Genomic DNA, 40,756 nt, shown 5'->3' on the forward strand with positions numbered 1-40,756 from the left:
AGCAGAACGATACGAAATCATTACTAATAAGAAATTGTTTAACTTATAATAATAACAAGGATAATTTTTAAAAAAGGAGAGGTAGAGAGATAAATGAATGAACATACAAAAAATGAAATAAAAAGTTGGACAAAATCTATCTGTATTGCTTTAGGCGTGGCATTTGTCGTTCGAACATTTTTATTTGCTCCTTACATCGTTGAGGGTGCTTCAATGGAGCCCACATTACATAATCAAGAAAAAATCTTCGTTAATAAATTAAATGTAGCGGACAATTTTAAACGAGGAGAAATTGTCATTATTAAAGGAAAAGAAGTAAACTATGTCAAAAGAATTATTGGGTTGCCTGGAGATACGATTGAAATGAAGAAGGATCAATTGTATATAAATGGTGTTCTATTTGAAGAATCCTATCTTTCTCAGAATCGTAAAGAAGCGGAACAAATGGGAAGCTTACTAACTGGTGACTTTGGACCGGAAATTGTCCCTGAAAACAATTATTTTGTTATGGGTGATAATCGATTACACAGTATGGATAGTCGCAATGGGTTAGGATATATTCAAGAAGAAACCATTGTAGGCAAACCTGAATTTGTTTTTTTACCTTTTACGCAAATAAGGAATGTTAAATAGAGGTTGTTAAAGCAACCTCTTTTTCTTTGATTTAATGTGGATTGGGAAGTGGTGTATTTTAGATTTTGAATCCGCTCTGCCAGTTTGTGCGCATGGAGCTTAACCTCCTGTTGCATAGATTGAAACCTTCTTTTTAACTCATCATCGTCTACCTTTTGGATATAGTGCTCAAAAGAACGAATCCCCATATATGTACCTCTTTATAATGTATTTAATTCCTCTATTATGGTCGCATTGGACATAGTACCACTTTCTTTCATTCCATTTTGATACCTCCGTAGGTTGTTTTATTCGAGATTTACTTTCAGCTGATTCAAAATAAAAAAAATAGTTTTTTTACGGAACCAATAATTGGATAGCTTCGTCTAATGTTTGGAAAGAGAGGGGTTATGAATGCTTGTGAAAAAGATAGAAACAACTTCATCACCTATTGAAATCAATCAGATAACACAAGAAGAACAACTTAGTTGGCTGATGGATCAGTATGGGGATATGGTGGTAAGGCTTGCTTTTACTTACGTTAAACAAAAACAATTGGCAGAAGATATTTCGCAGGAAGTGTTTATAAGCTGTTTCAAAAATTTAGAAACATTTCAAAATAAATCCTCCTATAAAACATGGCTATATCGGATCACAGTTAATAAGTGCAAGGATTATTTTAGAAGCTGGTCCTATAGAAACATCAGTTACCAGGATTTGTTTCGATCGATTTTTCCAAGCAGCGGTCTATCTGTCGAGGCGAAGATTCTTGAGGGAGAAGAAAAAGAAATCATTTTTGAACATGTCTTAGCACTGCCTATAAAGTTAAGAGAGGTTATTATCCTTCATTATTATGAAGAATTATCGGTTAATGAAATATCTGAACTACTAGGTCTTAAATCAAATACCGTAAAAACAAGGCTTCATAGGGCCAAGAAATTATTACAAAGTTCTTTGAAGGAGAGGCATAGTTATGGAGGATAAATTAAAATATCCGAAGAATTCTCATTTGCGTTTTGAAGAAAAGCATAAGCAAAAAGTTTTGGAGGCTATAAAAAATCTCCCTGACAAGAATCATAGTAAGGGAAGTAAGATTGTAATTAAAAGATGGGGCTATTCTACTTTTGCGGCTGCAGTGTTGTTTCTTCTACTTATCGGTTCTACCCATGTTTCTTTAGGGATGGCAAAGGTTACATCAAAAATACCTTACTTTAGCTTATTTATTGAGCAAGAGAAATACACTATTGCCTTAAATGGAGTAATATTCGATGTTATAAATGAAAATAAGTATGATTTTAGTGATTTAAATGTTTCAGTCCCAGACCGAGAGATTAAGATTTGGTTGCTTGGTTCCAAAGAAGAAGTACGATCAATGAAAACTGAAGTTATCCAAAAAATTAATAGTGAATTAGTAGCACAGAATTTTGGAAAGTATGATATCGAAGTTAAAAGAGGAAAATTACCAAAACCTATGGAAACTACTCCAGAAGTAAATGAATATATGAAAAAAAAATTTGATTTAGAAAAAAAGGTGCTCGACCTGCTTGAGAAAAATAATTACCAACCAGCTTTCCCAGTTGAAGTACGCATTAATAGTAAAGAGAATTTTATATATATTGCCTTGCCAAAAACAGAAAAAAGAGTGGCTGAACTAAAAGAACAATTAAAATTGATCACAAAGGAATACGGTGAATTTAGATACAAAATTACCAGCATTGACATGGCTGCACGAGAACAAGAATTAAGATGGGTGCAAAATGGTATTATTGATATAATTTTTGATGGATTAAGTGAGAATAAAGCTTTTAAAATAACAGGACTTTCTTATTCCTTCCATCCACTACCATTGAAAATCGAAGTAAGAATATCGCTTAAGTCTAAGGATCCTGAGGCAAAGGAAATAGCAGAAAATATTGAAAATGAAATTACTGAATTTATTCAAACACATGAAATGACAGCAGAAGTAAGAAATGATCCGTATGAGCTGACGATTTACGGTAAGGATGAGAAAAAAATTAACAAGAAATAAGTGTTATGAAAAAGGACCAAAGCTGGTCCTTTTTTCTATTTTTTAAAGACATGTTGTGCAATTACAAGAGTGGTTGCTCTTGAATCAAGCCAACTGCTGGTAGCTATCGCAGGATTATAGAAAAATAATGCTCCTGGAGCTAGTTGCCTTTGGTCAGTAAGAGCTTCTTTTACAGCTTGAATCGATTCCTCATCGGCCGGCCTATTGATTTCGCCATTTTTTACAGGTTGAAATTGCCCAGGAGCATAAATAACTTCCTTAATGGTGTCAGGGAATTGCGGACTTTCGACTCTGTTCAGTACTACACAAGCAACCGCGATCTTGCCCTCCAAAGGTTCCGTTCGTGCCTCTGCTCTAACTAAACGTGCGAGCAAATCTATTTCATCGTCTGATAGACTTAGGTTCACAGGTTCTTCTATTTTTGGTTCATTTGCCCTTATCGATTTAGTAGTATTAATGTTTTGTCCTATGTAAATAAGATTAAGGTTTGAGATTTGTGGATTCACATCCGCTAATTCTTGCAGAGTTAATTTATGATCTCTTGCAATTTTTGACATCGTATCTCCTGGTTTAACCTCATAGGCAAAAGCGGGGGAAGCTAATAAAAGTGAAGCAGCCAAAGTTAATAACGTAATCAGTTTTTTCATTATTCTAGTCCTCCAAGTTGGTTTATTGTATTTAAATCTATTACTATGAATCGAAAAAATAGATTAGTATTACAGTTAAGTTACATAGAAAAGACAATTAGAAATCTATGAAGGGGTAGAAGTATATTCCAAATTGACAGAATGGTCGCTAGTCGTAAAAATAGGGAGGGTTCATGAAGCCAATAATAGTGATAGAACTTGGGAAATGGTCTTCATGGAGCGCTTATGAAGACCAAACTATATAAGCACTATGAAAACCAGGACACATGATATCATTTGAAATTAGGTCCTGAATCTTAAAATTAAAAGTAACAAAGGATAATTTAGTTAAGCAAAGCATATATGTTTGTTTCCTGTATTTCTATTGTTACTATAGAAATATACCTTTAAAAAGAAAGGATTAATAATACAAAATGGGAACTTTTAATATACCTGTATCAGTCTTAAATCTAGCCCCAATCCGCGAGGGAAAGACTTCAAAACAAGCCATTGAAGAAATGGTGGATCTAGCGCAAGCAACGGAGGGAATGGGTTATCACCGTTACTGGATTGCCGAGCATCACAATACTCCGACACTTGTAAGTTCGGCCACGCCAATTTTAATTAAACATACCTTGGAGCATACCCAAACAATCAAGGTAGGTTCTGGCGGTATTATGCTGCCAAACCATTCACCGCTTGTTGTAGCTGAACAATTCGGAACGCTGGCAACCATTTATCCCAATCGAGTAGAACTTGGGCTTGGGCGTGCACCTGGAACAGATATGATGACGGCAAATGCGTTAAGACGTTCAAAAAATGATTCTGTTTATACCTTTCCTGAGGACGTTAAGGCACTGCTTACTTATTTTGGTCCGGAAGAGCATCAAGGATATGTAAAAGCCTATCCTGGTGTCGAAACAAATGTTCCAATATATATCCTTGGTTCATCTACAGATTCGGCTTATTTAGCGGCAAGCTTAGGTCTGCCATATGTGTTTGCATCACACTTTGCACCAAAATTCATGGGGGAAGCGATTTCCATTTATCGTGAACGGTTCCAGCCGTCTGAGTACCTAGACAAACCGTATATGATAGTATGTTTAAATGTCATTGCGGCTGAAACCGATGAAGAGGCTAAATATCAACAAACAACCATGCAGCAGTTTTTCCTAAATGTTGTACGTGGGTCACGGAATCCATTACGGCCTCCAGTTGAAAGCATGGACGGAATTTGGAATCCGATGGAGGAAGAAATGGCTAAGTCCATGTCTAGTGTGACCTTATTGGGTAGCAAAGAAACGATCCGTCAGCAGCTAACAAGCTTCCAAGAGTTCTATGCTGTAGATGAAATAATGGCAGTGTCTTACATCTATGATCCTGAGAAACAAAAACGTTCATATGAAATATTTAAAGAAGTGGTGGAAGGGAAGTCATTTAACCCTCCACATGATTAATTGTTACCGAAATCATGGTTCGTCACTTTTTCGGGCAGAATCGAGCCATGATTGTTACCGAAATCATCGCTAGTCAACATTATCGGTCACAATTCAGCATTGATTGTGACCGAAAACTTGGCTCATCAACCTTTTCGAGCACAATCAAGTAATAAAAGAAAAATGACGTTTAGCAGACGTCATTTTTTTGTGCTGGTATAGTATTAACCCGACTATCAAAATGAATCAGTCACGCCAACATCCTTTATCTCATACGATACATTATCTTAAGCGGGGTGATTTTGATGAGTAATTGGTTAAAAGCCGGTATTCTACTATATCTTTCACTGCTGTTTTTTGGGAGTTTCATCGCTATAGGTGTAGTATGGACAGGAGAACTTGATGAATCACTGCCCTTTATTGATGACATAAAGGTCTTTTTGTATTATTTTTTCGCTGGATCGATCGGAGGTTCACTCCGACACCTTTACATGTTTTGCTCGCACTATATGGAGGATGATTTAAACGATCACCGGAAGTGGATTATGTACATTTTTTACCCGATATTCGCAACTGGAACAGCGATAGTGGCAGTCACCTTAATCCAAAGCGGAATCTTATTAATTGAATTCGTCGACTTTGACGATACTCCATATGCGCAAATAAGCCTTGCCTTCTTTGTGGGGTTCGGTTTCAACCGCTTCGTAAACAAACTTAACGCTGTATCAAAAGATATATTCAAAACCAATCAGCAGCAATCCCACAACGCAGAAACAAAAGAAAAACAGCCAGAGTCCCAATAATGGTGACAGGCACCATTTATACATGCAAATCTGTGCAGAAAAAGTCGGATTGGTTCATTTTATTTCTGCTATTCTAATTGAAGAAAGGAGGTCATTTGATGGAATCGATAAAAAGATTGAATGAAGCATTAGGATATATAGAAGAAAATTTGACGAGTGATATTGATTTTAAAGAAGTGGCTAGGGTCGCTTTTTGCTCGGAATATCATTTTCAGAGAATGTTTTCTTATCTTGCGGGTGTTTCGCTGTCGGAATATATTCGTCGCAGGCGTCTTTCCCGTGCCGCCTTTGAATTGATAAATAGTAATGTGAGGATATTGGATATAGCCATTAAATATGGGTACTGCTCACCAGATTCCTTTACAAGAGCTTTTCAAAGTTTGCATGGAATCACCCCATCGGAAGCCAGGAATAATGGGCAGTCATTGAAAGCTTTTCCAAGAATGACCTTTCATTTATCTATTCAAGGGGGAAATGAAATGAACTATCGAATTGTCGAAAAAGAAGCATTTCATCTAGTCGGAATTAAGAAGAGAGTTCCGATAATTTTCAACGGAGTAAATCCAGAGATTGCCGCAATGTGGAAAAGCTTAGATATGGAGAAAATTAACACGCTAAAACAATTATCTAATGTTGAGCCTGTAGGATTGCTTAGCGCGTCGACGAATTTTTCAGAAGGGCGAATGGAGGAAAAAGGGGAGTTAGATCATTATATCGGAGTGGCAACCAATAAAGAGTGCCCCGAGGATCTAACGAAACTTGAAGTCCCAGCCTTAACTTGGGCAGTTTTTGAAGCAATAGGACCATTTCCGGATACGCTGCAGAATGTATGGGGCCGAATCTATTCAGAATGGTTTCCTACATCGAATTATGAACTAGCAGTCGGACCAGAAATATTGTGGAATCAGCATAAAGACGTTTCCTCACCAACATTTAGAAGTGAAATTTGGGTCCCAGTTTCCCAAAAAAATTAACAAATACCTGAATCTATTTTCTTTACGAAAATAGATTCTTTGTTTATTACGGCTCTGTCCAACTACTATAAGTTTGATTAGGTAAAATTAGACATAAACCTGCACGATGGGTTACTTTATAGTTCACAATATAGACATATATTATCGTAATTTTCTAAATATGTTTCGACATTAATTGGATGTTTTCTAGTAAAGATTTTTTTAATGAGATGTTTATTATGAATTTTACAGTGAAATTTGTAACAAAAAGTTAAAAATGGTCAGTTTTTTTGATTTTTCAATAAATAATATGTTTGGTAAAATAAAAATACAATTACAAAAAATATAGAAGATAAGAATTCAATAGATAAAAATGAGTAGAAATGTGTAGAAGTATATTTGGAGGGGCTCCAATCGTAGTTATTTATAGGAGGGCTTTTTATGTATTTCAAAGTAAGGTTCTGGAGAAGATTAACAAAAAAACAGAAGATAAGATTACTAAGACAAAAAGCTCACATTAATTTAAACAGTAAAGGATTTACTGCATAATTGGTATAAATCTAAAACAAGTTTCAAAAAATTAGTCGATTAAAAACAAAACACTGTCTTCAATGGACGGTGTTTTGATTTTTTCGCTTATTTCCTTTTTTCATTATAGCGATCATAAAGGGTTAAATCTATGTCCTTGCCCAAAGTTATACAACATGTTACCATAAGGTCACATGAAAAACACGTGACTTTCTAGGCGCATGTTTTGTAATCCTTAAAGAAAGTAGAGTAAATTGTAGATGGTAGATGTAGTAACAGACATCATTATTAACTGCCCTATTAAACAAATATCAGAGTATGCTGCGAACCCGGATCATGCCCCAGAATGGTATGTAAATATTCAATCAGCAGAGTGGAGATCTCCAAAACCACTCGTGATAGGTTCTCAAATTACTTTTAAAGCAAAGTTTCTCGGTAGAGAACTTGCCTATGTGTATGAAATTGTTGAACTCATTCCAGGAAAGAAACTAGTGATGAAAACCGCTCAAGGACCCTTTCCAATGAAGACTATCTATACTTGGCAGGAGATTGATGCAAATCGAACGAAAATGACTTTAAGAAATACAGGAAATCCCACTGGTTTTTCAAAAATATTCTCACCGTTTATGTCTCCAATGATGAAGAAAGCGAACATGAAAGATTTGAAGAAAATTAAGGGCATCCTTGAAAAATAATCTAAAAATGACAAAACACGCTCCAACCATGAGGTGTTTTGTCATTTATTTTTATTTACTATCCGATTAATATTTTCTCTTCTGCATATCTTACTTTGGCTTCTTTTCGAGGATTCAATAGAGCAAATGCCATAGTTAAGGGCCCAAGTCTTCCTATGAACATCATGATGGTAATTAATATCCTTCCAAATGGGGACAGTTCTGGTGTGAAATTTGCCGACAATCCCACTGTTCCAAAGGCTGAAATGGTTTCAAATAGCAGTTTGCTCATATCCGCTTTTTCAGTAAAAGTTAGTAAAAAAAAGATGAGAAAGATAAAAAATATAGCTGCTACGACGATGGACAAAGATTTATTTACCAATTCCCATGCAATTCTTCGTTTAAACAGGTTCACATTGTCCCGATTGGTCACGACTGCCCAAAAAGCAAGAACAATAATGGCAAAGGTTGTTACTTTAATTCCACCACCAGTAGATCCAGAAGATGCACCTATAAACATGAGTGCCATCATAAAAACAAGAGATGAAAGATTCATGGCTCCAATATCAATAGTATTAAAACCAGCGGTCCTGGTTACGACGCCTTGAAAATAGGAAGCCCAAAGCTTATCTTCAAAAGCAAGGTTTCCAATAGTAGCCGAATTACTATATTCGGAAATCAAGATAATTAGAAATCCAACAATATTTAAAAAGAGTGACATGAGTAGTGCCACTTTAGAGTGCAGGGAAAGTTTACGAAAAGATTTTTTAGCCCATAAATCAAGAATTACGGTAAAACCAATGCCCCCTGTAATGAAAAGAGTAGTGATGGCGATGTTTACCGTAGGGTCACCAACCCATTTACTTAAATTATCAGGTTCAAGCCCAAAACCCGCATTATTAAATGCCGATATCGAATGGAATACTCCATAATAAATGGCTTTCCCAAGTGGCATTTCAAATGACCAACGAATCGCTAAAGCAGTAGCTCCAAGCAATTCAACAATAAATGTAATTAGAATGATCCGCTTTACTAAGGTTACAACACCTGCAAGAGAAAATACGTTCAATGAATCTTGAAGCAGTAATCGCTCCTTTAATCCAATCTTTTTCCCTAAGATAATGAACATAAATATCCCTGTGGTCATAAAACCCCAGCCGCCAATCTGAATCAAGCAGAGGAGAACAATCTCTCCAAACAAGGTAAAGGTTGTTCCCGTATCCACAACAGCCAAACCGGTTACACAAACGGCTGAGGTGGCCTCAAATAAAGCATCAATAAAGCTTAGTCCACGGCCCTCTTCATAAGTGGCAATCGGGAGCATGAAAAGAAAAGTCCCCAATAATATTAGACCACCGAAGCCCAAAACCAGTATTTGCGCAGGGTGCATTTTAATTAAATTACCTTTTCTTTTATATAATTTCACTTTTTTGTCTCCCTTAAAAATCCATAATGAAATACTGATATTGGTAATAATATCAAAAAGACGAGCGTAGGTGGTAGTGATTATTGTGCTCAAATTAACTTGAAACAAGTGTTTTTATTTTGATAGGTTGAACCAAATCTTGGTATGATATAGTACGGTAGATATAAATAGTGATAAACGGGGGCAAGAAAATGTACAGCTTTAAGAACGATTACAGCGAAGGGGCACATCCTAGAATACTGAATGCATTACTTGAAACAAACATGGAGCAGGACGAAGGGTACGGGGAAGATCGCTATTCGCGAAAAGCTATCGAACTCATTAAAGAAAAAATTGGACGAAATGACATTGATATTCACTTTATATCAGGGGGAACACAAACCAATCTTATCGCGATTTCAGCTTTTTTGAGACCTCATGAAGCAGCAATCGCAGTAAGTAGCGGACATATTCTCGGACATGAAACAGGTGCCATTGAGGCAACAGGTCATAAAATTCTATCTGTTGAGGGCAAAAATGGAAAACTAACCCCTGCAGACTTACAGGTAGTCCTTGATGCCCATCCGGATGAGCACATGGTGAAGCCTAAGCTAGTATACATATCAAACTCTACAGAAATAGGTTCCATTTATACAAAGCGCGAACTTCAGGAATTACATGATTTCTGCCAACATAACCAACTTATTTTGTACATGGATGGTGCGAGACTTGGTTCTGCATTGTGTTCGGAAGTGAATGACCTTCAGTTGTGCGATCTCCCTAAGCTGGTGGATGCTTTCTATATTGGTGGAACCAAGAATGGAGCTCTAATTGGTGAGGCATTAGTTATTAGCCGTGAATCTTTAAAGGAAGATTTTCGTTATCATATTAAGCAAAAAGGAGCGCTCCTTGCAAAAGGAAGATTGATGGGCATACAGTTTCTTGAACTTTTTCGAGATAATTTGTTCTTTGATTTGGCCATCCATGCCAATAAAATGGCAGGTAGGATTAGAGAGCAACTTTTAAATGCGAATGTCAAGTTTCTTACACACTCACCTTCCAACCAAATTTTTCCGATTCTGCCGAATGCAGTTATCACTGAGCTGCAAAACAAATATGCATTTCATATTTGGGAGAAGGTAGATTCTGATTCTTCCGCTATTCGCTTCGTAACATCGTGGGCAACCAAAGAGGAAGAGGTAACGAGTCTTATTGAGGATCTGAAAAAGTTCTTATAACATGGATTAATAAAAAAAGGATGCAAAAGGAGATAGTCCAGCCTAAAAGTATCCTTTTTTTCTGAAGAAAAACTATTTGATTTGTTAAAATACAGAGAATATTTTTATAATGGACTTGGTAAGAATTTTTCAGGTAAAAAAGTATCATCATAATACTATGGGAGGTGTGAATAATGGGTTTTTTAGATAAATTATTTGGGACACAAACAAAGGAGGAAGAAACAATGACAAATGAAAAAGTAAACATTGGAATTATTTTAGGTAGCACACGTCAAGGGCGCGTTAGTCCACAAGTAGGTGAATGGGTAAAAGGAATTGCTGATAAACGTAGTGACGCAAATTATGAAATTGTCGATATTGCTGATTACAATTTACCATTTTTAGGCACAACGGATGGTTCAGAACCAGGAATTGGTGCTTGGAATGAAAAACTTGCTAACTTAGATGGATTTGTTTTCATTGTTCAAGAATACAATCACAGCATTACGGGTGCATTGAAAAATGCAATGGATTTCGCACGCGAAGCTTGGAACAACAAAGCTGCCGGAATCGTAAGTTATGGCTCAACAGGCGGAGCCCGTGCTGCTGAGCATTTACGTGGAATCTGCGGTGAATTAAAAATTGCCGATGTTCGTACACATCCAACTTTGAGCTTATTTACGGATTTTGTAAATGGTTCTGAATTTAAACCGCAAGAATTACATCTTAATAATGTCAATGCCATGCTTGGTGAAGTGGAGCAATGGAGTAAAGCATTAAAAACTGTAAGATAATACAGAAATAATAGAGTGTTGGTCTAATAACAACAGGACAGTATCCCATAATGAAGAAAAAGGCGGATTTCACATTTGGAAATCCGCTGTTTTTCATGTAAAAAAAGATAATGATATCAATTTGAAAAAATAACGATGTTCATTCATACTTGGAGGTAAACAACTTACTAAAAGAAGGGATTTGTACCATGCGTATTAATGATTTACATATATGGGTGTCAAAGCTCGGACTTACTCCACATCCTGAAGGTGGTTATTATAAAAGAACTTTTGAGTCAGACGAACAAATTAATGATAACGAATTATCCGTCAATTTCGAGGGGGTACGTAAACTTTATACAAGTATTTATTTTCTTTTAACGTCTGAAGATGTGTCTCATTTTCATCGGCTCAAGTCAGACGAACTCTGGTACTACCATGGTGGGAGTTCTTTGAGCATTCATGTTATTGATGAAAGTGGCGAATATCAGGAAATAAAGTTAGGAATGAATCTTGATGACGGCGAAGTACCCCAAGTCTTAGTGAAGAAAAATTCAATATTTGGATCATCTGTTAGTGAAAAGGATATATGTTCACTGGTTGGCTGTATGGTTTCACCAGGATTTGAATTCCGAGATTTTGAATTATTTACACAGAAAGAACTGTTAGATAAATATCCTCAACATCAAGAAATCATCATGAAGTTAGCATATAAACAGCTACCAGTTTAAATTGGAGTGTTACGTAGTATGTTGGAATGAACAAAGAGGATTATTCGTGATGATAGTGATAGGAATGATTCATTGGTATTACATAAAAATACAAATAGGAATCAATATCACAATTCTAACCATGAACTCGCGCATACAACCCACTCCTTCCTGAGTCCTTGTTAAGTTCAGTATAGAAGAGGTTTATTAAGACAGAGTTGATGAATTGTAAATTTTATGTCAATTAAAGCAAAATACAGAATTTATAGTGACCGAAATCCGAGTGAAGTCTAAAGCACGGTAACTATAGAGCAGTAATAATGACCATAATACAAGTGAAAATCAAAGATTGGTAACAATAGAGCATTTATAGTTACCGTAATCCAAGTGAATTCAAAAGTATTAGCGGTAAAAATTTTCCCGTTCATCTTTTTTATCCTAACAGCATTGGTATTGAACAACGAGTACTCTGAGGAGTTAGTAGAAAAAGTTGACGAGAATAACAAGGATTAATAAACTGAAAGAGGTTTCTTTTCTTTTGGCTATGTTAAAGACAATTGTTGATTTTGCAACACTGTTGATTGGAGCGGAAGGCACGAAGACTCCTGCGGGAGGACGGGGCAGGGGAGACCCCACAGGCGCTTAGCGCCGAGGAGGCTCCCCGTACCGCCCGCGGAAAGCGAAGTGCCTGGAGCGCAAATCAACAGACTAATATAACACAGCCTTTCTTTTAAAAAAATCATGAAACTTAAGGGTGAAAGCAAAAAGTATGGAACAAAAAGAACCTCTTTTAACATTTGAATTTGCAGATTCTAAAGGAAATATAAAACCATTAACGTTCCAAAGTCCGGTCAGAGTAATTAGCGCTTACAAGGTGGAAGATGTTTTATCTAGTTTTCAGCTAGTTCAAGATGCTGTAGAAAAAGGTTATTACGCTGCTGGATTTTTATCATATGAAAGTGCACCTGCATTTGATTCGGCCTTCAAGGTAAAGAGCGGGAGTACATTTCCTTTGTTCTGGTTTGGTATTTTTTCAGAACCCGAACAACCCCGACCTAGAAGCATTGGAGAATTTACCGTAACCGAATGGAAACCATCTATTACAATGGAGGAGTATAATCAAGCAATTACTTCTATTAAAAATTCAATACAGTGCGGAGATACATACCAAACCAATTATACGATCCGTCTCTATTCACAATTTAAAGGGGATGATCTAGCTTTTTATAATAGGTTAAAAAAAGCACAAAACTCTAATTATTGTGCTTACATAAATACGGGTGAACATAGTATTTTGTCTGCTTCTCCAGAGTTGTTTTTTCAGCTAGATAATGGAAAAATTACGACACGACCGATGAAAGGGACGATAAAAAGAGGGGCAACGTATTCGGAGGATGCCGCTAACGCAGATTGGCTTTTTCATTCGGAGAAAAACCGTGCCGAAAATCTTATGATTGTTGATTTGCTACGGAATGACCTCGGAATGATTGCGGAATCTGGCACCGTTAACGTTGAGAAGCTTTTTGAAATTGAACAGTATCCAACCGTTCACCAAATGACCTCTACGATTTCAGCACAGGTTTCAGAAAATACGAGCCTCGTTGATATCTTTAAAGCTCTTTTTCCATGCGGGTCAATTACAGGAGCACCAAAGATTAGCACTATGGACATCATTGCAGACTTAGAAAATGAACCACGTGAGGTTTACTGCGGGGCAATCGGCTACATTACTCCAAACAAGGAGGCCATTTTTAATGTACCAATCAGAACGGTGCTGATTGACCATTTATCTGGGAACGCAGTCTATGGTGTGGGCGGAGGAGTTACTTGGGATTCGACATCGGAAGGGGAATACCATGAGATTCTTGCGAAAGCAAAGCTGTTAGAAGAAAAACCGGTGGAATTTCAATTGTTAGAAAGTATATTACTAGACAATGGAGATTATTTTTTGCTTGAGGAGCATCTGAAACGGTTAGAGAATTCAGCTCGGTATTTTGGTTATCAATACGAAGTTGAAAAAATAAATAGATCCTTAAATGTGTTTGGAGATAAAAATCGTAACGGGTTGTTAAAGGTTCGTTTACTTTTAGAAAAAAATGGAGAACTGACGATTGAAGGTCAGCCTATCTCGCAACAAGATGCTGTGTTAAAGGTAATACTAGCCGATGAACCGGTGGATAAGACCAATCTATTCTTGTATCATAAAACGACCAATCGCGAGATTTACTCTACTTTTCAAAAACAAAAACCACTAGAAGCTTTTGATGTACTGCTATGGAATAAAGCGGATGAGCTAACGGAGTTTACAAATGGCAACGTTGTTTTGGAAATAGACGGGACCTTATGGACACCACCAGTATCGAGCGGGTTACTGGCAGGAACTTTTCGTGACAGATTAATACAAATAGCGGGAATTTATGAAAAAACACTCACCAAATCTGATTTAAATAAGGCAACAAGAGTTTGGTTTATCAATAGTGTCCGAAAATGGAAAGAGGTTCAATTTATATAAAATCCTCTTTCATTCATAGGAAAGCTCACTATGATAATAAATAGTGGTAGTTGCAATTGGAGGTACAAATCGCTATGGTTTGTTTCCTCTTTTTTGTTAATATATCAAAAATTCAAATTAAATTTACAAATGAAATGGCATACAATTTGCATTATGCTATAATTCTAATATTATTAAACAGCTTTTAAAAGAAAGGTAACACAGATGAAAAAGACGTTAATACTTATTGGAATTGGGTTTTTATTAATAGCTCTTTTATTCGCAGGAATGTTTAAAGTAACGAAATTAAGAACCTTTCAATTATTTGGAGGTTTAACATATAAAGTTGAAACGGAAAACAAGGTCATTGCTTTAACATTTGATGACGGTCCGACAAAGAACGTGGATCAGATTCTGCCTTTATTGGATAAATACAAGGCAAAAGCTACTTTTTTCCTTATCGGAAAAGATATTGTAAAACACCCTGAAGAAGCTAAAAAATTGGTAGAAGCAGGGCATCAAATTGGAAATCACACTTATTCACACGAAAGAATGGTTTTAAAATCTCCTACTTTTATTAAAGAGGAAATTGAAAAAACAGATGAGTTGATTCGAAAAGCTGGGTATAAGGGCGAAATCGACTTTCGACCTCCCTATGGAAAAAAACTTGTGGGATTACCTTATTATTTAAATAAGCACAACAGAGAAACGATTATGTGGTCTTTAGAACCGGATACGTATTACACAAGTGCAGATGAAAAAGTAAATTATGTAATTGAAAACATTATACCAGGATCGATCATCTTGCTGCATCCAATGTACGATCAAACAGGTGGGGAAATCCAAGCAATCGAAGATATTTTACAAAAACTAACGAACGATGGGTATAAATTTGTGACCGTGGATCAACTACAGGAATTATGATTGGTTTCTTTAAAACTGTTCTGTTGATGATTATTCTAAATCTATTAAACTGACTAATCCTTAAGTTTTTAAGACCAGCTGCCATTCTTAGGCGGCTTTTTCTTATATAGCTAATTTTAAAAGTAATTCAATCGGTTCGCTCCGGAATCTTATCAAAATCTTAATAAAGTTCCTCACTAAGCGTTAAGATTTGCTGGTTATAATAAAGGCAATGATAGATTGGAAGGGAATCTACGTCTTGTATTGTTCAACGAATTTTATGCACCTAATGGGTCTGGATAGTTAGGCAAAGATTAATAAAATGGAGTAATTCTTTTCTTAGGAAGGAAGCTCCCCACTATTTAAAATAATTACTCCTAAAAGTTTAAGAATATCTTAAGGATTCTATAAAACTTTTCTTAAGTTTTTTTATGTATAGTAAATACAGAGAGGTTTTCTTGATCGACTTTTAAGGAGGCTAATTATGATAGAAAAACAGGTGTATATTCTTTTAACGAATACTGGTTCCTTCTTAACCAAATTGATAAAGCTATATACGAAAAAACCATATAATCATGCATCAATAGCCTTTGATAGTAATTTATCAGAGGTATATAGCTTTGGGAGAAAAACAGCCCGTAACCCATTTATTGGAGGTTTTGTAAAGGAAGATGTCATGGCAGGTTTATTTAAACAAGCTGACTGTGCCATTTATTCTATCACAGTAACAGAGGTTCATTTTCAAAAGATGAATCACTATTTACAAGAAATTGAAACACAAAAGAAACATTATCGGTATAATTTTTTAGGATTATTCGGTGTTATGTTTAATAAGCCAATAAAAAGAAAAAATGCTTTCTTCTGTTCTCAATTTGTTGCTTATGTACTAAAGGAGTCTAACATCATTGATTTTGAGAAGCCACTGTCACTAGTAGCACCATATGATTTACAAAGTATTTCTAAATTTCAATTAGTGTATGAAGGAAAGCTAAAGGATTATCATAATGAAAATGACTCAGTTCGGTTGACTGAGCCATTCATTTATCATTCCAAAAACGCCTGTCTATTTTAATTGTCATTTACTTATTGATGATAGTACTGCGAATTCAGACATCAATCCTAACTTTGACGTAACTGTTACGGCAACCAAGAAATATAGTAGCAGTAGCAAAATCGCGATTATGAATAAAACCAAAATGACTTTTCTTTTAGCTGTAAAGTAGGAAGGGTGTTCGAGATATTTTTTCATTATCGGGTTTGTTCCCATGATTTTATCCCAAATAAGAGAAATCCAGAAGTACATCATGAATAAATAACCTAAAAAGATTGTGACTTTAATCCAAATAGGCGGTAACAAGACGATGGCAAAAGTTGTGACATTAATCATGACAAGATAGCCACTTACATACGAGTAATTTCTTAAAAAGACTTTTATGAACAATTCGATAAAGCCATTACTTTGTGAACGTTCTTTGAAAATACGTTTAGAATTGCGAAAGAAAAGAGGCTTCGTTCTTTTTGTTACCACCGGCTTTTCGATTTCTGGTGCCATTGTAAAAATAAGTTGAATGTTCCGAGTTTTATTCGTTTGTTCCATATCCACTTCATGATCGATTGAACTCAGTTTTATTATTGTCCGCAAACTTAGATAGATTGCAATCAACATTATTAGCGATCCACCAATATATATCGGGAGCCATATTCCTATTTCCCACAAGTAATAAATCAGTTGACTCAACCAGCTTGCTAAGATAAAAGCTATAACACTACATGCAATTTTTTTAAATCTAGTTTCGATTTTTACCAAATGATACTTAACCAACATCAAAACTGTTTTTAAGGAAATAAAGTAAAACATGAGAATTCCAATTTGCTTCCACTCAAAATGATAATGGTTAAGGAGAAAGGGGAGAAGAACGACTATCGCTCCAATTGTGATTACTGCTTGATATACAAGTGTATAGCCATACCCCCATTTTTTCATCCCCCAGAAAAGATTAAACTTCTTGATCAAAAAGACTTTGTCCGCTGCTTCAAGATATGTACGAATGTTTCCATTCCACGAAAGAAGATAGAGGAGAAAGAATAGAAGAAAAAATGGAACGTTTTCAATCCAGCTTGGAATATCAGTCCACCATGAACGGTAAATAAATAGAAAAATCGTTATCGCTGGCAAAACAATATACAGCATCACGGTCCAATCAGCGATCGTTTTTATCAGGCTATACTGATAGCGCCATCCTTTAAGTAATCGATTTAAAAAAAGCTTACTACTACTCATTTTGATTTCCTTCTGAAATCTGATGGAAACAGTCATAAAGTGAACCGTTTGGAAGCTGACACTGAGTCCTAATTTCATCTAAGGTTCCTATCGCCATCAACTTTCCCTTGTCGATAATGATGAATCGATCACATACTTTTTCAGCTGTATCTAGTACATGGGTGGACATAAGAATTCCAGCGCCACGAGTACGTTCTTTCTGGATAGAAGCTAGAAAAAGCTTCATCGCATTTGGATCTAAACCAATAAAAGGCTCATCAATAATATAAAAAGAGGGATTCGTGATCATCGCCAAAATCAGCATCGCTTTTTGCTGCATTCCTTTTGAATACTTGATTGGAAATTCATGAGCATGGTCCGCTAGATTATATAATTCAAGTAATTCGTTCGCTTTTTCTTTAAATGGCTGGTCTGGCAGCCCTTCAACCGAAGACACAAAATCAAGGTGCTCCCATAAAGTTAGCTCATCATAAAAAATGGGACGTTCCGGAATATAAGAGTATGTTGTGTCATTACTAAAATATACGGTTCCAACTATATTTCCTAGCAGACCTAAAATTGTTTTGATGGTTGTACTTTTTCCTGCGCCATTGGGTCCAATTAAGCCAACGAGCTCACCTTTTTCAAGCGAGAAATGAATATCTTGTATGATGTCATTGTCTTTTTCATAACCAGCTGACTGGATATCTACTTGTAATAAACTCATTAGCATTCCTCCTACACATAATCATACGGTTTATGATCAAAAAAGTTTTGTATTTTTTGATGAAATAGAATCATGAAGGTTTACGATTGTATCTTGTAGAATGGTAGCAATGTTGATAATCGTTATTTTCCAGGAACTTTACCTGAAGAATTGGAAAATGATATTGAGAAGTTACTAAAATAATAGTTAAACGAAGGACCTCATCAGGTCCTTTTTTCTATGCTCTTAAAAAGAAAAAATGTCCACAATATTGAAATACTTGGTTATACGGAAGAATGGTAAAATAGTAATATATAGAGAATAAAAGAGGTTGGTGGATATGAACAAAACAGAGGTAATCGCACGTAGAATACTAGGCTGGAAATTAAATCGATGGGATAGATGGTATGATCCAGAACAAGGTGTTTTCATATATGATTTTCAACCTGAGGAAAGTCTTGACCATGCGCTTTTAATTGTTGAGAGGTTAAAAAGTTTTGGCTATACATATACAGCAACAGAGGAACATGAGGTTTGGTTTAATGACGTTTGCGAAAATGGTGATACGTTAGCACAAGCGATCACGAATGCAGCATTCTCTCTCGCCGACAATAGTACGATAGATGATGGATGGTTATAGAAAAACTAGTAGAGGACTCGGTCATACCCCGTGTCCTTTTTAGATGTAAAAATTTCAGTATCATGCCGATTTAAAAAATACTCGTGCCAAATTTCAATATTACGTGCCAATCCAAAATTTTACCTCATATCAAAAAAATATTTTTTCTGATCATGTCCTTTTCTACCTTTTTTCTATCAAGCTAGGTATAGTGAAGGATTTGTGCTTGATGATTTTATAAAAGTGATAGATTTAAAAGCAGCAGAATGGCAGGGTGACCCTAATTGGAACAAGTTTTTACGACCAGAGACACTGTTCGGAACATAGTTTGAATTTTATCTCAATCAGCAAGTGGCTATAAGAAATTGCTCCGAGGAGGATTTTAATCTAGATGACAAGGAAAGAGATTTACACACTAATGGATCTAATAAGGTCTTTTACGTGCAATTTGAATTCAATCATCAGTAAATTGATTGCTGGTATTTGCCTTTAAAAGAATATTCTTTTGAAAAATTACATGAGAATTTACTAATATTTTGATTGTACCACTATGAAAATTTATAATGAATGTAAGATTACTAATAGAGGTGTTAAATGTTTAAGTATACGGTTTGTTTTGTGAAAAAAGGAAATGAAATACTTATGTTAAATCGAGAGAAAGATCCTTTAATGGGAGTTTGGAATGGAGTAGGGGGAAAAATCGAGAAAGGTGAATCCCCTGATGATGGTGCCCGGCGAGAAGTTTGGGAGGAAACAGATATAAGAGTTGATGACTATTTTTCTAAAGGGACTGTAACCTGGGAAACAGCCAATGGGTTATATGTGTATTTATACGAAGTAGACCCTGCTTTCATCTATGAAACACCTAAAAAAACACGTGAAGGTATTTTAGAATGGAAATCGATTGATTGGATTCTCCACCCTGAAAACCAAGGAATTGCAAAATTAGTTCCTCAATACTTACCGGTTCTATTGAAACAAGAAGGAAACTACTCTTTCCATTACATAAATGGTCTATTGAGTTGGTGTCAAGATGCTCCAAAATTCTTAGATATTTGAGTTTAAGATGAAAAGGGTGAAGCTGTTACTGTGGCCGCTTCACCCTTTTGTTGTAGACAGATGAGTATATCCTAGATATTCCTTATCTATTTTTTGAAAGGAATGTTATCATAATATACATCAAATAATAGACGATAAAAATCATTTGACGTTTTCCTTTGTATTAGGTGCTTTTTTTGATTGTGAGTTATAGGAAATGCTGATAATAGCAGGATAGAACCACACAAGAAAAGCAAATAGATGATCCCTATTAATACGTCCATGTAACATACCTCCTTTTATTTATAAACAAAGCTTAAAGTATGAAACGCATTTCAGAGCACATCATATTTCAATACCCCGTGAGCTAGCCATTTTGAGATTTGATAACCAACCAATTGCAAAATATATGAACATCACTACCCTAGAAATTCCCTTAGTCGAAATCGGAAAAAAATTATTTCTCCAAGCCATTAACGATACAAACCCTTCGCACGAAGAGATAGTTGTAAAATTAATAGAGAGAAAAACCGTTTAAAACAAAGAACACCTCAACATAAGAGGTGTTCTTTTGCGTGGATATCATCCTTTTATTGCATAGTGCTTAAATCCGCTCTGGGTAGCATAGACTTCAAACCATTCATATTTCGGAGATTTAAACCATTCATACCTTGGCAAATACACGATGTATCTAGTATTTCCATCGGCATCAAAAATAGATTTAAAGATGGTTACATTACCAAATCCAAACGTTTTGTCCAAATATCCTTCCATTCCGTCTCTGATAATATCTTTTTTGTCTTCCTTTTCTTGCTTATGTAACTCGAGCACACCATCAATAAAAAGACTCAACAAGACCAAAGTAATAAGGATTAAAACGAAAATAAATAATTTTAACAAAACAACTTCCTCCTTTATTTTTTTAATGATTCAATATGATTTTACATTCGGTAGAAAGTGGAAGAAGTGATATAAATAACAGGGTTATAAGAAACTACAAAATTAATTTTACTGCATCTTTTTTTGACCCTGTCCTTTTTTGTTACTTATCTATATATATAGGGTGAAAGGAACAGGGAACCATCGAATGGCTGTGATTGTCCGGAGAGCTATTTAAGGTTCCTTTTTCAAAAAAAGGAGGATAATTTTATGTTTAAAATATCTCATGCAGCAGGACATGCGCTTGTCACACCAGGGAAGCAGTCTCCCGATGGATACAAAGAATGGCAGGTTACGAATGAAATTGTGGGGCTAGTGATAATGGAACTTGGTAATTATGAAGGTGTCTCTCAAAAACGGATTGATGACCCTACAGGTAAAATCGATATACCGCTTACCAAACGCTGCGAATTAATAAATAATTGGGGAGCCAATGTCCATATTGACTACCATCTGAATGCTTACGGATCAGGTTGGAACAGCGCGGGTGGAACTGAAACGTATACGTATATGACGAGACCAAAAGAGGCTGGAGCACTTGCCGAAAAAGTGCAAACTAATCTAGTCAGAGAATTAGGGTTTAGTAATCGCGGAGTTAAAGCCGCTAATTTCCAAATGATAAGAGAAACGAAAATGACTGCAATATTAATAGAGTTCGCCTTTATGACCAACCAAAACGAAGCCATGAAAATGAGGACAGCGAAGTATCAGAAAAAAGCAGCAAAAGCGGTTTTGGATGGGCTAGTTACTCAGTATGGACTGAAAAAGAAACCAGCAATATCATCATATTAAAAACTTATTGGGGTTATGGGATAGGAAAAAAGTTCTTAGAAGAATGTGTCATTGGGCAGACGCCTATGGAATATAGAAAAATTAACTTGAATGTGCTCGAGACCAATGATAAAGCTATAAAGCTGTATCAAAGATATGGCTTTGAAGTGGAAGGTATTCTAAAAAAAGATAAACTTCTATCCGACGGAAATTACTATAATACCGTTTTAATGGGGAGGTTTAATCAGTCGTAATAGCTGGGGATAGAGTTAAATTGGTAAAAATAGTGAAGGGACTGATTCCTTCACTATTTTTATGCTATATTTTTCTATTTGTCATCAAGAATAAAGATATTGATTTCATTCATAATTCAAGAACAGTTTGAACAGAGAGAATAAGTAAGCGATAAAATTATCGTAGAATCGAAAGTGGATGGTCTAATTTTAGATGAAGTGGATGGTTAAGAATAGTTCCAGTTGCGCTATTATTAATTAGTAAATAGCACTACTAAAAAATACGAGGTGCAGCATGGAGATAGTTTCAGTATTAGTCATTTTAATCTTAATTGTTGCTGTGGTTTCAACCCTAGTATTAACGGGGAAGCCTGATGAAAACTACAGCGGTTCCACAAAAAGGAATACAACCAATTTGACATTAATATATGTGGTGATTATTTTTATAGCATTAGTTTCCCTAGGGATCTACATTTGGTTGACTTAATCAATGGTTAAAAGGATCAGAATAAATCCTGATCCTTATCATTTCTTTAAAACGGCATCAAGAGCATCTGCAAACCTTCTTATTCCTTCATTAATATCTTCTTCTTTTTCCCGTGAAAAGGTAAAACGAACAAATCCTTTCTCAGATCCCATTGTTGATCCAGGGACATAGATGACTCCTCGTTTAATGGACTCTTCTAGCAATTGAATTTCATTAAATTCATTTTTTATCCTGCACCAGATATGAATTCCGCCTTTAGGAATATAAAAATCGACCTGTTCAAATAAATAGGTTTGTAGGCTGCTGACAATTTGATTTCTTCTACTTTCTAACTGATTTACTAAATTTTTTATATGAGATTCAAAATACTTGGAACCTAAAAAATCATTTGCAATCCATTGTGTGTAACTGGCATGTCCAAAATCAACTTGTTGCTTGGCATCCGATAACCTTTCGATTACCGCTTTTGGTCCTATAATCCAGCCTATCCTCAAGCCTGAAGCAACGATTTTTGTTAGTGAGCTAATATACAAAACATTCCCAAAGTGATCTAATGATTTAAGGGTTTGAATTTTTTCTCCTGTAAAAGATGTTAAACTATACGGATCATCTTCCACGACCGGAATTCCATACTCAGAAGATATTTCCAGGATTTTTTTTCGCCTATTTTCAGCCATTAAAGTACCTGTGGGATTTTGAAAAATAGGATTTAAAAAAATCATCCTGATTCTGTGTTTTTTATACAATGCAGTGATATCATTTGGGTTTATTCCATCCTGATCTCCTTTTAAATAATAGGTTTTTATTCCTGCTGATTTAAATACTGGCAGATTGTAATGATAGGAAGGATTTTCGATAGCTACTGCATCTCCTGGTTTTAACAAGCATTGAACAACCAAATGCAAAGCCTGCTGTGCACCTGATGTAACTAAAATGGATGATGGATTCGTTTCTATACTGCGAAACTGTTTTACATGGTTCGTAAGGGTTTGGCGGAGGACCGCATTACCTTGTGGATGATCATATCCTAATGATCCAATAAAGGATCTGTTCGAAGTAATCTCTCTAAATGAGCTCATCGGAAAAAGATCCTGAGATAATTCCCCACTGGCTAAATTAATTAGGTTATGCTCTGCCATTTCTTTGTGTATTCTTTGGGTTACAGGCAAATTAGGCAGAAACGAACCAGCCTCAATGTACCTGTTCCAACTAGGAATCCGTTTTTTGGAAATGCCCCAAATATCTTTACTGACTGTTGTTCCGCTGCCTCTATTTCGATCGATTAGCCCATTTGATTCCAATTCGTCATAAGCTGCGATCACCGTGCTTCTGTTTATTCTAAGCTCTTTAGCCAAACCTCTTTCAGAAGGCAAAGGTTTATCATGCGGAAAAGTACCATCCGAAATTCCGCTCTCAATAAATAAAGCAAGTTGTTTATAAATAGGTATTTTTGACTCTCTATCTGGTTTCCAATCCATTTGATACATCCTTTAATTTAAGTCTCTTACTTACTATTGTATACTTTTCTATTTAATAATTCATTTGGAGAAATCAATTTAAGTACGATGGAAGGGATACTAGGGGGGTGTAGGGGGAAAGCGAAGGTTTAATAAAGGTAAGCACCTAAAAGTGCTTACCAATTAATACTTCATCTAGAGAAAGGACTCTATGTTTTAACTCATTATTCGAATCTAAAAAACCTATAACCATTTGATTAGCTTCTGTTATGGTCGCATATCTGAAATGTTCATTCCCATTTATGACAAAAGCTATTTCCGGTATTGCCTCCATCTTCGCAAAGACATATTCAGTGTACTCAAGTGGTAGAAAATCATCTATTCCTTCTGGTGGTCGACCAACCCATTTAAACAGGAAGTCTTTGATTGAAAATTGCTCAATCATCGATAATGTTTTCTTGAATGTTAGCTTATCTACGGTAACTGTGTTCAACTTAATCACTCCTTAAATAGTAGGTAAAGTTTATACTCTCAAACTCCTAACATCAACTCTATTACAGTGACAGTATTTTTACATTTTGATTGCGGGCATAGTTTAACTTAACATTTGTAAATTGATGGTTTTTTTCATAAAAGATTAAAAGTGAACTAAATATTGAAAAGTCATAGCGGAAAGTCACTATGAGAGGTCTATAGTGACCCAAATGTAGAAATTCCAAAGCTAACGGTCTTCATGACCATTCAGCGGATACAACAGGAGCTTCTATATAGCTGTCAATCTTGTCTGTTCTCGTTAGCCTAATAAAGATCATAATACAAACCAATCTTATTACACCAAACATAATCGAGATGGCGAAAGTTGGAACCCATTAACTAATAATGCTCTATAATGTTTATTTTTCAAAATAGTCATATACGACTTAACTGGTTTGGAAATACGGACTTTTTCTTTCACCGCAGGTGACTTTTTCTAAACTGGTTTAAGGTTTTGTCCATTTGGTATGTGGAAATATGGGTCATTTTTCATTTTCATTTATCATAAATAACAAAGAAAACGTTTGAAAAAGGAGGGATGATGTATGCGAGCAAATTACAGAAGGTGGTCAGAATATCCTTACCAAGGGGAAGAAAATCCTCCTCTAGGATCCCCAGAACCGAGAGATTGGCCGATGTTTTTTATAATTAGACAAAGGGACAATATTTTCTTAGACCCTTTTCGTCAGCGTATTAATTGGAAAATTAAAAATCCTAATAATATTAATTGGGAAAAAGAAATGCCCATAGTAGTGGCAACATTAAAATCATTAACGCCAAGCCAAATACAGATTGCAAAATATTGGGGAACGGTGCAGATAACGGAGAGAATTTCTACTATGACCTGTGATTTAGCTGACAAGCATAGGCTAGGATCACCGGATCTAGCCAGGGTATTAGGATTTCTCCATGCTTCATTAAATGATGCATTTGTTATTACGTGGTATTTTAAATACCTTTGGGACGTAGCACGTCCAAACCAATATGGCATTAAATTATCTCCTGTTTTGTCGACCCCTCGTTTTCCATCCTATCCTTCTGCACACGCTACCGTGGCAGGTTGTGCAGAGGTTGTATTACGTTACTTTTTTCCAGAAGAGGTATCTGAAATAAAGGGGAAAATGGAAGTAAGTGCACAATCTCGTTTATATGCGGGCGTCCATTTTAAAGTAGATAACGATGAAGGATTAGATTTAGGCAGACAAATCGGAGAAGTCGTTGTAAAAGTCTTAAGAGCGCAAAATGTTCAATTAAGGTAATAAAAATGCGATGCTAAAAGGGGCATCGCTTTTGCATATATTGACTAATATTTTTAAACCTTTAGCTAGGGTCGTTTTCATCTAAAGTCAAAGCAGTTACATTCGTGGATTCCCCGTTCTCAATTTCCTCCTGAGTGGCATCTTGATTTAATATATCCTCTGTATTAATGCCTTCAGCAAGAGTTGGTTCTCCTTTGGAATATGTATCTTTTTTCATAACAGTCACTTCTTTCAATTGATTTTGTGTTAAAAATAACACTGAATTTATTGTTTACAAAAAGTGAAAAGAAATTCTATTACTGCAAAAGTAAGTTATAAAAACAGTATTGGAGAAGTATCAGAACACCTTCGGCTGATGTAGCTTATTATGATGAAAATTCAAACTTATTTTTATATTTAAAGGGAGATTTTAACAAATTAGTATTCTTCTAAAAGCAACATGTGTACACTAGATATTGGGAGCAATGTTTGTTATTATTATGTGTTTTACCAATCGATCGACCAAAAAACTTCATTTTATGATGCAAAGTTTTATTATTTAATGCTATTAACTCTTTAACTTAGTCCCATGGAGGATGCAATGATACTTATTCAGAAACAAAACCTATTAAAAATCATATCGTATTTGTTTACAAAGCTAGCTGGTGCAGGATTTACACTTTTCTTGTTTTTTACATATTTATTTCTTGCATCTGGATTTGATAAGTATAAATTTGTTGAATCCATTTCGAGTTGGAACATATGGATCATTATTTTTGGTTACGGTGTTATTTGCTCCATGATGATTGATTTCTTACAATGGAAGATACCTAGAATCAATAACAGGATAAAAGTTCTCCTTTATATTGTTGCAGGATATTCGTTTTTTCTCATAATGGGTATCAATGTATTTGCATTTATTGCAGGAACCATTGGAGCATTGTGTTCACTACTATTTTATTTTGGAACGTATCTGTCTGACCGTTCAAAAGGTACTAAATTTGCATTTGCCATTCTTGTACCCTTATTTTTTATAATTCTACTGAATGTTGATTTTACAGAAAAGGTTAAGTGGAATGAAGTGAGAGATGATTCATCCTATACAGCAAGTTTTGAATATTTTAATGGAAAACATGAAATCCCCATTAAAGTTCAGGCCAATCAAACTGCCATCATTTCGATTGAATTTATCAATCAAAATGGGGGAGGTCATGGGTATCATGTTCTAAACGAGAAAGATAAGTTGGTCGGAATGACAGAAGTGCAGGAAGGGACTATGAAGGTTAATGCTGAAGATACGGGTGTATATCGAGTGGTTGTAAAAGGAGATGATATACGAGGCAGATTTACCGTAACGTGGAAAATAGATAAAACCCATTAATAGAGCAAATTGATTTTTAGTTCGTTTTATATAATAACATAAGGATACGCTGTTGATTCCGACAACAACAGCGTTGTTAATAACGTATGGTTTTTATAAGATGCCTTTTTACCAAACAAACGGGATTAATCTCGAAGTCTTTTGAATATAACTTGGATACTCACCTGGAAACAATCCTATCAAGGCTTTTTCTTCTATGTTTATACGATAACTGAACACAACGATAAAAAAGAACTAAGCAAATAAAGACACAACCCATGTAATTAAAAAAGTCCAATACCAATTAATGTTTACATGTAAAAGAAGGAATATTGTAATAGAGATAGAATTTATTAACTTCGTAGTTTATGGATATTTTAGGAGGATATTATGAAATTTGTTTTAGTATTTGGTCCACAGGCTGTTGGCAAAATGACGGTAGGGCAGGAATTAGCTAAAATAACCGGTTTAAAGCTTTTTCATAATCACATGACGATTGAAATGGTTACTCCTATTTTTGATTTCAGTACAAAAGAAGGTCAAAGATTAGTAAGCTTATTTCGGCGAGAGATATTTGAAGCAGTAGCAAAAAGCGATCTGGAAGGTTTGATTTTCACCTATGTCTGGGCCTTCAACCATCCATCTGATTGGGACTATGTCAATGAAGTCTGTGAGATTTTTGAGTCAAGAGGTGGCATTGTTTACTTCGTCGAACTTGAGGCAGATCTGGATGAAAGATTGGAACGAAATAAAAGTCCTCATCGACTGGAGCATAAACCGACGAAAAGAAACATTGAATGGTCTGAAAATAATTTAAAGAAGTCGTTGGAAAAATACAGATTGAATTCCTTAGAGGGTGAAATTTCAAAAGAAAAATATATCAGAATTAATAATACGAACATGAGTGCCGAAGAAGTAGCGAAAGTCATTAAAGAGAAATTTCAGTTATAAAAATCTTTGGAATTTTAGAAGAGGAGAACATTATGAAGACTAACTTCATCAAATTAACAGAGCCTACCCAAACGTTTGTTGAGGTTTTTAATCGTTGGGATAACGATCCCGTATTAATCCCGTTGACACGCCCAAACCAAAACAAGGCTGCATTGGAACACCGTGAGACCATGACCCTGGATGACGTAAAACAAAGACTAGTTCACCATCATACATACCTGATTTATCTCGATGACCAATTGGTCGGTGAAATGAACTATATGGTTGATCCGAACCATCTATACAAGAAAGAGGCAGGAACCGCATGGATTGGCATTACCATTGGAGAGCCTGAAGCCCGTGGAAAAGGGATCGGTTTTCATGCGATTCAATTCTTAGAAGAAGAGATTAAGAAGGATGGATTCAATCGTGTTGAATTGGGAGTGTTTGAATTTAACACACAGGCACAAAAGCTGTATGAAAAGCTAGGCTACAAGGAAATCGGCCGAATCGAAAATTTCACTTATTGGGCTGATAAAATGTGGTTTGATATCCGCATGGAGAAGTATTTATAAAGTTAAAAATACTTTTTAATAAAGAGTGCATAAAACATGACCAACATTAAAACATTAGACACTCCAACCTTGCTGCTACCTGTTAGTAATTTGATAGATACCCCCTAGTCAGATATGATAGAAGAAGGAAGCAAGGGGTAATTCAACTAGCTAAAGAAATGAGCATATGGAAGGGAGAACAACAATCATAATGATCTATCTACTTGTTATTTTGGTTGTGTTAACAATTAGTATCATTCTTTTTGTAAACATGCACCCCTTGTTTGGAGGAAGCATTAGTAACAGTGATCGTGAGCGGTATCGTTATTTCGATCATTATAAGAATGGTAAATTTGTTAATCAAAGCCCCACGGAAATGAAGATGGGTGTTTCTACGATTCTTTCGTTAATGAAAGATTCAATGTCAGGAAGAAAGGATCGCAAACCAACAAACCTCATTCCAATTTCTCTCGATTGGAAAAAAATAAAAAGTAACGAGGATAGCTTGACTTGGTTTGGTCATTCCACTTTCCTTTTAAATGTAGATGATAAAAAAATACTAATTGACCCGATGTTTGGACCATCCCCATCACCGGTACCTTTTATAGGCAGCAAGCGTTACAGTAAGGATTTGTTAGATGTTATTGATGAGCTGCCTCCAATCGACGCAGTCTTGATAACCCATGATCATTACGATCATTTGGACTATGCCTCGATCATAAAATTAAAAGAAATAGTGGGACAGTTCTTTGTGCCACTTGGTGTAGCTGCTCACTTAATCAAGTGGGGTGTAGATAAAGAAAGAATCAGTGAATGTAACTGGTGGGATGAACTTGAATGGCAAGGATTATCGATCGCTTCCGTTCCATCGCAGCATTTTTCCGGCAGGGGAGTGCTTAATCGAGATACAACGTTATGGAATGGCTGGGTGATTCTTGGAAAAAACAACAGAATCTATACCAGTGGTGATGGCGGATATGGACCACACTTTAAACAGATTGGTGAAAAATATGGACCATTTGATCTTACCTTAATGGAAGGCGGGCAATATGATGAGCGGTGGTCAGCGATCCATATGCAGCCAGAAGAGTCCGTCCAGGCTCATCTAGATGTAAGAGGTAAATACATGATGCTGATTCACTGGGGGGCATTTACGTTGGCTTATCATAGCTGGACAGATCCAGTAGAAAGAGGAATACGTGCAGCCGAAGAAAAAGGAGTAAAAATAATTGCTCCCAAAATAGGGGAGACCGTATTTCTTACGGACAGCTTGCCAGAACCAAAAGACTGGTGGAATTTGTACAATACTAGGAACTCAATTGAAATGGAATCAACAGTTTAATTGTAAATTTTTATAGGAAGTGGTTGCGAAAAAAGCAGTCGCTTTTTTCTTTTTTCAGAGTATATACAAAAATTAACCTATGATACGAAGTACCTTCCCTTTTCAAAACGAATAGGATGAATGGATAAAAGGTGAAGGGATTGAGAAAAATGTACTATGTTCCTTATACGTATCCATACCCATACCCTTACTACAGCAATGATCCGATGTATTTTGATGGGAGAGGAATGCAGCATATGTATTGGGGATATCCTCCTGAGGTAGAGTATGCTGAGCCATATCGTTATTGGCAATCATTAAATGAGGCAAGAAGAATTGAGTTAAAAGACTATGGAAAAAAACCATTTGTAGTAAATATCGAGGAAGCAACGAAACAAAACAATACCTATCGAACTGCTTTATGGACAGGAAGCCATCTGCAAGTTACGCTTATGAGTATCGACGTTGGGGGAGACATCGGTTTAGAAGTTCATCCTGATGTTGATCAATTCCTACGAATTGAAGAGGGGCAAGGGATCGTCCAAATGGGCGATTCAAAAGACAATTTAACTTTTCGAGAAAGAGTGTATGATAATTATGCCATTATGGTACCGGCCGGTACATGGCACAATGTAACCAATACGGGCGATAAACCACTTAAACTGTATTCCATTTATGCACCACCTAATCATCCTTTTGGTACTGTTCATCGGACGAAAGCAGAGGCAATGGCTGCTGAAGAATAACATGATTAGTAGAAGGATAGGACCATATGGAATTTCTATTCAAGGATATTGGATGTCAACCAAATTGACATCTAATATTCGTTTTTGTATAGTAGGGGGGTGTAAATTATGATTGGAGTGAATCAGTTGATCCCAACCTCTGAATTACAAAGTTTAGATTTGATTGACCTTTTAAGCGAACGCCATAATTTGGTCCGTAGAATCTCAGAGAAAGCATGGAACAATCAAAGTGAGATTCATATTTCTAATTCGGAATGGTATATCATGGCTAGAATTTATAAAAAACAGCCCAGCATTTCGTATATTACAAAAAACGTAGAAATTTCTCGTCAGGCCATACATAAGTTTATCCATAAGCTTTCTGAAAAAGGATTAGTAGAAGTCAATAATGTTGAAAATAACAAGAAAGAAAAATGTATACGCTTAACAGCTTTAGGAGAAGAATGCTACGAGAAAAATGAGGCTCTAAAAGCCCAACTTGAGAAGAAAATTGCCGAAAAAATAGGTACTGAGCAAGTAAAAATTCTTAAAGATCTATTAAAGTTAGATTGGGATATTCAATAGGAGACCAAAACCCCCGCTTTCGTCAAAAAAGCAGGGGTTTTTCTAATTTATTCCCTTAATTAACCTTATTACCATTTCATTTATTTCTTCATAAGAGGTATTTAGAGATATTGCTAATTCTTTAAACAATATATTTTGTGAATTGATCATTAGTTTACGGTCTTGTTCATTCAGTTTTTTATCATGAAGTTCAGCATCAATTTGTTTTCGCATTAGTGTATTTATTACTTTAGCAATCACTTTTCTCTCACCCGTGTTTAGAATATCGGAGTACAAATGGAGACGTATGTTCGGTTTATCATACCATTCTACCCCTGGATATTTAAATGATTCCAATATTTCATGGGCTTCATCTTTATGGATTAGATCAAGCATGGCTACCTTATCATTATTTACAGGGATACTGATGGTTAAATGATGCTTATTATCCATTGGATGTAATACATAATATTTTTTTGTAATCCCTGAAAAGGTTTTTTCACAAATATCATTAATTTTACAAATGCCATGTGCGGAATAGATAACCAAATCTCCAATATTAAACATTTGATCACTCCCATTTAAATCGTCAACTAAGTTGATGATAACGCGAAAAAAATATTTTGTCAACCAAGTTGACAATAGGAAAAAATTTTTGATATATTTAACAGGTTCATTTTTATCGCGGTCAAATTCATGAAAAAGGAGAGTAATATGAGTACACAAATTCAGGTTAAGAGTCCTAAAACAATGGCATTTATCTTAATGTTGGGTGCATTTATTGGATTATTTGGGGAAACAGCATTAAATATGGCATTATCAAACATTATGGAACAATTTTCTGTACCAGCTGCAACTGCACAGTGGCTGACAACAGGATATTTATTAGTATTAGCGATTTTAGTGCCAGTCTCAGCACTATTAATGAAATGGTTTACGACAAGACAATTAGTGATCGGGGGGCTGATTATTTCGTTGTTAGGAGCAATTTTAGCAGCGTTAAATTTCAGTTTTAGTATTTTATTACTCGGTCGTGTAGTACAAGCAATCGGAACAGGTCTTTTATTACCGGTCATGCTGAGTGTTATGCTGCTTATTTTCCCAATTCAGAAACGTGGAGTGGTAATGGGGCTTATGGGTCTTGTTATTACTTTAGCTCCAGCCTTAGGACCAACACTTTCAGGGGTCATTATTAGTACGTTAAGCTGGCCATATATTTTCTGGTTCAGCGCAATTGCCTATGTGTTATTGATCATGGTTGCTGTGGCGAAAATTGCCAATGTTTCGGAAATTACGAAACCTAAAATCGATGTTCCGTCGATTCTTTTATCAACAATTGGTTTTGGTGGTTTAATTTTTGCTTTGAGTACGATGGCTGAAGAAGCTTTTTCATCACCTAGAGTATGGGCACCTTTACTTGTAGGGATTATCGCTCTCATTTTATTTGGTATTCGTCAAAATAAAATGGGTCAGCCAATGGTTAATTTACGTGTCTTTAAGTATCCAATGTTCACATTAGGAACATTGACGATGTTTCTTGGTATTTTAATCATTTTATCTACAGGGATTTTATTACCAATGTATTTAAAAGGCGCTTTATTATTTAGTGCTGCGATGGCTGGTTTATTATTACTACCTGGAAATGCCGTCAACTTTATTTTGTCACCGATTGTAGGAGCTCTATTCGATAAAGTTGGAGCACGTCGTTTCACCATTATTGGCTTTATCTTTGTCGTGATTGGGAATATCGTTTTTCTTTCCACTATTTCAAGCGAAACACCTGCATGGCAAGTTGTAGTTGCGTTTATGATTTTATTCTTTGGGTTAACAATGGTTATGATGCCTGCACAAACCAATGCAATGAATCAATTACCACGTGAGTTATATGGTGATGGCTCAGCAGCTATGAATACATTGAATCAAGTAGCTGGAGCAGCTGGTACAGCAATCGCAATTACGGTATTTACGAGTGGTCAAAACAGTTATGTAGTTGATTTTCCTAATGCCACTCAGCCAGAAATATTAGCTGCTGGTATAAAATATGCCTTCTACTTTATTACAGGAATTTCGGTAATTGGATTATTAGGTTCTTTCTTTGTAAAAAAACCAAGCGAAATAAAGGAAAAATCTCCAGCTACGGTGAAAACAACAGAACCTATAAGCAGGTAGTAAAACAAATAAGTATCTTTTAAATAGATAGAACGGATTCAAACATGGTAGAAGTAGATGAAAGTCATATGGAAAATCATTAACCTTTATAAAAAAACTAGGAAAATATCAAGAAACCATTCGTAAAAGTGTATTTTTACGAATGGTTTCCTTTTTTATTAGAAGATCTTTTTCATGATGAAATAATCTTTTTCGAAATATTTTTGATAATGTCTCCTCTGCTAAGTACACCAATGACACGACCAGCTCCATTGACTACAGGGAGTTTTTTGAAATGATGACGGGATAATAAACGGATTGTCTTATCAAACTCTTCATCAGGTGATACGTAGAGGATATTTCTTTTGGTCATAATATCTTTTACGGGTGTATCCAATTTTTCTTGTATTACATCCTCGAGTTCTCCGTCCTCAATAATATAAACAAGACCAGCAATACCAAGAGGTTTTGGAGCTAGGTACCGTAATACGTCTCCATCAGATATCATACCTACCAATTGATCTTTATCATCCACAACTGGTACACCGCCAATTCGGTTAGAATTGAGGATATTTAACAATTCCTTCACAGTATTCGAAGGTTTTACAGTAAAAACTTTTGTAATCATGAAGTCTCTTACCCTCATAACAAATCCCTCTCTTCATGTTGCAATCGCATACATTCTAATTATATTAATATTTTAACATTAAATGTAACACTCCTTTTAATGATAAATTTGTCAATTTTTACTTTTATAACAAAGCAATTTTTCAAAAGTAGAGTTATCAAGTATTCCTAATTTATACTTTGAACAGTATAATCAGGGATGGGAGTTGAGATAAATGAATGCAAAAGACATAGCTAATATCCGAAAGCAGTTTAAATTAAACAATGATCTTATGAAAATTCGAGAAATCTTAAATGTTTATGTTCAGAAAGAGTCAGGTGAGATTTATCACTCAGTCATTTCACCATTTGAAATGTTAGAACAGGAGTCGCAAGAATTATTTTTAATGAATTTCAAAAAGGTTTTGACAGGAACTCTCGATGCCAAATTATTTGAGTTGAAATTTCAACGGGATGTGGAAGATAACACCCAAATGATCCTCTTTGATGGATTGCAAACTGATACCACCGATGATTGGATTGAATATATGCACCAAATCGTTGGGAAAATGTTTGCTCATACTGTTTATGAATTTGATACTGTTGTAACGTTTATACGTGGAGAATATCGAAAAGCGACGAAGAAACGTGATCCAGAATCCGAAGAAGGCGGAAATGATGAAGTTTATTCCAACGAGTTTATTCTCTGCAGTCTCAATAAAACCGATCAGCCGAAAAAAGCTTTGGTGTTTGATTATATCGAAAGAGAATTCAGATCGAATAACGCCTTTGATCCCATTATTAATTTAGCACAACCGTTGTCAGGCTTTTTGTTCCCTGCTTTCAATGACAACGCTGCAGATGTGAACCATATTCTTTATTGTGCAGGAAAAGCGAATCAACCAAATGAGACATTTATCGACCAGGTACTCAATTGCGAAGAAATCATTACCGCATTGGAAGAAAAGGATAGCTTTGAATTAATCCTGAATAAGGTAATCGGAGACACAGTAGATTCCCAGGTCATTTCTAATGTCTATGAGGAAATTGATAGGGTGGTCCAGGAGAATAAAGAAAATGAAGAAAGTGAAGCCCCTAAGTTAGATTCTCGGGACATCGAACGGATTTTAACAGTAAGCGGAGTCGAAAATGTAGATACTGCTAAAGTGGAACATGCTTTCAAAGCGATCGTTGATGACGAAAAACATGAGCTAAAAGCGAGCAATTTAATTCCTAAATCGATAAAAATTGAAACAAAGGTTGCAAATTTAACCCTCAGCCCAAAAGACTTGAAACATGTAAAATATATTATGTTCCAAGGCAAACGTTGCCTAATGTTGGAAATCGATGATGATGTAGTCGTGGAAGGATTCCGACTAGAATCAGAAATAATGTAATGGTTTTTTAGGACAGGTTCCTTATTAACATGAATTTATGTTGGTACTCTACAATTGGTAGGGACCAACTTTTTTGTTTTATAGGACAAATTCAGGCTAAACGAAGGACAGGTAATTTTGCTTGAAGAAGATTATAATCTAATGGAGGTGTTGAAAGTGGATGAACTGATAAGTAAATGCTGGCAAATTAAAAATGCTTTTAATATAGGGATACAAGTACTCGACAATCAATTTAAAACGATTTTACATATTTCTGATGATCACGAACCCTTGGTTATTATTGAAACTCGAAAAAAAATGTATTTGAATCTTCAACATGCATTAGTAAAGGCAGATAGAAATAGTTTTTGTTATTATACGGATTCTTTTCAACTATCGTATATGGCAGTGGCCATTCAGGAGGATGAGCTTCATAAAGGAATGGTGGTGGTTGGACCTTTTCTAAATGACAGGGTGACGGACAATTTTATCTGGAAAGTAATGAAGGACAATCGACTTGAAAATAATTGGTTGAAGCCATTAGAGCTGTTTTATAAATCATTAGTCAATTTAGCACCATCATACTTAGCAATCGGCGATTTAATCGTAAATATACTAGTAAACCCACACATTAAATCCCAAATCATAACAACTAAAAACGAGGATGAACAAAATTGGGCGGATATCCAACCACTGGAATATGATCAGGATGGTATGGAGATTAAACTAAGGTATGAGGCAGAAAAGAAATTGTTGCATTTTATTGAAATAGGGGATAAAGAAAATGCCAGGAAAGCAATATTTGAACATGCTGGTGATTTTTCATATAGGGTTCCGGGAAATCCTTTGCGAGCGAGAAAAAATCTTACCTTTTCAGGTAATACTATGTTTAGGATTGCTGCTTCGAAAGGAGGGGTAGAACCACAATATTTACATGCGATTTCGGAAAAATATGCACTCAAGATCGAGGGATCAGTGTCTATGTCCGAATTAGAAGCCTTGAACTTCAGCATGGTAGATGAATATTGTGCTGCGGTTAATAATTTTGCTATAAAAGGGCATAGTCCGGTTGTAAAGAAAGCTTTAATGTATATAAATCTCCACTTTAATGAATCGATTAATTTGCAATCAATAGCAGATGAAATAGGGTTTAATCGAACCTATCTAGCAAAGAAATTTAAAAATGAAATGAATCTAACAGTGATTGATTATATACAAAGAAAGCGAATTGATGAAGCAATCTTTCTCATTGAACTAGGAAGGTCATCTATTACAGAGATTGGTATGCAAGTAGGTTTTAGCAGCTATAATTATTTTTGTAAAGTATTTAAAGATATAAAAGGAATGACTGCTTCGGAGTATAAAGGAAGCAATCAATTAGGAAATGGGGCAAATGCATAAACGCGTGGCCTCCTTTTTTTTCGTCTATTATTTCCTCAATTATTAAAAAATATTTTAAATTAGCGTGCAATTTTATATAAAAGACTACAATAATGGGTGTGAAAACGTAATCAAATTGCTAATATTAATTCTAGGGGATTAATAAAGATAGATCTATTTCCAAATGATTCAAAATATATCAATCATTAATTGATGTGGCGAACAATTTTAGGAGGCATTTGAATTGAACCATAAACAACCTGAATTAGAAGTCAGAGTTAAGAAAATCATTGAAGTGGATGGGTTAAAATTTAAAGATTTGAATAATAGTGGGAAACTAGAACCTTATAAAGATTGGCGTTTAAGTCCGAAAGAACGTGCGGATAACTTAGTCTCATTGATGAATATCGATGAAAAAGTCGGCATGATGCTGATCAATACCCGTAAAATGGGTCTTTCTCAAGAAGATAAGAGTAAGACCAGTCATAATGGCGTGCTAGATGAAGCGATTGTGGAAAAAGGTGAAAACATTTTTGCAGTTTTAAAAATCTATGGAACCTCACATACTATTGAAAATATGCATTTACGACACTTCATTCATAGAGACAATCATAGTCCGGCCGAAATGGCAGAGTGGATCAATACGATGAATGAGGTTTGTGAGGGTACACGTCTTGGGATTCCTTGTTTAATCACATCCAATTCAAGAAATGAAAATGGTGAATCCATTTTCGGTATGAACGATGCAGTTGGGATATTTTCTACATGGCCAGGTACATTAGGTCTTGCTGCCGCGGCTAAAGGCGATATTAAAAATGGCGGTGACGCATCGCTAATCAGCCAATTTGCCGAAATCGCACATGATGAATGGGATGCGACTGGAATTAGAAAAGGATATATGTATATGGCGGATACCGCCACAGATCCTCGATGGCAGCGCACATATGGTACGTTTGGGGAAGATCCGGAATTTATTTCTGATGCTATCGGACGCATCATTGACGGGTTCCAAGGAAAGACGGTTGGTAAACATAGTATCGCGATGACAACGAAGCACTTCCCTGGCGGCGGAGCAAGGGAAAATGGATTTGACCCGCATTATAAAGAGGGGAAATGGAATCTTTACCCAACAGCTGGAAGCTTAGAAAAGTATCACTTGCCACCGTTCCAGGCAGCGGTTGAACATGGGACATCTTCAATCATGCCGTATTACTCCATTCCTAGTATCAAGAAAAGTGTCGTTCAAGAATTCGAAGGGGAAGACATCCCGTTTGAAGAAGTGGGTTTTACCTTTAATCACTATTTCTTAAAAAATATTCTGAGAGATAAGCTAGGGTTCAAGGGCTATGTCAATAGCGACAGCGGCATCACTAATAAAATGGCATGGGGCGTTGAAGAGTTGACCGAGGCTGAACGTTTTGCGAAAGCGATCATCGCTGGTACAGATCTTGTTGCGGATACGAATGATATTGAAAATCTGAAAAAAGCGATTGAAAATGGCTGGATTAGCAAAAAGCGCATAGATGAAGCCAATGAAAGGCTGCTTACCGAAATGTTCGCCTTAGGACTTTTTGATGATCGTACTTACGTTTCACCAGAAAATGCAACTACGGTAGTTAATACTCCTGCTCACTGGGAAGCTGCATATGAAGCTCACAAGAAATCGGTAACGATCCTTAAAAATTCACAACAGACCTTGCCCCTAACAGCAGAAAAGCTGGATGGTAAGAAGGTTTATGTAGAAGTTTTCCACAAGGATTCGGAAATCGCCACTTCTTACACGGAACAAGCAAGAAAAGAATGCGAAGAGCTTGGCCAATTTACGTTAACTGAGAATTATGAAGAAACAGACCTTGCGATATTATTTTTACAACCAAAATCTGGATCTTATTTCAATGCGACACCAGGACTGTTAGAGCTTGAATTATGTGAGAATAAAACTTTAAAAGCTTTAGATGGTTCTGAGTATCAAGAAACGACATTGAGTGGTTTAGATCATCTAAAGGAAGTATGTGACAGTATCCATAATCGCGGTGGAAAAGTCATTATCAGTGTGAATATCACCCTGCCGTGGATACTTGGAAATGTTGAACCCTTAGCAGATGTGTTGATTGCTGGATACGATACCTTCTTTAAGCCACAATTTGAGGTGATTGCAGGTGATTTTCAACCAGTAGGCGTGTTATCTCTGACATTACCAGCAAGTGAAGCGGTTATTGCAGTTGATGAAAATGGTGATTGTGTGTCGAGAAATGATGTCCCAGGCTATGACAAGGACAAATATATGCCTGAAGGAATGCAATATGCTTATAAAGATAATGATGGTAATGTCTATAAACTTGGTCATGGACTAACATATTAATAAAATGATCTAAAAAAGCTAAGGTGAATTGCCTTAGCTTTTTTTCATTTCCTAAACAGCTGAGATTATATGGTTTAAAATAGTACAAGTTACTATAGGAAAATAGGTAATAGGAATAACATCCATTTCATATACATGGCAAGGAAGTGTATAGTTAAGGAGGGACAACATGGCAGCAAATCCGATTGTTGCTAGATCATTAGACGAAATAAAATTTTGGTCTAGGATTATGAAAGAACATTCTTTATTTTTAAGTCTTGGCTTCACATATGAACAGAAACAATTAATTGAGGAAGCGCAGCAGTTTTATGCTTTATTTGAGAGAATCGAGGAGAAGTTATCTAGATTTACAGTGAATTCTGATCCACGTCAAGTTCAAGCTTTTAATACTGAAGTTTATCAAGCAGCAGCAGCCATTTATGGGTATAAAAGGAAGATATTAGATTTAACGCTACGCTGTCAAATCAGGCACAACAATTTTCCTTTATTAGTTGACCATATTAGTAGAGAAGCAGCTTATTTTGCAAATCGGTTAAAAGAATTAAACGAAGGAAAATTAGTACCAGCGCCCGATGAAGTTATACAAGAAAATGTATTTTTCTTAAAAATTATGGCCGACCATGCAAAGTTTATCGGACACCTTTTAGATCCATCAGAAAGAAAATTAGTTGACCAAGCGAGAGAGTTTAGTCATGATTTTGACCAATTATTGTTTCAAGCCGTTGATTTGGATTATATGCGGCCACAATCTGAAACAAAACCATTATTAAGTCATTTTTTAAACCAAAATAAAGTATCCGTTGCTTCTTTAAGAGACTTCAAGAAAACAGCACGAGACTTAATTGAAGCATGCCGTATCAAGAGCAACATTCACCCGCTCTTAGCTGACCATACATTTAGGGAAGCGGAGAGATTCCTAGAAATCATCGATTTTTTTGAAGCTAGTCTAACATAAAATAAACTATAAAAACAAACCTTCCACTTAACAATAGTGGAAGGTTTGTTTTCATTTCTTCAGCTGTTTTATTCTTACTTGTTCTTTTGTGGTAACGCCTTCAAACGCGCTGTCTCAAGCTTCTTTTGTCCTTATTTCATGATTTAAAAGGTGCCCAACATACGAAATTTCTTTGATCGTAATCAATAGTTCCCCGGTTGGAATGTTTAATGGTATCTTTTCACCGATATTCTTAAAAAGAAGCTGCCTGCCTACCGGAGATAAGAAGGAAATATAGCCCAAATCCGGATCAGACTGTTCCGGGTAACAAATTACATAATCTTCAGTTTCGTTTTCCTCATCGTACAAAACCGTGACCTTTGTCCCGATAAACACTTTCGGAAAGAATGAAATATAATCATTTCTTTGATTTATTTTTAATAAGTCCTCAACCTCTAGTACGTATAAATTAAAGAAGTGTTTTAATCGTTCTTGAATAGGGGTTGATGAGATATAGAGATTCGTTAACTCCTTGATGTTTTCATCAATAAAATTTAACTGTTGAAGGAAGAAGTCCTTGTTATGATGTAAACTATGGTTCATAGTAGATAACCCCCAAGCTTGGATTAAACTTTTTGCAAAACTTCATTAATTTTTTCATTTTTACTCCTCCTAAATATAAAAATAATACCTTCCGTACAAGAAATCAGATAACCAACGGTAATATTGGCGTTATCTGCATTTCTGTACAATAAAGAGGAATATGCCCCTTTATCTAATGGAAGATATTAGTATTATTTTACCATACATAAACAGAAATATCATGAATACCAATCAATTGTTATTTTAAATTAGCTCCAATGAGATTCAATCAATTAAAAAACAGCCTCTTATAAAGGAGGGCACTGAAAAAGTCCGCTTTTAACAATCAGGGGGTCAATTGCTCGATATTAGTCGAGCGATTGACCCACTTTTGCTTTATACTAAAGATATCAATGTGTGTAGGTGGTATCGAAATGATTTCAAATCAAGAAACCCTCAAACTTAGTCCGTT

Annotated in this window: 44 protein-coding genes and 1 pseudogene; 33 read left to right on the top strand and 12 right to left on the bottom strand. The window is 35.7% G+C overall.

Annotation, left to right across the window (positions count from 1 at the left end; all coding sequences use genetic code 11):
• The first annotated feature begins 93 nt into the window (after nucleotides 1-93).
• Nucleotides 94-633, top strand: coding sequence for a signal peptidase I (lepB, locus tag TR08_RS03685; protein ID WP_045515818.1), 540 nt, complete (start codon nucleotides 94-96; stop codon nucleotides 631-633).
• Here lepB and TR08_RS33815 read toward each other — a convergent pair.
• Complete coding sequence (locus TR08_RS33815) at nucleotides 561-821, bottom strand: DUF2383 domain-containing protein (protein ID WP_081954334.1); 261 nt, start codon at nucleotides 819-821, stop codon at nucleotides 561-563. The two genes, lepB and TR08_RS33815, sit on opposite strands and share 73 nt — an antisense overlap.
• A gap of 205 nt (nucleotides 822-1,026) precedes the next feature.
• Here TR08_RS33815 and TR08_RS03690 point away from each other — a divergent pair, with 205 nt between their 5' ends.
• Together TR08_RS03690 and TR08_RS03695 are read left to right on the top strand one after the other, a co-directional pair.
• Nucleotides 1,027-1,596 carry a sigma-70 family RNA polymerase sigma factor gene (locus TR08_RS03690; protein ID WP_045515819.1) on the top strand — a complete coding sequence of 190 codons (570 nt, stop codon included), beginning with the start codon at nucleotides 1,027-1,029 and terminating at the stop codon, nucleotides 1,594-1,596.
• On the top strand, nucleotides 1,586-2,641 hold the full coding sequence (locus tag TR08_RS03695) for a DUF4030 domain-containing protein (RefSeq protein WP_045515820.1): 1,056 nt from the start codon (nucleotides 1,586-1,588) through the stop codon (nucleotides 2,639-2,641). The genes TR08_RS03690 and TR08_RS03695 overlap by 11 nt, the downstream gene beginning before the upstream one ends.
• A gap of 35 nt (nucleotides 2,642-2,676) precedes the next feature.
• Here the strand turns inward: TR08_RS03695 and TR08_RS03700 are convergent, their stop codons facing one another.
• A complete protein-coding gene (locus TR08_RS03700) occupies nucleotides 2,677-3,288 on the bottom strand; it encodes a cell wall hydrolase (protein ID WP_045515821.1) in 612 nt (203 codons plus the stop codon).
• Nucleotides 3,289-3,701: 413 nt separating this feature from the next.
• On the opposite strand from TR08_RS03700, the gene TR08_RS03705 reads away from it, so the two are divergent.
• The 4 genes from TR08_RS03705 (at nucleotide 3,702) to TR08_RS03720 (ending at nucleotide 7,682) form a co-directional block, all read left to right on the top strand.
• Nucleotides 3,702-4,724: an LLM class flavin-dependent oxidoreductase gene (locus TR08_RS03705; protein ID WP_045515824.1), complete on the top strand. Its 1,023-nt coding sequence runs from the start codon at nucleotides 3,702-3,704 to the stop codon at nucleotides 4,722-4,724.
• Nucleotides 4,725-5,008: 284 nt separating this feature from the next.
• Nucleotides 5,009-5,506 (top strand): hypothetical protein, encoded by a 498-nt coding sequence (locus TR08_RS03710; RefSeq protein ID WP_045515825.1) that lies wholly within the window; start codon nucleotides 5,009-5,011, stop codon nucleotides 5,504-5,506.
• A gap of 98 nt (nucleotides 5,507-5,604) precedes the next feature.
• Nucleotides 5,605-6,480 carry an AraC family transcriptional regulator gene (locus TR08_RS03715; protein ID WP_045515827.1) on the top strand — a complete coding sequence of 292 codons (876 nt, stop codon included), beginning with the start codon at nucleotides 5,605-5,607 and terminating at the stop codon, nucleotides 6,478-6,480.
• A 767-nt stretch (nucleotides 6,481-7,247) separates the two neighbouring features.
• On the top strand, nucleotides 7,248-7,682 hold the full coding sequence (locus TR08_RS03720) for an SRPBCC family protein (RefSeq protein WP_045515828.1): 435 nt from the start codon (nucleotides 7,248-7,250) through the stop codon (nucleotides 7,680-7,682).
• A 58-nt stretch (nucleotides 7,683-7,740) separates the two neighbouring features.
• Here the strand turns inward: TR08_RS03720 and TR08_RS03725 are convergent, their stop codons facing one another.
• Nucleotides 7,741-9,120: a TrkH family potassium uptake protein gene (locus tag TR08_RS03725; protein WP_081954340.1), complete on the bottom strand. Its 1,380-nt coding sequence runs from the start codon at nucleotides 9,118-9,120 to the stop codon at nucleotides 7,741-7,743.
• 158 nt (nucleotides 9,121-9,278) lie between these two features.
• On the opposite strand from TR08_RS03725, the gene TR08_RS03730 reads away from it, so the two are divergent.
• The 7 genes from TR08_RS03730 to TR08_RS03755 all read left to right on the top strand — a co-directional run bounded on the left by TR08_RS03730 (nucleotide 9,279) and on the right by TR08_RS03755 (nucleotide 16,232).
• Nucleotides 9,279-10,304, top strand: a complete 1,026-nt coding sequence (locus TR08_RS03730; protein ID WP_045515829.1) for a threonine aldolase family protein — start codon at nucleotides 9,279-9,281, stop codon at nucleotides 10,302-10,304.
• 173 nt (nucleotides 10,305-10,477) lie between these two features.
• Complete coding sequence (locus TR08_RS03735) at nucleotides 10,478-11,077, top strand: NADPH-dependent FMN reductase (protein WP_045515830.1); 600 nt, start codon at nucleotides 10,478-10,480, stop codon at nucleotides 11,075-11,077.
• A gap of 188 nt (nucleotides 11,078-11,265) precedes the next feature.
• A complete protein-coding gene (locus TR08_RS03740) occupies nucleotides 11,266-11,787 on the top strand; it encodes a cupin domain-containing protein (RefSeq protein ID WP_045515831.1) in 522 nt (173 codons plus the stop codon).
• A gap of 469 nt (nucleotides 11,788-12,256) precedes the next feature.
• Nucleotides 12,257-12,412 carry a hypothetical protein gene (locus tag TR08_RS32345; RefSeq protein WP_193747667.1) on the top strand — a complete coding sequence of 52 codons (156 nt, stop codon included), beginning with the start codon at nucleotides 12,257-12,259 and terminating at the stop codon, nucleotides 12,410-12,412.
• Nucleotides 12,413-12,535: 123 nt separating this feature from the next.
• Nucleotides 12,536-14,278: an aminodeoxychorismate synthase component I gene (pabB, locus tag TR08_RS03745; protein WP_045515832.1), complete on the top strand. Its 1,743-nt coding sequence runs from the start codon at nucleotides 12,536-12,538 to the stop codon at nucleotides 14,276-14,278.
• 204 nt (nucleotides 14,279-14,482) lie between these two features.
• A complete protein-coding gene (locus TR08_RS03750) occupies nucleotides 14,483-15,181 on the top strand; it encodes a polysaccharide deacetylase family protein (protein ID WP_045515833.1) in 699 nt (232 codons plus the stop codon).
• 463 nt (nucleotides 15,182-15,644) lie between these two features.
• Nucleotides 15,645-16,232 (top strand): hypothetical protein, encoded by a 588-nt coding sequence (locus tag TR08_RS03755; protein ID WP_045515835.1) that lies wholly within the window; start codon nucleotides 15,645-15,647, stop codon nucleotides 16,230-16,232.
• A gap of 3 nt (nucleotides 16,233-16,235) precedes the next feature.
• Here TR08_RS03755 and TR08_RS03760 read toward each other — a convergent pair whose 3' ends face one another.
• Both TR08_RS03760 and TR08_RS03765 read right to left on the bottom strand, forming a co-directional pair.
• A complete protein-coding gene (locus TR08_RS03760) occupies nucleotides 16,236-17,441 on the bottom strand; it encodes an ABC transporter permease (protein WP_045515836.1) in 1,206 nt (401 codons plus the stop codon).
• Nucleotides 17,434-18,147 (bottom strand): ABC transporter ATP-binding protein, encoded by a 714-nt coding sequence (locus TR08_RS03765; RefSeq protein WP_045515837.1) that lies wholly within the window; start codon nucleotides 18,145-18,147, stop codon nucleotides 17,434-17,436. The genes TR08_RS03760 and TR08_RS03765 overlap by 8 nt, the downstream gene beginning before the upstream one ends.
• A gap of 319 nt (nucleotides 18,148-18,466) precedes the next feature.
• Here TR08_RS03765 and TR08_RS03770 point away from each other — a divergent pair, with 319 nt between their 5' ends.
• From TR08_RS03770 to TR08_RS33030, 4 genes and pseudogenes are all read left to right on the top strand, one after another.
• Nucleotides 18,467-18,766 carry a BC1872 family protein gene (locus TR08_RS03770; RefSeq protein ID WP_045515839.1) on the top strand — a complete coding sequence of 100 codons (300 nt, stop codon included), beginning with the start codon at nucleotides 18,467-18,469 and terminating at the stop codon, nucleotides 18,764-18,766.
• Nucleotides 18,767-18,955: 189 nt separating this feature from the next.
• A pseudogene (locus TR08_RS33025) lies at nucleotides 18,956-19,072 on the top strand (conserved phage C-terminal domain-containing protein); the annotation flags it as partial.
• Between the two features lie 267 nt (nucleotides 19,073-19,339).
• On the top strand, nucleotides 19,340-19,804 hold the full coding sequence (locus TR08_RS03775; RefSeq protein WP_045515841.1) for an NUDIX hydrolase: 465 nt from the start codon (nucleotides 19,340-19,342) through the stop codon (nucleotides 19,802-19,804).
• Nucleotides 19,805-20,084: 280 nt separating this feature from the next.
• Nucleotides 20,085-20,321: a substrate-binding domain-containing protein gene (locus TR08_RS33030; RefSeq protein ID WP_274520991.1), complete on the top strand. Its 237-nt coding sequence runs from the start codon at nucleotides 20,085-20,087 to the stop codon at nucleotides 20,319-20,321.
• A gap of 44 nt (nucleotides 20,322-20,365) precedes the next feature.
• Here the strand turns inward: TR08_RS33030 and TR08_RS03780 are convergent, their stop codons facing one another.
• On the bottom strand, nucleotides 20,366-20,683 hold the full coding sequence (locus tag TR08_RS03780; protein ID WP_045515843.1) for a hypothetical protein: 318 nt from the start codon (nucleotides 20,681-20,683) through the stop codon (nucleotides 20,366-20,368).
• Between the two features lie 249 nt (nucleotides 20,684-20,932).
• Here TR08_RS03780 and TR08_RS33035 point away from each other — a divergent pair, with 249 nt between their 5' ends.
• The 3 genes from TR08_RS33035 to TR08_RS03795 all read left to right on the top strand — a co-directional run bounded on the left by TR08_RS33035 (nucleotide 20,933) and on the right by TR08_RS03795 (nucleotide 22,213).
• Entirely contained in the window at nucleotides 20,933-21,514 is a 582-nt protein-coding gene (locus TR08_RS33035) for an N-acetylmuramoyl-L-alanine amidase family protein (protein ID WP_045515844.1), read from the top strand.
• Nucleotides 21,508-21,747, top strand: a complete 240-nt coding sequence (locus TR08_RS33040; protein WP_238579073.1) for a GNAT family N-acetyltransferase — start codon at nucleotides 21,508-21,510, stop codon at nucleotides 21,745-21,747. Before TR08_RS33035 ends, TR08_RS33040 begins: the two co-directional genes overlap by 7 nt.
• 274 nt (nucleotides 21,748-22,021) lie before the next feature.
• Nucleotides 22,022-22,213, top strand: coding sequence for a hypothetical protein (locus TR08_RS03795; protein WP_045515845.1), 192 nt, complete (start codon nucleotides 22,022-22,024; stop codon nucleotides 22,211-22,213).
• Between the two features lie 38 nt (nucleotides 22,214-22,251).
• Here TR08_RS03795 and pdxR read toward each other — a convergent pair whose 3' ends face one another.
• Both pdxR and TR08_RS03805 read right to left on the bottom strand, forming a co-directional pair.
• On the bottom strand, nucleotides 22,252-23,691 hold the full coding sequence (gene pdxR, locus TR08_RS03800; RefSeq protein WP_045515846.1) for a MocR-like pyridoxine biosynthesis transcription factor PdxR: 1,440 nt from the start codon (nucleotides 23,689-23,691) through the stop codon (nucleotides 22,252-22,254).
• A 145-nt stretch (nucleotides 23,692-23,836) separates the two neighbouring features.
• Nucleotides 23,837-24,163: a hypothetical protein gene (locus TR08_RS03805; RefSeq protein ID WP_045515847.1), complete on the bottom strand. Its 327-nt coding sequence runs from the start codon at nucleotides 24,161-24,163 to the stop codon at nucleotides 23,837-23,839.
• 586 nt (nucleotides 24,164-24,749) lie between these two features.
• Between TR08_RS03805 and TR08_RS03810 the strand changes: the two genes are divergently transcribed.
• Nucleotides 24,750-25,463: a vanadium-dependent haloperoxidase gene (locus tag TR08_RS03810; protein ID WP_045515848.1), complete on the top strand. Its 714-nt coding sequence runs from the start codon at nucleotides 24,750-24,752 to the stop codon at nucleotides 25,461-25,463.
• Between the two features lie 61 nt (nucleotides 25,464-25,524).
• On the opposite strand, the gene TR08_RS32355 is transcribed toward TR08_RS03810, so the two are convergent.
• Nucleotides 25,525-25,680, bottom strand: coding sequence for a hypothetical protein (locus TR08_RS32355; RefSeq protein ID WP_193747668.1), 156 nt, complete (start codon nucleotides 25,678-25,680; stop codon nucleotides 25,525-25,527).
• Nucleotides 25,681-26,043: 363 nt separating this feature from the next.
• Here TR08_RS32355 and TR08_RS03815 point away from each other — a divergent pair, with 363 nt between their 5' ends.
• From TR08_RS03815 to TR08_RS03840, 6 genes are all read left to right on the top strand, one after another.
• On the top strand, nucleotides 26,044-26,823 hold the full coding sequence (locus tag TR08_RS03815; protein WP_045515850.1) for a hypothetical protein: 780 nt from the start codon (nucleotides 26,044-26,046) through the stop codon (nucleotides 26,821-26,823).
• Between the two features lie 369 nt (nucleotides 26,824-27,192).
• The gene (locus tag TR08_RS03820; RefSeq protein ID WP_045515852.1) at nucleotides 27,193-27,753 is read left to right on the top strand and encodes an AAA family ATPase; all 561 of its coding nucleotides are present in this window, start codon (nucleotides 27,193-27,195) and stop codon (nucleotides 27,751-27,753) included.
• Nucleotides 27,754-27,785: 32 nt separating this feature from the next.
• The gene (locus TR08_RS03825; protein WP_045515854.1) at nucleotides 27,786-28,307 is read left to right on the top strand and encodes a GNAT family N-acetyltransferase; all 522 of its coding nucleotides are present in this window, start codon (nucleotides 27,786-27,788) and stop codon (nucleotides 28,305-28,307) included.
• 190 nt (nucleotides 28,308-28,497) lie between these two features.
• Nucleotides 28,498-29,628 carry an MBL fold metallo-hydrolase gene (locus tag TR08_RS03830; RefSeq protein ID WP_045515855.1) on the top strand — a complete coding sequence of 377 codons (1,131 nt, stop codon included), beginning with the start codon at nucleotides 28,498-28,500 and terminating at the stop codon, nucleotides 29,626-29,628.
• A gap of 149 nt (nucleotides 29,629-29,777) precedes the next feature.
• Nucleotides 29,778-30,353, top strand: coding sequence for a cupin domain-containing protein (locus TR08_RS03835; protein ID WP_045515857.1), 576 nt, complete (start codon nucleotides 29,778-29,780; stop codon nucleotides 30,351-30,353).
• Between the two features lie 108 nt (nucleotides 30,354-30,461).
• Nucleotides 30,462-30,917 (top strand): MarR family winged helix-turn-helix transcriptional regulator, encoded by a 456-nt coding sequence (locus TR08_RS03840; RefSeq protein ID WP_045515858.1) that lies wholly within the window; start codon nucleotides 30,462-30,464, stop codon nucleotides 30,915-30,917.
• A gap of 42 nt (nucleotides 30,918-30,959) precedes the next feature.
• On the opposite strand, the gene TR08_RS03845 is transcribed toward TR08_RS03840, so the two are convergent.
• Nucleotides 30,960-31,463, bottom strand: a complete 504-nt coding sequence (locus TR08_RS03845; protein ID WP_045515859.1) for a CarD family transcriptional regulator — start codon at nucleotides 31,461-31,463, stop codon at nucleotides 30,960-30,962.
• Nucleotides 31,464-31,592: 129 nt separating this feature from the next.
• On the opposite strand from TR08_RS03845, the gene TR08_RS03850 reads away from it, so the two are divergent.
• A complete protein-coding gene (locus TR08_RS03850) occupies nucleotides 31,593-33,065 on the top strand; it encodes a DHA2 family efflux MFS transporter permease subunit (protein ID WP_370576268.1) in 1,473 nt (490 codons plus the stop codon).
• A 172-nt stretch (nucleotides 33,066-33,237) separates the two neighbouring features.
• On the opposite strand, the gene TR08_RS03855 is transcribed toward TR08_RS03850, so the two are convergent.
• Nucleotides 33,238-33,690: a CBS domain-containing protein gene (locus TR08_RS03855; RefSeq protein ID WP_045515862.1), complete on the bottom strand. Its 453-nt coding sequence runs from the start codon at nucleotides 33,688-33,690 to the stop codon at nucleotides 33,238-33,240.
• Between the two features lie 196 nt (nucleotides 33,691-33,886).
• Here TR08_RS03855 and TR08_RS03860 point away from each other — a divergent pair, with 196 nt between their 5' ends.
• From TR08_RS03860 to TR08_RS03875, 4 genes are all read left to right on the top strand, one after another.
• Nucleotides 33,887-35,047, top strand: a complete 1,161-nt coding sequence (locus tag TR08_RS03860) for a DUF4317 domain-containing protein (protein WP_045515863.1) — start codon at nucleotides 33,887-33,889, stop codon at nucleotides 35,045-35,047.
• A gap of 156 nt (nucleotides 35,048-35,203) precedes the next feature.
• A complete protein-coding gene (locus TR08_RS03865) occupies nucleotides 35,204-36,427 on the top strand; it encodes an AraC family transcriptional regulator (RefSeq protein WP_045515865.1) in 1,224 nt (407 codons plus the stop codon).
• A 223-nt stretch (nucleotides 36,428-36,650) separates the two neighbouring features.
• Nucleotides 36,651-38,768 carry a glycoside hydrolase family 3 protein gene (locus TR08_RS03870; protein ID WP_045515866.1) on the top strand — a complete coding sequence of 706 codons (2,118 nt, stop codon included), beginning with the start codon at nucleotides 36,651-36,653 and terminating at the stop codon, nucleotides 38,766-38,768.
• Between the two features lie 169 nt (nucleotides 38,769-38,937).
• Nucleotides 38,938-39,723, top strand: coding sequence for a DUF2935 domain-containing protein (locus TR08_RS03875; protein WP_045515868.1), 786 nt, complete (start codon nucleotides 38,938-38,940; stop codon nucleotides 39,721-39,723).
• Nucleotides 39,724-39,837: 114 nt separating this feature from the next.
• Here the strand turns inward: TR08_RS03875 and TR08_RS03880 are convergent, their stop codons facing one another.
• On the bottom strand, nucleotides 39,838-40,305 hold the full coding sequence (locus TR08_RS03880; RefSeq protein WP_045515870.1) for a GreA/GreB family elongation factor: 468 nt from the start codon (nucleotides 40,303-40,305) through the stop codon (nucleotides 39,838-39,840).
• Between the last annotated feature and the right edge of the window lie 451 nt (nucleotides 40,306-40,756).

It is taken from the genome of Neobacillus niacini (genome assembly GCF_000759675.1).
Lineage (GTDB): Bacteria > Bacillota > Bacilli > Bacillales > Cytobacillaceae > Neobacillus > Neobacillus niacini_A.

Excerpts from the sequence above, each read along its gene's own strand:
- lepB (WP_045515818.1), top strand. The coding sequence starts at position 94 with ATGAATGAACATACAAAAAATGAAATAAAAAGTTGGACAAAATCTATC.
- TR08_RS33815 (WP_081954334.1), bottom strand. The coding sequence starts at position 821 with ATGGGGATTCGTTCTTTTGAGCACTATATCCAAAAGGTAGACGATGAT.
- TR08_RS03690 (WP_045515819.1), top strand. The coding sequence starts at position 1,027 with ATGCTTGTGAAAAAGATAGAAACAACTTCATCACCTATTGAAATCAAT.
- TR08_RS03695 (WP_045515820.1), top strand. The coding sequence starts at position 1,586 with ATGGAGGATAAATTAAAATATCCGAAGAATTCTCATTTGCGTTTTGAA.
- TR08_RS03700 (WP_045515821.1), bottom strand. The coding sequence starts at position 3,288 with ATGAAAAAACTGATTACGTTATTAACTTTGGCTGCTTCACTTTTATTA.
- TR08_RS03705 (WP_045515824.1), top strand. The coding sequence starts at position 3,702 with ATGGGAACTTTTAATATACCTGTATCAGTCTTAAATCTAGCCCCAATC.
- TR08_RS03710 (WP_045515825.1), top strand. The coding sequence starts at position 5,009 with ATGAGTAATTGGTTAAAAGCCGGTATTCTACTATATCTTTCACTGCTG.
- TR08_RS03715 (WP_045515827.1), top strand. The coding sequence starts at position 5,605 with ATGGAATCGATAAAAAGATTGAATGAAGCATTAGGATATATAGAAGAA.
- TR08_RS03720 (WP_045515828.1), top strand. The coding sequence starts at position 7,248 with ATGGTAGATGTAGTAACAGACATCATTATTAACTGCCCTATTAAACAA.
- TR08_RS03730 (WP_045515829.1), top strand. The coding sequence starts at position 9,279 with ATGTACAGCTTTAAGAACGATTACAGCGAAGGGGCACATCCTAGAATA.
- TR08_RS03735 (WP_045515830.1), top strand. The coding sequence starts at position 10,478 with ATGGGTTTTTTAGATAAATTATTTGGGACACAAACAAAGGAGGAAGAA.
- TR08_RS03740 (WP_045515831.1), top strand. The coding sequence starts at position 11,266 with ATGCGTATTAATGATTTACATATATGGGTGTCAAAGCTCGGACTTACT.
- pabB (WP_045515832.1), top strand. The coding sequence starts at position 12,536 with ATGGAACAAAAAGAACCTCTTTTAACATTTGAATTTGCAGATTCTAAA.
- TR08_RS03750 (WP_045515833.1), top strand. The coding sequence starts at position 14,483 with ATGAAAAAGACGTTAATACTTATTGGAATTGGGTTTTTATTAATAGCT.
- TR08_RS03755 (WP_045515835.1), top strand. The coding sequence starts at position 15,645 with ATGATAGAAAAACAGGTGTATATTCTTTTAACGAATACTGGTTCCTTC.
- TR08_RS03760 (WP_045515836.1), bottom strand. The coding sequence starts at position 17,441 with ATGAGTAGTAGTAAGCTTTTTTTAAATCGATTACTTAAAGGATGGCGC.
- TR08_RS03765 (WP_045515837.1), bottom strand. The coding sequence starts at position 18,147 with ATGAGTTTATTACAAGTAGATATCCAGTCAGCTGGTTATGAAAAAGAC.
- TR08_RS03770 (WP_045515839.1), top strand. The coding sequence starts at position 18,467 with ATGAACAAAACAGAGGTAATCGCACGTAGAATACTAGGCTGGAAATTA.
- TR08_RS03775 (WP_045515841.1), top strand. The coding sequence starts at position 19,340 with ATGTTTAAGTATACGGTTTGTTTTGTGAAAAAAGGAAATGAAATACTT.
- TR08_RS33035 (WP_045515844.1), top strand. The coding sequence starts at position 20,933 with ATGTTTAAAATATCTCATGCAGCAGGACATGCGCTTGTCACACCAGGG.
- TR08_RS03795 (WP_045515845.1), top strand. The coding sequence starts at position 22,022 with ATGGAGATAGTTTCAGTATTAGTCATTTTAATCTTAATTGTTGCTGTG.
- pdxR (WP_045515846.1), bottom strand. The coding sequence starts at position 23,691 with ATGGATTGGAAACCAGATAGAGAGTCAAAAATACCTATTTATAAACAA.
- TR08_RS03810 (WP_045515848.1), top strand. The coding sequence starts at position 24,750 with ATGCGAGCAAATTACAGAAGGTGGTCAGAATATCCTTACCAAGGGGAA.
- TR08_RS32355 (WP_193747668.1), bottom strand. The coding sequence starts at position 25,680 with ATGAAAAAAGATACATATTCCAAAGGAGAACCAACTCTTGCTGAAGGC.
- TR08_RS03815 (WP_045515850.1), top strand. The coding sequence starts at position 26,044 with ATGATACTTATTCAGAAACAAAACCTATTAAAAATCATATCGTATTTG.
- TR08_RS03820 (WP_045515852.1), top strand. The coding sequence starts at position 27,193 with ATGAAATTTGTTTTAGTATTTGGTCCACAGGCTGTTGGCAAAATGACG.
- TR08_RS03825 (WP_045515854.1), top strand. The coding sequence starts at position 27,786 with ATGAAGACTAACTTCATCAAATTAACAGAGCCTACCCAAACGTTTGTT.
- TR08_RS03830 (WP_045515855.1), top strand. The coding sequence starts at position 28,498 with ATGATCTATCTACTTGTTATTTTGGTTGTGTTAACAATTAGTATCATT.
- TR08_RS03835 (WP_045515857.1), top strand. The coding sequence starts at position 29,778 with ATGTACTATGTTCCTTATACGTATCCATACCCATACCCTTACTACAGC.
- TR08_RS03840 (WP_045515858.1), top strand. The coding sequence starts at position 30,462 with ATGATTGGAGTGAATCAGTTGATCCCAACCTCTGAATTACAAAGTTTA.
- TR08_RS03845 (WP_045515859.1), bottom strand. The coding sequence starts at position 31,463 with ATGTTTAATATTGGAGATTTGGTTATCTATTCCGCACATGGCATTTGT.
- TR08_RS03850 (WP_370576268.1), top strand. The coding sequence starts at position 31,593 with ATGAAAAAGGAGAGTAATATGAGTACACAAATTCAGGTTAAGAGTCCT.
- TR08_RS03855 (WP_045515862.1), bottom strand. The coding sequence starts at position 33,690 with ATGAGGGTAAGAGACTTCATGATTACAAAAGTTTTTACTGTAAAACCT.
- TR08_RS03860 (WP_045515863.1), top strand. The coding sequence starts at position 33,887 with ATGAATGCAAAAGACATAGCTAATATCCGAAAGCAGTTTAAATTAAAC.
- TR08_RS03875 (WP_045515868.1), top strand. The coding sequence starts at position 38,938 with ATGGCAGCAAATCCGATTGTTGCTAGATCATTAGACGAAATAAAATTT.
- TR08_RS03880 (WP_045515870.1), bottom strand. The coding sequence starts at position 40,305 with ATGAACCATAGTTTACATCATAACAAGGACTTCTTCCTTCAACAGTTA.